We start from the raw sequence: 57671 nt of genomic DNA, 5'->3' as shown, positions 1-57671 counted from the left end.
GATTCGGTTCGCCGTCCCACGAGACCCCGGACGGGGACCGGCTCACCATGGACCTCGGGATCACGACACCGCCGAGTCCGTACGAGCCCGCCCCCGAACCGCCCCGCGAGCCCTTCCGGTTCCGCGCCTCCGTGGCCCGCCCCGGGGACACGCTCCTGCTCTGCACCGGTGGCTTCGCCGAGCCGTTGCGCGGCGAGCCCGAACTGTGCGAGTACCTGACGGGACGCTGGTCCGGCTCCGCCCCGCCGGGCCTCGCCGCGTTCCTCGCGGACGCCCAGGTACGGGTCAAGGGGTACGCGGACGACCGTACGGCCGCCGCCGTCTGGGAGGCGTGACAGGAGCAACAGGTCTGACGGAGCAGGGGAGTTGCTCAGTCGGTGCGCGGGATCCACTCGCGCGTCGAGTACCAGTAGCGGGGCAGCCCCTTGATGCCGCTGGTCCGGAACGGGCGTCCGGCGTCGTCGATGCGTACGGTGCCGGCGCGGCCCTGGGAGGACCACTCCAGCTCCAGGTACCAGTGGCAGTCGCAGGTCTCGGTACGGGCGGTGACCAGCAGCACCTCCGGGTCCTGGGCGGAGACGCGGTAGGGGAAGCGCACCGCCGGGATCGGCGTCCCCATGTCGCTCCCGGCCACCGAACGGGCGACGGGCCGGTTCCTGTCGAGGTCGACGGAGAAGGACCGGGGAGTGATCGCGCCGCCGCAGCCCTGGTCCATGGAGTACGCGGTGCCCTCGGCGGGACCGGCCCGTCCGACCACCCGGACCCGGAGCGCCTCCAGGACCACCGCCGTCGAGGTCCGGCCCTGCACCGAGATCTCGACGTTGGTGTCACCTCCGTGCACCGCGCGCTGGGTCGCCGCCCAGGGACCGGCGTCCTGCTCGGCCGGGGGCGGAGGGACCTGCTTCGGTGACTTGGCGATGACGTAGTCGTGGCCACAACCGAGCGCCCAGGTCTGGGAGTTCGCGGTCCAGGTGATCGGCGCGGGGGACGCCTCGGCGGGGGCCGGGGAGGCCTTCGCGGACGGGGAGCGGTCGGCGGACAGGGCCGACAGGCTCCCCAGCGTGCCCAGCGTGGCGAGGAGGGTGCAGGCCACGGCCGTGGCGATCGTGATCCGACGGCTGCGGTACCAGGGGCGGTGGGTGGGACTGCCGAGGGGGCCGAGGGGAGCGGGCTCGTCGGGGGCGGTGGCCACCGCAGGGGCGTCCCGCGTATCGGGCGTACGTGATTGGGCTGACGTGTCCGGTTCGCTGGACGTGTCCGGCTCGGTGGATGTCCGCGTCCGCTGTCGTGCCGTCACCGCCAGGATCCACCGGCGGTGCAGTTCCACGCGCTCCTCCGGGGACGCCCCGCACAGCGCGGCGAACCGTTCCACCGGGGCGAAGTCCAGCGGGACGGAGTCGCCGGAACAGTAGCGGTGCAGGGTGGAGGCGTTCATGTCCAGGCGGCGGGCCAGCGAGCCGTAACTGCGGTCCGTGCGCCCCTTCAGACGCGTCAGCAGCGCCGCGAACTCGGCCACGTCGTCGTACGTCGACACACCCTTCCCCCGTCTCTCGTGCCCTTCCGCGTCCCGGACGGCATCCCAGTCACTCCATATATCTGCACGTCAGAGAGGGTGGGATGGTTCCACCGTCGCAGATCGCGTGTCGCCGGTTGCGGATGCCCCGAGCGGCGGCCGATGCTTTGGGTGTCGCACCGACCGCCGCCGGACCGACCACCCGGCGCGGCGCCGACGACATCACCCACTCATGCGAATCCGTGCACATTCGTGCGCCCGAACACGGGGGACACCCATGCCCAGTCACGACGTCCACGCCACCACATCCACCCGCACCGGCAGAGCCGGCAGGCTCACCGCGCTGTCCGTACTCACCGCCCTCACCGCAGCCGCTCTCGCCTTCACGGCGCCGGCCGGTGCCACGGCGAGGGTGAGCACCCCGCCGGCCCCTGTCTTCCTGTCGGCCGCCGAACTGCCGCCGCACCCCAGCTCCGCCTGGACGGCGGACAGGGTCAGGGACGGGGTGCCGGACGAACTGCGGCTCTGCCTCGACGAGGCGCTGCCGGGCTACGACTCCCGGTACCGCGCGTTCCGCACCGACCTGGACACCAGCGCCCGCCAGCTCACGATCGTCGTCGGCAGCGATGCCAAGGCCAAGGCCCTCGCCACGCGGCTCAACAAGGAGATCCGCTCCTGCGCGGCGCGGATCGAGCAGTCCGACCCGGAGGTCGAGGTCGAGTCCAAGGACTACGGCTCGCTCCCGGTCGAGGAGGGCGCGCACGTGTACGGCCTGCACACCACGACCTCGTTCGGCGCCACCGACATCCGCCTCCTGTCGGTCGGCCGGGACGGCCGTGCCGTCACGGTCGTGGACTGGAGTCAGTTGGGCGACTTCGGGGACGCCCCGGTGCCGGCCTTCAAGAAGACGACGACCACGGCGGTCAAGAAGCTCTACTGACCGTCCGTACCGAAGTGGCCTACGGCCGGATCGGCAGTCCGCACTGGACAGTTGGGCCGGTCCGCCGCCGTCACGCGCCCGTTCCCCGGCTGGACGGGCGCGTGAACTGCCGCAGCGTCCGCTCCAAGCGCCTCTCCAGCAGCGCCCGGTGGGCGCGGTCGACGTCCTGATCCGGCCAGGAACGGTCCAACCAGCCCCGTACATCCGGTCGTTGACGATTCGACATGACTGCCGTGTTCAAGTCAGGGGCATGGATCCCGTGAACGCGTTCGATCAGGAGGGGACAGTACACCGGCGTCCGGGCGGGGGTCATGGAGAGGCAGGCACGAGGGGGCGGTCCCGCAACGATCGGGGCCTTCTCGACGAAAGCGGCGGAGGAAACCACCGACAACGGCAGCGACAACGACACAGACCACGGCATCGGCGACGGCGATGGCGTGAACCGGGGGGAGGCGTCGCAATTGAGGCGCAGGCTGGGCTGTTCGGATCTGAGAGAAGTACCGGAGGCCCGCCGGGCCATGCGCGAGCTGCTGCGGCACTGGGGAAGGCCCGGCTGCTCGGAGATAGCGGAACTGCTGACCAGCGAACTGGTCACCAACGCACTGGTCCACACCGACCGCGACGCGGTGCTGACGGCCACCGTCTCACCGCACGGATTACGCGTGGAGGTACGGGACTTCGTGGGACGCAGGCCGAGGCTGCGCGTACCGGACGCCGACGACGGTACGCACGGCCGAGGTCTGGTTCTGGTGGAGTCCCTCGCCGACGCGTGGGGAGTCAGGGCGCACGGCGTGGGCAAGGCGGTGTGGTTCGAACTGAACGGGGGCGCGGCCTGAACAGGCCGCGCCCCCGTGTCGGTCGCGCTCAGAACGTGCGGTAGTGCCTATCCGTACTGCTCAGCCGTACCGCTTATCCGTACTGCTTATCCGTACTGCTTCTCAAGGTCACGGAGCTTGCGCTCCAGGGAGTCGAGGCGGGGCAGGGCCATCGTGTCGTCCTCCGCCGTGAGGTCGACCGTGATCGAGTCACTGCTGCCACGAACGGGCTGGAGGGAGGGACGGGCGCGCAAGGGCAGCTGCTCCGCGGAGGATATGGCAGGCTCCGAGGTGACCTGGGCGGGCGCCCGCTCCACCTCGACCTGCTGGTGGCCACCGCCGCCACCGCCGCCGAACGGGCCGCGGTGGCCCCGGCTGATCGCCTTGAGGTGCGCGCGCTCGGCCCGCTCCTGCTCCCGGCGGCGCAGTCGCGCCTGCTCCTTCTGGCGCCGGTCCTCGCGCACCTCGTCGACCGCCTCGTCCAGGCTGCGTACGCCCTCGAGGAGCATCAGCGACCAGGCCTTGTACGTCTCACGGGGCGCCCGCGCCCAGCGGACCATACGGATCTGCGGCAGCGGACGCGGCACCAGACCCTGCTCGCGCAGGGCGGCCCGGCGGGTCTGCTTCAGCGCGCGGTCGAAGAGCACCGCGGCGGACAGGGACATGCCGGCGAAGAACTGCGGGGCGCCCGCGTTGTCGAGACCCCGGGGCGCGTGCACCCAGTTGAACCAGGCGGCGGCAGCCGCGAACATCCACACGAGTATCCGGGAGCCGAGCGCCGCGTCACCGTGGCTGGCCTCGCGCACCGCGAGCACGGAGCAGAACATCGCCGCTCCGTCCAGACCGAACGGGACGAGGTACTGCCAGCCGTCGGTGAGGTTCAGGTTCTGCTCGCCGAAGCCGACGAGGCCGTGGAAGGAGAGCGCCGCGGCGACCGCCGCACAGCAGAAGAGGAGTACGTAGGAAGCTGTGGCGAATATGGCTTCCTTGCGCCTGCGGCGCTCTTCGGTGCGCTCCCACGAGTCGTCCTGGCCGGCCTTCGCCCCGGAGGAGCGCTTGCCGCGCGCGAGCACCGCCACCGCCGCCAGCACGCCCAGGAGCAGTACGGCGCCCGGAAGCAGCCAGTTAAGCGATATGTCGGTCAATCTCATCTGGGGTCCCTTGCATTGGGATAGGGCGTAACGCCCGCCATAGTGGCCCAATCCCCTCAGCCCTCAGGGGGTTTCGGGGCAAGAGGCCGCCTAAGGAGGTGCAAGGGGATACTCAGGGCGACATTCTGCTCGAACTGCCGCTTGAGGGGCGGGAGTTGAGTTCGAATAAGACTACCCGTACGGATGGTTCCACGGAAAGTTCCTGCGCCAAGTGAGGAACTTGTGAAGTGGCTGTAACCCTAGGGAGATCTAAATCGAACGTGATCTTACGGCGGGGATCCTACGGCACGTCATACCGGCCCGTACGGCAGGGGGTGCTCCTGACGGTTCCCTCAGGGGTTCCCTGAGGGTTCCTCAACTCGCGGCGGCGGCCACGAGCTTGGCGACGCGTTCGCTCTCGCAGGTGCGCGGGCAGTTGTCGCACATCTCGTCCGGGCGGATCGTGTAGAAGAAGCAGCAGCTGGCCCGGTCGCGGGTCGGCAGTGTCGCGCCGTCCGGCGTGGTCACCTCGCGGAAGCCCGCCGAGCCGACGAACGGCCGGGTCGAGCCCGGCAGCAGCAGCTCCAGCTCCCGCTGCGCGCGGTCGGCCTCGCCGACGACCTGTCCTATGTAGTGCAGGCCCTCCACGACGTCGTCGGTCACCACGGCCCACAGGGCCCGGCCGCGCCGCCGCATCCGCGGCCCGAAACCGCCGAGCAGCGGCTCCAGGTGCTCGGTGAGCGCCGCCCGGACCTCCCCGCGCAGTGCCTCCTCGTCGCCGACGACCCGGGCGCCGGGCAGAGTGGCCGCCGGGTCGCCGGGCAGGCAGGCGAAGGTGCCCGGACGGACACGGAAGTGCCCGTCCACGCGGTGATAGGAGACGTCCTCCACGGGCAGCCGGGGTACCCGGCGGTGCAGGAACCACGGCACGGTGATCAGCAGGCAGGCGGTCCATGCGTACCGGTGCAGTCCGAAACCGGCGACGACGTCCGGGCGGCCCGGCTCCTCGTAGTCCCGCACGACCTGCTCGTGGTCCCAGGCGAGGAAGGAGTCGAGGTCGGCGCCGGCCGCCGCGAGCCCGGCGGCCAGGACCCAGCCGTCGCCGCGCGGATGCTCCTGTCCGGGGCCCAGTTCCACGACCGTCGCGTGCGAGTAGGCCTCGGCGAGCCGGTCGTACGAGTCCGCGACGGCGGACCGGGCCTGTACGGGAGCGGACATGTCGGGACCACCGCATCTCGAGAGATCGTTCGAAGACCGAAGATGAAGATCAAAGGTAAGCCTTACCTTACCCATCATGCCCGTGATGTGATCCGGATTTAACACCGGATCCGGCCCGGATTCGAACCTGGACGCGAATCGGGATTTGAACTGACGGAATGTGCGCCTATGGTGCTTGACGGGCGAGTAACAACCCGCCGTAATGACCCCATGTGCCGTCAAGGTGCCATCTAGCCCGGAGGAGGCCCCCGTGCAGCACGCCGGCCCACAGGGCGCGCACGGCTCGCCCGAGACAGGGGTCCCGGCTTCACGCCCGGGTGCCGTACGCGTTCCACCGCAGCCCAGGGCCGCGGACGTGGACCGGGGGTGGCGTCAGGGGGCGAGCGCCCCGACGGCCCGTCCGGACGCGGGAACCGGTGCGCCGGTCACCGCCGCCCGGGGCGAGCACACGCACAGTGAGCGGCCGATCCCGCTCCCCCGTACCGAGCAGGCACGCCCCGTCGTCCAGCGTTCCTCCGTGCGCGGCCAGATCCTCGACGCGCTGCGCACCGCGCTCGTCGGGGGCGAGCTGGCGCCCGGGGAGGTGTACTCGGCCCCCGCGCTCGGCGACCGCTTCGGCGTCTCCGCGACGCCCGTCCGCGAGGCGATGCAGCAGCTCGCCCTGGAAGGCGCCGTCGAGGTCGTCCCGAACCGGGGCTTCCGCGTCGTGGAACGCGGCGCCCGCGAGCTGGCCGAGCTGGCCGAGATCCGCGCCCTGATCGAACTCCCGGTGATGCTCCGCCTGGCCCGCACGGTGCCGGCGGAACGCTGGACGGAACTCCGCCCCCTGGCCGATGCCACCGCCCGCGCGGCCTCCACCGGCTGCCGAGCCACCTATGCCGAAACCGACCGAGCCTTCCACCGAGCGGTCCTGTCCCTGACCGGCAACACCCAACTCGTCCAGATAGCAGAGGACCTCCACCGCCGAGCCCAGTGGCCCCTGGTGGGCGCAAAACCGGCGGCACTCATGGCGGACGCGGCGGATCACATGGCTCTGCTGGATGCCTTGGCGGCAGGAGACGTGACAGTGGTCCAGTCCCTGGTGCGGACCCATGTAACAGGCGCCCACTGAAGCGCCCTCAAGGGGCGCGGGGAACTGCGCGACAAGCCACAACGGACCGGCAGTCGCCAAAACAACCGAACCACCCCACCCAGTTGGCGCACCCAAGCGACTACGCAGACGCAGCCGGCGGGGCCAACTGCCGCGCCAACCACGTAGGCACCCCACCCAACAACCGAAACAACCGCCCAGCCTCGGCCCGCAACCGAGAAGCCTCCGGCTCGGACTCCGCATCGGCGAGCGAAGCCAACGCCGGCGCGGTCCCCACCAGATACCCCAACTCCTCCCGAATCCGCAGCGATTCACTGAACCCGTGCCGCGCCTCCGCCAACTCCCCGTCCCGCAGCGCGAGTCCGGCGAGATGACGCCAAGTGAACGACAGCAGCAGCGGATCCGCATGCGCGGTGGCCCCCGCGTGGGCGCGCCGATACGCGGCCCGAGCCGCCTGCGGAGACCCCGCCAGGTTCTCCGCCAGCAACCCCCGCCGAAAGTCCAGCACCGCCCGCCCGGAAGCCCCCGGAGGGATCAGCGCCGCCGCCCGCCCCAGCGCGGCCCGCGCCTCGTCCGCCCGGTCCCGCACGCCGAGCAGCGTCGACGCGTACGCCAGCTGCCCGCGCTCACACGCCGCCGCGCCCCGCTCGTCGTCGCTCTGGGCCAGCGCCTCCGCCGTACGGAGCGCGTCCTCGGCCTCTCCCCAGCCCTGCTCGGTGTAGAGGCACCGCTCCACCAGCAGCGCGGCCCGCTGGAGCGAGGCGTCGGCCGTGGTGGGGTCGAGCAGCGCCGCCGCGTCCGCCCAGCAGGCGCGTGAGCGCAGCCGCCATACCGCGGTCTGGAGGGGATCGTCACCAGAGGTCGTTCCGTAACCAGACATGGCGGTATGCGCCACGTTGCCCTCCCCGAGCACGCCATCGAGCTTGTTGAGTGGTGGCGGCATCTCAGCATGAATCCCAGTGCCCGGCCAAGGGGGTAGGTGAAGGATTTCACAAAGTCGGGGAAGATCGAGTGCCCCGGTTGCCGCTCAACCGCTCCCACCCGGCGCACGCCAGGACCGCACGCCCCGCACACCCCGTCACCGGACGCTCCCCTGACACCGAACCCGTCACCGCAAAGCCGCCGCAGGCTCAACTCATCCGCAGCGCCAGGAAGAAGTCCAGTTTGTCCTCCAGCCGAGACAGATCACGCCCCGTCAACTGCTCGATCCGCCCCACCCGGTACCGCAGTGTGTTCACATGCAGATGCAGCCGGGTCGCGCACCGTGTCCACGAGCCGTCGCACTCCAGGAACGCCTCCAGCGTCGGGATCAGCTCGGCCCGGTGGCGTCGGTCGTAGTCCCGCAGGGGGTCGAGGAGACGGGCCGTGAAGGCGCGCCGGACGTCGTCCGGGACGAACGGGAGCAGGAGGACATGGGAGGCCAGTTCCTGGTGGCCCGCCGCGCACACCCGGCCGGGGCGCGCCGCGGCCACCCGGCGCGCGTGCCGTGCCTCCTCCAGTGCCCCGCGCAGCCCCTCCGCCGAGTGCACGGCCGCGCTGACGCCGATCGTGAGCCGCCCGTCGTCGTCCAGGCCCGCCGACAGCGGGTCCCGTACGGCGGCGAGCAGCTCCTCGGCGAGGATTCCCGTCTCCGAACCGTCGTGCTCCGACGACACCGCCGGCAGCGGTACGAGGGCGATCGCCTCGTCCCCCGTCTGGGCCACCGCGATCCGGTCGGAGGGCTCCGGGCCCGTCAGGAGCGGGTCGACGAGGATTTCCTCCAGCAACGACTGGGCCACCGGTCCGCCCTCGATCTCACCGCCGGCCCAGTCCACGTGGGCCACGACGACCTGCCAGTGCGGGGCCGCGCCGAGGCCGGGCAGCAGTACCGGCGCGGCGACCCGCAACCGGGCCGCGATCTCGGCGGGCGCCGCGCCGGTCTGCACCAGCTCCAGGACCTCCTGCGCGAGCCGCCGCCGTACCGTACGGGCCGTGTCGCGCCGGTCGCGCTCGACCGCGATCAGCTGCGTGACGCCCTGCAGCAGATCGAGCCGCTCCGCCGGCCAGTCCCCGGCGTCCGCCTCGACGGCGAGCAGCCAGTCGGACAGCAGGGTCTCGCGTACGTCCCGCGAGCCGCCCTGCGCGGCGGCGGTACGGCCGTTGCCGCGCACGGGGAAGAGGGAGTACGTCGTGCCGCCCACCGCCACCCGGTGGGGTCCGCGTCGGCCGGTGCGGGCCGCCGTCAGCTGCTCGGCCGCCAGGGTCGCGCACACGTCGGGGGCCGGGGCGGGGCCCGAGACCTTCGAGCCCGCGATGAGACGTCCGGCGGGGGAGAGGACCCAGGCACGGAGGTCGAGGTCCGAGCCGAGCAGGTCCAGGACCACGTCGGGGCCGCCGCCCGCAGGACCCGAGGTCATCATCCGGCGGTGCCGGTCCACGACCGCCGCCAGATCCCCGGCACGCTCGCCGGACACCTGCCGCACGACATGCTCGGTGATCGTCGCGAACGCCACCGACTCGTGCACCGCGAACAGCGGCAGCCGGTGCCGGGCACAGGCTGCGATCAGGTCGTCAGGGACGGCCCCCAGCTCGGCCTCACCGGCGGCCAGGGCCGCGACCCCGGCCCCCGCCACAAGGCGTACGAACGACTCGGAGTCCGCCGGGTCGCGGCGCCAGGCCAGGCCGGTGAGCACCAGCTCGCCGCCGGAGAGGTATCGGCTGGGGTCCCTGAGGTCGGTGGTCATCACCCCGCGGACGGTGCGGTCCAGCTCGTCCTCGCCGCCGAGCAGCCTGAGGCCCAGCGCGTCGGTGTCCAGCAGTGCGCGCAGCCGCATTTCTCGTCGCCGCCGTTCTGTTTGCGAGCCGCGCTTTTCCGCCTGCGCGGCGCTCACTGTTTCCGGGGAAAATCAGAGAGGTTACTGATGACCCCTGTTCATACGAATCTACAAGACGATCGCCCTGGCCAGCCAACTCCTTCATGGTTTCCGTGACTGACCCGGGCGGAGCACAGCGCTGTGTACTGACCTCATCCCCTGTGAACAGCACATGAACGAGCCAATGGCGCCACGTACGAGACGAAGAGGAAAAGAGCCGGTCATGGACTTCCTTCGCCCCGCCAGCTGGGAGGAGGCGCTCGCCGCGAAGGCCGAGCACCCCACCGCTGTGCCGATCGCGGGCGGCACCGACGTGATGGTCGAGATCAACTTCGACCACCGTCGGCCCGAGTACCTGCTCGACCTCACCCGTATCGGAGATCTCTACGAGTGGGAGACGGGCGGCGACAGCGTCCGACTCGGCGCCTCGGTCCCGTACACCGGGATCATGGAGAACCTGCGCGGCGAGCTGCCGGGCCTGGCACTCGCCTCGCACACGGTCGCCTCCCCGCAGATCCGCAACCGTGGCGGCGTCGGCGGCAACCTCGGCACCGCCTCCCCGGCCGGTGACGCCCACCCGGCGCTCCTCGCCGCGGGCGCGGAGGTGGAGGCCGAGTCCGTACGGGGTACCCGGCTGATCCCGATCGACACGTTCTACACCGGCGTGAAGCGCAACGCGCTCGCGCCCGACGAGCTGATCCGCGCCGTCCACATCAAGAAGGCGGACGGCCCCCAGCAGTACTCGAAGGTCGGCACCCGCAACGCCATGGTCATCGCGGTCTGCGCCTTCGGCCTCGCGCTGCACCCGGAGTCCCGGACCGTCCGTACGGGGATCGGCTCGGCGGCGCCCACACCCGTCCGGGCGAAGGCCGCCGAGGAGTTCCTGAACGCGGCGCTCGACGAGGGCGGTTTCTGGGACAACGGGAAGATCATCACCCCGTCGGTCGCCAAGCAGTTCGCCGACCTGTGCGCCGCCGCCTGCAACCCGATCGACGACGTCCGGGGCACCGCGAGCTACCGCCGCCACGCGGTCGGCGTGATGGCCCGCCGCACGCTGACGTGGACCTGGGAGTCGTACCGCGGCACCGCCGCCCGCACGGAGGGAGTCGCCTGATGCGCGTCAATTTCACGGTGAACGGACGTCCGCAGGAAGCGGACGACGTGTGGGAGGGCGAGTCCCTGCTGTACGTCCTGCGGGAGCGGCTCGGCCTGCCGGGGTCGAAGAACGCCTGCGAGCAGGGGGAGTGCGGCTCGTGCACCGTCCGCCTCGACGGCGTACCGGTGTGCTCGTGTCTCGTCGCGGCCGGACAGGCGGAGGGCCGCGAGATCGTCACGGTCGAGGGGCTCGCCGACTACGCCAAACAGCGTACGGAACACGGCAGTTGCGGAACGGGCGCCTGCGGTACGTCACTTGACGCGGCCAAGCGGTGGGAGCCCAAGGGCGGTACCGACTCGCAGACCGGCGAGGGCGCCGAACTCGCCCCCATCCAGCAGGCGTTCATCGACGCGGGCGCCGTCCAGTGCGGTTTCTGCACGCCCGGTCTGCTGGTCGCCGCCGACGAGATGCTGGAGCAGAACCCCAACCCGAGCGACGCGGACATCCGCGAGGCGCTGTCGGGCAACCTGTGCCGCTGCACGGGCTACGAGAAGATCATGGACGCGGTCCGACTGGCCGCGGCCCGACAGGGAGAGGCGGTCTGACATGCCCGGCAAGAGCGCTCCCCTCGGGACGCCCACCAAGGTCACCCAGGGCTCGAAGACCAAGGGCGGCATCGGCGAGTCCACGCTCCGCCCGGACGGCATCCTCAAGGTCACCGGCGAGTTCGCGTACTCCTCCGACATGTGGCACGAGGACATGCTCTGGGGCCAGATCCTGCGCTCCACGACCGCGCACGCCGAGATCGTCTCGATCGACACGGCCGAGGCCCTGGCCCTGCCCGGCGTGTACGCGGTCATGACGTACGACGATCTGCCGACCGACGTGAAGACCTACGGCCTGGAGATCAAGGACACCCCGGTCCTCGCCCACGGCAGGGTCCGCCACCACGGCGAACCGGTCGCCATCGTCGCCGCCGACCACCCGGAGACCGCGCGCCGCGCCGCCGCGAAGATCAAGGTCGAGTACCGCGAACTGCCGGTGATCACGGACGAGGCCTCGGCCACCGCCCCGGACGCGATCCTCATCCACGACAACCGCACCGACCACCACGTCGGACACGTCGACCACCCGAACATCGTCCACCGCCAGCCGATCATCCGCGGCGACGTGGAAGCCGCTCGCGCCCGGGCCGACTTCATCGTCAAGGGCGAGTACACCTTCGGCATGCAGGACCAGGCGTTCCTGGGCCCCGAGTCGGGCCTCGCGGTCCCGGCGGAGGACGGCGGAGTCGACCTCTACATCGCCACCCAGTGGCTGCACTCGGACCTGCGCCAGATCGCGCCCGTGCTCGGCCTGCCCGAGGACAAGGTCCGGATGACGCTGTCGGGTGTCGGCGGCGCGTTCGGCGGGCGCGAGGACCTGTCGATGCAGATCCACGCCTGTTTGCTGGCGTTGCGCACGGGAAAGCCCGTGAAGATCGTTTACAACCGGTTCGAGTCCTTCTTCGGGCACGTCCACCGCCACCCCGCCAAGCTCACCTACGAGCACGGGGCCACCAAGGACGGCAAGCTGACCCACCTGAAGGCGCGGATCGTCCTCGACGGCGGCGCGTACGCCTCCGCCTCCCCGGCGGTCGTCGGCAACGCGGCCTCGCTGGGCGCCGGCCCGTACGTCATCGACGACGTCGACATCGACTGCATCGCCCTCTACACCAACAACCCGCCCTGCGGCGCGATGCGCGGCTTCGGCGCGGTCCAGGCCTGCTTCGCCTACGAGGCCCAGATGGACAAGCTCGCCGACGCGGTCGGCATGGACCGGGTCGAGTTCCGCCGCCTCAACGCGATGGAACAGGGCACGCTGCTGCCGACCGGGCAGGCGGTCGACTCCCCGGCCCCGGTCGCCGAACTCCTGCGCCGAGTAAAGGCGATGCCTCTGCCTCCGGAGCAGCAGTGGCTGGCGGCGGGCGAGGCGGCAGATGTACGTCAGCTGCCGGGCGGCCTCTCCAACACCACCCACGGCGAGGGCGTCGTCCGGGGGATCGGCTACGCGGTCGGCATCAAGAACGTCGGCTTCTCCGAGGGCTTCGACGACTACTCGACTGCCCGTGTCCGCATGGAGGTTGTCGGCGGCGAGCCGGTGGCCACGGTCCACACGGCCATGGCGGAGGTCGGCCAGGGCGGCGTCACCGTCCACGCCCAGATCGCCCGCACCGAGCTGGGTGTCGCCCAGGTGACGATCCACCCGGCGGACACCCAGGTGGGCTCGGCGGGTTCGACCTCGGCCTCTCGGCAGACGTACGTCACCGGTGGCGCCGTCAAGAACTCGTGCGAGCTGGTGCGCGAGAAGGTCCTGGAGGTCGGGCGCCGCAAGTTCGGCTCCTACCACCCCGCTTGGGCCACGGCGGAGCTGCTCCTGGAGGGCGGCAAGGTGGTGACGGACGCCGGCGAGGTCCTTGCCGACCTGGTGGACGTCCTCGGCGACGAGTCCGTAGAGGTCGAGGCGGAGTGGCGGCACCGGCCGACCGAACCCTTCGACCTGCGTACCGGCCAGGGCTTCGGACACGTCCAGTACTCGTTCGCCGCGCACCGGGCGGTCGTGGAGGTGGATACGGAACTGGGTCTGGTGAAGGTGATCGAGCTGGCCTGCGCGCAGGATGTCGGCAAGGCGCTCAATCCGCTGTCCGTGCTGGGCCAGATTCAGGGTGGTACCACCCAGGGCCTGGGCATCGCGGTCATGGAGGAGATCATCGTCGACCCGAAGACCGCGAAGGTGAAGAACCCCTCCTTCACGGACTATCTGATCCCCACGATTCTCGACACGCCGACCATCCCGGTCGATGTGCTCGAACTCGCCGACGAGCACGCTCCGTACGGGTTGCGCGGTGTTGGCGAGGCGCCGACTTTGTCATCAACTCCGGCCGTGTTGGCGGCAATCCGGAACGCGACGGGCTTGGAGCTGACGAAGACGCCGGTACGGCCGGAGCATCTGACGGGTACGGCGTAGTCGGTTCGTTGTAGGGTGCGGGCCCTCCGGGGGTTGGGCGGGGGGTGTCGATCTGCTGCGGCGCCGTCGTGGCTGGTCGCGCAGTTCCCCGCGCCCCTGAAAAGCAGGGGCTGCGCCCCGTGCTTTTCAGGCCCGCAGGGCCGGGGCTTTGTCTTTCAGGGGCGCGGGAACTGCGCGACCAGCCCCCACCGGGCCCGCACCCGACAACGAACCCACAACGAACCCCACAAGCACCCCCACCCTCGTCTCGGGCCGTCCCCCGGGTCGTGCACCTTCCCAACCCCCTACGAACCTTGGGAGACCGCACCATGACCCAGCAGTCGGTACAGAGGCCCAGGCCCTCCGAGGCACCCCCGGGCACTAAATCCAGCCAATCCCCACTCGACCGCTACTTCCACATCACCCACCGAGACTCCACCCTCGCCCGAGAGATCCGCGGCGGCATCACCACCTTCATGGCGATGGCGTACATCCTGCTGCTCAACCCCCTGATCCTCTCCGGCAGGGACGCCGCCGGAAACACCCTCGGCCAGCAGGCGCTGATCACCGCAACCGCCTTCGCCGCAGCCGTCACCACGCTCCTCATGGGTTTCCTCGGCAAGGTCCCCCTCGCCCTGGCCGCAGGCCTGTCCGTGTCCGGAGTGCTCGCCTCGCAGGTGGCGCCCGCCATGACCTGGCCGCAGGCGATGGGCATGTGCGTGCTGTACGGCGTGGTCATCATGCTGCTGGTCGTCACCGGCCTGCGCGAGATGATCATGAACGCGATCCCGCTGGCCCTGAAGCACGCGATCACCATGGGCATCGGCCTGTTCGTCGCACTGATCGGCCTGGTGAAGGCCGGCTTCGTCCACCAGGGCAAGGCCACCCCGCTCTCCCTCGGCCCGAACGGCGAACTCACGGGCTGGCCCGTGCTGTTGTTCGCCGCGACCCTCCTCCTCATCTTCATGCTCCAGGCACGCGGCATCCCCGGCGCGATCCTCATCGGCATCGTCAGCGGTACCGTGCTGGCCGTCCTGCTCAACGCGGTGGGCGCGATCGACCCGAGGCAATGGGCGAGCGGGGCACCGGAGTTGCACGGCAGCGCGGTGTCGATGCCGGACTTCTCGCTCTTCGGGAACGTCGAGTTCGGCGGCTGGGGCGACGTCGGCGCGATGACGGTCGGCATGATCGTGTTCACCCTCGTCCTCGCGGGCTTCTTCGACGCGATGGCGACGATCATCGGCGTGGGCACGGAGGCCGGGCTCGCTGACAAGAAGGGCCGGATGCCGGGCCTGTCCAAGGCGCTGTTCATCGACGGCGCGGGCGGGGCGATCGGCGGCGTCGCCGGCGCGTCGGGCCAGACGGTGTTCGTGGAGTCGGCGACGGGCGTGGGGGAAGGTGCCCGTACAGGCCTGTCTTCCGTCATCACGGGCTTGTTCTTCGCGGCCTGTCTCTTCTTCACCCCGCTGACGGCGATCGTGCCCGGGGAGGTCGCGGCGGCAGCCCTGGTGGTCATCGGCGCGATGATGATGTCGAACGCCCGGCACATCGACTGGGCCGACCGCGCGACCGCCGTCCCGGTCTTCCTGACCGTCGTGATCATGCCGTTCACGTACTCGATCACGGCGGGAGTCGCGGCGGGCGTGATCTCGTACGTCGCGATCAGGGTCGCGCAGGGCAGGGCGCGGGAGATCGGTGCCTTCATGTGGGCCCTGACAGGCATCTTCTTCGTCTATTTCGCCCTCAGTCCTATCGAGAGCTGGCTCGGCGTCCACTAGCCGCCCACCACATACGCACACGACCACAGCTGATGAGGAGACCGAGACATGCTGGACATCGCCGAAGAACTGCACCGGTGGGTCGAGCAGGGCCGTGACTTCGCCGTGGCCACCGTGGTGGCCGTGGGCGGCAGCGCGCCCCGCCAGCCGGGCGCCGCCCTCGCGGTGGACACCGACGGCACGGCGATCGGCTCGGTCTCCGGCGGCTGTGTGGAGGGCGCGGTGTACGAGCTGTGCCAACAGGCCCTGGCGGACGGCGAGTCGGTCCTCGAACGCTTCGGCTACAGCGACGACGACGCCTTCGCGGTGGGTCTGACCTGCGGCGGGATCATCGACATCCTGGTGACGCCGGTACGGTCCTCGGACCTGGACCGGAAGGTGCTGGAGTCGGCCCTGTCCGCTGCGGCTCGTGGTGAGGCCGCGGCGGTCGCGCGGATCGTGTCGGGCCCGGCGGACCTGCTGGGCCGCGCCCTGCTGGTCCGCCCGACCGGCGGGTACGAGGGCGGCTTCGGCGCCCACCCCGAGCTGGACCGCACAGTGGCGGCCGAGGCGCGCGCCCACCTCGACGCGGGCCGCACCGGCACCCTGGAGATCGGCGAGCAGGGCTCTCGCTGCGGAGCGCCGATCGTGGTCCTGGTCGAGTCGTCGGTGCCGCCGCCCCGCATGATCGTGTTCGGCGCGATCGACTTCGCGTCGGCGCTGGTCCGGATGGGCAAGTTCCTCGGCTACCACGTGACGGTGTGCGACGCCCGCCCGGTCTTCGCGACGCCCGCCCGTTTCCCCGAGGCGGACGAGATCGTCGTCGAGTGGCCGCACCGGTACCTGGAACGGACGCCGGTGGACGCCCGTACGGTCCTCTGCGTCCTCACCCACGACGCCAAGTTCGACGTACCCCTGCTCAAACTCGCCCTGCGCCTGCCGGTGGCGTACGTCGGCGCGATGGGTTCCCGCCGAACCCACCTCGACCGGAACGAACGCCTCCGCGAAGTCGGCGTGACAGAGCTGGAGTTGGCGCGCCTCAGATCCCCGATCGGGCTGGACCTGGGGGCCCGCACACCCGAGGAGACGGCGCTGTCCATCGCGTCGGAGATCGTCGCCAACAGGCGCGGCGGGAGCGGGGTTTCGCTGACGGGGGCGCATACGCCGATCCATCATGACGTCACGTCGTCGGCACAGGCGTCGGTGGGACGGATCGGATCGGTGGCCTGACCTCGGTTCGCTCAGTCCAACTTCGGCTCCGCATAGCCGAGTTGGACTCCATGGGTGGACTTGCGCGTCACCAGCGTGCCGCGTCCGGGCGGCTGGTGGCTCGGTTTGACGGTGCCCAGGAGGAAGCCTTCGGTGGGGTCGCCGGAGAGCAGAAGCCCCTGCGCGCCCAGCTCCCGCAACCGCGTCACGAAGGGTTCGTACTGAGCCCTCGACGCCCCTCCCGAGTTGCGTGCCAGCACGATGTGCAGGCCCAGATCGCGGGCGAACGGCAGGTAGTCCATGAGCGGGGCGAGGGGGTTGCCGCTGCTGGAGGAGACCAGGTCGTAGTCGTCGACCAGCAGATACACGTCCTTGCCCTGGTACCAGCTGCGGGCGCGCAGCTGCTCGGCGGTCACATCGGGACCCGGCATCCGGACCTCCAGGACGGTGGCCAGATCCTTCACGACCACGGCGGTCGGTGGCCCCGAAGCGCAGTACGCCAGCAGACGCTCACGGGGCACTTCGCCGAGCAGCGACCGCCGGTAGTCGACCACGAGCAGCTGTGCCTTGTCGTACGGCATCCGGGCACAGAGCTGACGCGCCAGCAGCCGTAGAAACGAACTCTTGCCCGACTCCGGCTCGCCGTAGACGAGGAAGAAGGGGTCGTTGGAGAAGTCGAGGGACATCGGGGCGAGGCTGGTGTCGTCGATGCCGATGGGGATGCCCTGGCCGGGGGCTTCGGAGGGGCCGGGGAGTTCTTCGAGGGGGACCCGGAACGGGAGGGTGCGTACCGGGGGAGCCGAGGGCCCCGACCAACTGTTCCCCACGTTCGCGACCTGACGGGCCGTCGCGTCGCCGGCGGACTCGTCTTCGGCCTTCCAGCCCGGCAGGGCCGTGAGGAAGTGCAGCTTGTCACGGGACAGGCCACGGCCCGGGACTCCCAGCGGGACGTTCGCCGCCTGCCGTCGGTCGATCTCGGACTCCGTCGGATCGCCGAGCCGCAGTTCGACCCTGCCGAGCAGATGGTCACGCATCGACAGACGGATCTCCGCGTAGCGGACGGCACTGATCAGCAGATGCACGCCGTAGTGCAGGCCACGGGCGGCGATGTCCGCGACGACCGGTTCGAGTTCCTCGTAGACCGTTCGCACCGTCGCCCAGCCGTCGATGACGAGGAACACGTCACCCCAGGGCTGTTCGGGCCACTCGCCCGCGGCGCGGCGTCGACGGTACATGTCCATGGACTCGATGCCATGGATGCGGAAGAAGTCTTCGCGCTCCGCGAGGACCCTCGCCACATCGGCGACCGTACGCCGGACCCGGTCCGCTTCCAGCCGGGAGGCGACGCCACCGACATGGGGCAGTCCGTCCAGCGGCGCCAGTTGTCCGCCGCCGAAGTCGAGACAGTAGAACTGCACTTCGAGGGGTGTGTGGGTGAGGGCGAGCGAGGTGATGAGTGTGGCCACCGCGGTCGACTTGCCGGACTGCGGCCCGCCGACGACGAGAGTGTGCCCCTCGATCCCGGAGAGATCCAGCATGAGCACACTTCTGCTCTGGAGGAACGGCTCGTCGACCATCGCGAAGGGGACCCCCTTCAGAGGATGGAGCGAGGCCCGTGGAGCCCGTGTCCTGGACAGCAACTGTTCCGCCGAGAGCGACTTACCCAGCGGCGGCAGCCAGACCTGACGTACGTCCGGCTCCGTGCCCGACAACTGGCTGACGACGGCGTCCAGCAGCGACGCGGAGCCGTCGGTCCCGTCCGCGCCGGGCAGCGGGGCGGAAACGTACGCGGCCTTGAAACGGATCAGTACGTCCGTCGTGTCGGCCTTGAGGAACCCGGCGCCCGGGTCCGGCGGCAGATGGTAGGCGTCGGGGTAGCCGAGCACCGCACGGGAGTCGGAGGCCGAGAAGGTGCGCAGGCCCATGCGGTACGAGAGATAGGTTTCCAGCCCGCGCAGCCTGCCTTCCTCCAGGCGCTGCGAGGCCAGCAGCATGTGTACGCCCAGTGCCCGGCCGACGCGGCCGATCTGTACGAGCAGATCGATGAAATCCGGGTGTTCGGCGAGGAGTTGGGAGAACTCGTCGATCACCAGCAGCAGCGTCGGCAGGGGTTCGAGATCCTTCCGGGAGGCGCGGGCCCCCTCGTACTCATGGATGCTCAGCAGACCGCCCGCCTTGCGCAACAGCTCCTGGCGCCGGTGCAGTTCGCCGCTGATCGTCTCGCTCAGCCGTCCCACGAGGAGAGGGTCACCCTCCAGGCCCGTGATGAGCCCGGCGACATGCGGCAGGTCCGCGAGCGGTGCGAAGGTCGCGCTACCCTTGAAATCGGCCAGTACGAAGGCCACTTCCTCGGCGGAGTGGCGGACGGCCAGCCCCAGCACGATCGAGCGCAGCAGCTCGGATTTGCCGGAGCCGGTCGCGCCCACGCACAGGCCGTGCGGGCCCATCCCATGGTGTGCGCTCTCCTTGAGGTCGAGGAACACCGGCTGGCCGTCCTCGCCGAGCCCGATCGGTACCCTCAGCCGGTCCATGGAGGTCGGTCGGGCGCGCAGGGCGGGCAGATTCGGCGAGGCCGGGTCCTCCACGCCCAACAGGCCGGTGAGGACGGTCCCTTGGCGGCCGACGGGGTACTTGACGAGCGCCCCGGTGTCCTCCCGGGTCCGCAGCGCCGCCCACCCCGCTCGCACCGACTCGGCCGTCCCCGTCAACGACTCCAGTGCGGCCATCGGCCCGGCCGCGTCGTCGAAGCGCGGCACCGCCACCCGGAACCGTCGGCGCCGGGTCAGCGCCCAGCCGACCGCGACCCCCGAAGCCAGCGAGGGGTCGAAGAAGGACTCCTCCGGGTCGTCCAGGGCGAGTTCGAGCCGGGTACCGAGCAGCCCCCGCAGATCCGTGGTGAAGTCGCTCCAGCGGCGGGCCGTGACCAGCAGGTGGACGCCGTAGTTGAGGCCGGTGTTGGCCAGTTTCTGGACGGTGTCCGCGAACTCCGGGTGCTCGTAGGTGAAGTCGAGCCAGCCGTCCACAACGAGGAAGACATCGCTCGCTGCCCCCGACTCGATCCGGTCGGTCGTGCGCAGCGCGCGGAACGCCTCGATGGAGTCGATGTCGAGGTCCCGGAACAGGGTGCGCCGGGTGGAGATCACGGCCTTGACCGCCGTGAGCGCGCCCTCGACCGCGCTGTGCTCGTGCGGCGCCGCGAACGTCCGTACGTGCGGCAGCGAACGCAGCACCCCGAGCCGGTTGACCGCGCCCTCCAGCAGATAGAACTCCGCCTCCTGCGGGGTGTGGGTCAGCGCCAGCGACATGATCATGGAGCGCAGCAGGGTGGTCTTCCCGCTGCCCAGTTTGCCGACGACCGCCGCGTTCCCGTCCCGGCCGGAGAAGTCGACGCACAGGGGATCGCCCCCGGTGCTGTTCTCCACCCGCCCGACGGGCACGAGCAGCCGGGACGAGCCCTCCCACGCATCGCAGATGAAACCCCGGTCGACGGTCTCCACTGGCGGCGGCAGCAGCGAGCCGAGCGTGAGTTCCTCGGCCATCGCGGCCCGGGCGGCGGGCCCGGCGGACGCGTCGATCCAGGGCGCGTAGGCGAGGGCCACATTCCCCTCGCACTGGCCCGACTTGGTCGGCGTCTGCTCGGGCCCAGCCTGGTTGACCACCGTGTCGTGGACGTACGTGTACAACTCCTCCGGGGTGATCACCCCGTCCCGGTTCTGGTCGGCGAGGCCGGTGCTCAGCCCCTCGATCACGGCCGCCGTGAACCGTGGGGCCGACAGACTGTTGTCGAGGGTCAACTGCTCACCCTCGTACGCGTACTCCAGGGCCGTCGACGCCGTGATGACGAACGTGCCGCGCCCGGCGAGGGCCGCCTCCACGTCCACGGGTGCGGGCGACATGGGAGAGCCCCGGTGGAAAAGGCCGCTGTAACAGCAGTCCAGCAGCACGATCTTGGTGCGGGCCTCGCACTCGTCGAGGAGCTGGTGCAGGAACGCGGCCGCGATGGCGGTGGTGTGCGGACGCTTCAACTGCGTGCCGAGCGTGGCGAAGAACAGCCGGTCGGCGTCGTTGCGGATGCCGTGGCAGGCGAAGTAGAGCAGCACGAGATCGTCGGGGTCGCGGTTGCTGAGGACCTCCTCGACCGCGGTCTCGATCTCCTCCTTGGGCCGGTTCGGCAGTTCGCGTACGAAGTCGAAGCGGCCGATCGCCGGGTCGCGCAGCAGGGCCTTCAGCTCGGCGGCACCCCGGGCGGGCGCCCTGAGCCGGTTGAGCCCGGGATCCTGGTAGCCGTCAGTCGCGACGAGCAGTGCGATCCGGCGTCCCGCCATCGCCAACTCCCGGATCGCTGGTGGTGTTCGGGTCGATGGCAGGAGCGGTACCCGGATCATTCGTGGTGCCCGCCACCGCGGCCGTCCCCGCCCCGATCCGTGCGGTCACCGCCTCGACCAGCGCCTGCTGGTCCTTGGCCGACAGGGCGCCGAACGACCCCTTCTGGCCGTCGATCTCCCACTCGACCGACCGCGCCTTCGAGCGCTGCACGAAGGCGACGACGACATTGCTCACGGCCTTGAGCGCGGCAGCGGAGAAGGCACCGCTGACCACCAGCACCGCGAGGTCGTGCCCCACACCGGCCATCGACTCGGCGGGCGCGGCAACGATCTTGCGCTCGACCCGGAGGAGCCCGAGGGTCCGCAGATCGCCGTACAGACTGCGGACCTGACGGTCGGTCTGCTCCGCGGTGGCTCCCGGACCCGAGTCGATCCGAAACTCCAGCCGCACGTTCTCCTCGGGCACGTTCTCCCCTTCCCCCGACCGGCGGTGCTACCGGCACACGGGGTCGATCGTAACGTCCGTCACGCCATCCTCAGCAGTCGGTTCACCGCCCGCCCGAACACATACCGCGCCGCCGACTCCAGCGGACGGTCGAACAGGGACGGCAGCAGGCGTACGCGCAGCTCCTCGCGCCAGACCACCCGTGAGCGCCCGCCGGGGCCCGGGCGGACCTCGATCTCCGCCCAGCCCAGGACGAGCCGGCCGCGTTTCTCCAGGCGGCACAGGCCCGGGGTGTCGTCCGTCGGGGGGCGCCAGACGGTGACCTCCATACGGTCGTCGAAGGCGAGGGGGCCGATGCCCGAGCGGGCGACGAACACCGTGCCCTCGTGGGTCGGCGGGGCCGTGAGCACCGTGACGCGGGTCAGGGGGACCACGGAGGCATGGCGGGGCCACTCCGTGAGCCGGCGCCAGGCCTCGTCGAGGGGGAGCGGCACCGTGCGTTCGAGCAGGAAGTTGGCCACGGCACGATCGTAGGGAACCCGGCGGGCGGTACGGCACGATCCGGGGTCCCGCGCCCCCTGTTCACAGGTGACTCACACAGATGGCCCAGTCGCGCATTCACGAGGTGACGTAGGAGCGACACCGGCGGTCAATTCCTGTCGCGGTGGGGGTCGGTGGGCTGCGACGCACTAACATTTGCCGCAGGGTTGGACAATTCGGCCAGCAGGTCGTGCGGTCCGCCCACGTAATCCGCCGACATCCACGGGGAGTTGTTCGTCATGCCGCTGAAGACCTACGGCGTACTGATCGCGCGGGCCGTCGACGCCCGTCGCGAGGGTTCCGCCAACACCCCGCACTACCAGATCGAGTTGACGGACGATCAGGGCACGCACTACCGCGCTTCCGTCAACGTGAAGTCGCAGGAGCGGCCGAACGAACTGCTCTACCTCGTCGACGACGACCTCCGGCATCCCGTCACCGGCCGCCTCGCGGGCCTGGTGAGCGGCTGGAACACCCTTCCGGCCGGGCCCGGCGGCCCGAACCTCGACTTCGTCCGGGGCAATCTCTTCGACCCGTCGAAGATGCGCGTCCTCCCACCGGACGTGGCGGGTCCCGACAACGACCTCGCCGACCTCCTCGACCACTACGTACGACGCGCGATCGAGGACCCGGCCGCACGCCTGTACGTCTTCGGCGAGCGCTGGGGACCGGAGGCCGACGTCCGTGACAAGATCTTCGGCTTCCTGCCCGGCAACGGCGTCCACGACATCCACATGAACCAGGGCAACAGCCGCCGTTTCCAAGGTGACGACGGGGTCTGGCAGGACGGCGGGCTCCTCATCCGCTTCCCGGGGCAGAAGCCCTCCCAGGAGCGGTGGGTCGCCGTCTTCCTCGCCTTCCAGAGCCAGAAGTGGCACACCGACGACAGCACCGGCCACGCCCTCCCGGGTACGACCCCGGACACCGGTACGGGCACCGGCGGCGGCCGTCCCGCACCGGGCGCCCAGCCCGTCCGGATCGTCGGCGCCCTGGTCAACCCGCGCGGCCCCTCCCCCGAGGCCGAGACGGTCACCCTCCTCAACGCCTCACCGGCCGCCGTCGACCTCACCGGCTGGCGCCTCGTCGACCGGCTCGGCCACGGCAGCCCGGTGCCGCCGGTACCGCTCGCCGCGGGCGCCGATCTCCCCGTCCTGCTCTCCGACGGCGCCCAACTCGGCAACCACGGCGGCGAGATCACCCTGCTGGACGCGGCGGGCCTCAAGGTGCACGGCGTCTCCTACACCGCTGAGGACGCCGGACGCGAGGGCTGGACGGTGGTGTTCTGAGGGGGGACCGTCACGGCGTGGCGGGCGGCACGGTTGTGCCCTGTCGACCGCTTCCGCCCCCGCACGGTGTACGGCACCATGGGCGCGACCTCGTGACCCGTGATCCGTACCCCGGCCGGAGGACACCGCGTGGACGACAGCCAACCGCAGGACACACTCGACCACCCCCACGACAGACTCGACGAGTTGCAGCGCGACCCCTATCCGCACTACGCCCGCGCCCGCGATGCCCAAGGCCTGACCTTCGTCGCCGAACTCGACGCCTGGCTGGTCGCCCGGGACACGGACGTACGTGAAGTGCTGCGCCGCGCCGAGGACTTCTCCTCCGCCGGTTCGCTGCGCCCCGATGTCATGCCGGCGCCCGCCGCCTTGGCTGTGCTGGGCGGCGGCTTCGGCGGGCGGCCCGTGGTCGTCGGCGCGGACGGGGCCCAGCACCAGGAGCTGCGCGCCCCGATCGTCCGGGGCCTCTCGCCCGCCCGGGTCGCCGCCGCCGTGCCGTACGCCGCCGAGCGCGCCACCGCCCTGGTCGACGCGTTCATGAACGGTCAGCATGACGAACCCAAGGGCGGACACGTCGAGTTGATGTCCGCGTACGCCCGACGGCTGCCCGGAGACGTCATCGGCAGGATCGTCGGACTCGACCCCGCCGACATCCCGGCCGTCGTCCACGGTGGCTACCGTGCCGAGGAACTCCTCTTCCGGCCCCTGCCCGAGGGTGAACAGGTCTCCGTCGCCCAGGACGTGGTCGCGACCCAGCGCATCCTCGACCGGTACGCCCGCGCCCGGCACACCGAACCCCGCGAGGACCTCTGCACGGAGATCGTCGCGTCCGTCGCCCCCGAGGGAAGCGCCGAACTCACCCTCGACCAACGCCACGAGGCCGTCTCCCACCTCCAGAACCTGCTGATCGCCGGACACCTCACCACCGCCGCGCTCATCGGCACGACGGTCCTCCATCTGCTCCGGCACCCGGACCAGTGGGCGCTGCTCTGCGCGGAACCGGACCGGATCCCGGCCGCCGTGGAGGAGGCCGCCCGGTACGACGCCGCCGTCCAGGGGTTCCGCCGGGTCACCACCCGCCCCGTCACCCTCGCGGGCACCGAACTCCCGGCCGGGGCAACGCTGTTCGTCGCCTTCGGCGCCGCCAACCGGGACGGGGTCCGCCACCCGGGCCCCGACGAGTTCGACATCACCCGCACCCCGGTCCGCCACCTCGCCTTCGGCTTCGGTGCCCACGCCTGCCCCGGCTCCCAGCTCGCTCGCGAACAACTCCGCCTCACTCTGCGGGAGTTGACGAGCCGTCTGCCGGGTCTGCGGCTGGCCGAGGACCACCCGGTCACCATGCGCCCGACGATGATCCACCGCTCGCCGCAGAGCCTGCACCTGACCTGGTGACAAACCCGCTGACCGGTGCACGGGTCTTGTTCTGACATCCGGACCATACCTAGGGTCGTTCGAGGGGGTGGAAGCGCTTTCTAGCGAAAGAGGTGACCCACTCATGCCCGGAATCAGGACAAGGGCGTCCTGGTGGTCCCGAAGGCCATGGAGTTTCCGCAGGCCCCGACGGTCCCGTACGGCGGCCCTGGCCGCAGGCCTCGCCCTCGGTGCCGTACTCACCGCCTGCTCCGGCACGGACGGTTCGACGAGCGCGGGCGGCAAGGTCGTCCTGCGCTACACCTGGTGGGGCAACCCGGACCGGGCGGCCAGGACCCAGGAGGCGGTCGACCTCTTCGAGGAGAAGCATCCGGACGTCGACGTACAGACCTCGTTCGCCGGATACGACGCCTACAAGCAGAAGTTGGCGACCCAGGCGGCCGGCGGCGACGCCCCCGACGTCATGCAGCTCGACTACCGGATGATCGACCAGTACGCCTCGGGAGGTGTCCTGCTCGACCTCGGTGAGCAGCAAGCCACCCTGAAGACAGGGGAGTTCGACCCCGGACTGCTCGCCACCGGCAAGCTGAACGGCAAGCAGTACGCCGTCCCGCAGGGACGCGGCACCGAGACCGTCGTCTACGACCCGGCCCGGTGGAAGGAAGCGGGCCTCGAACCGCCCGCCGACGCCTCGGACGGCGGCTGGACCTGGGACCAATGGGCCGACGCCATGCGGGTGTTGAAGGAGAAGACCGGCACACCCGGCGCCACCGACCCCGGGCAGAGTGAGGACGCCTTCGAGGTCTGGCTGCGCGGCCAGGGCAAGTCCCTGTACACCCAGGACCATGAACTCGGCTTCACCGCCAATGACTTGACCCGTTGGTGGACCTTCACCGACGGACTGCGCCGCGAGGGCGTCGTCTCGCCCGCCGAGCAGACCACCCAGCTCGACGGCACTGTCGAGAACACCCCGCTCGGTCGTGGCAAGGCCTTCTCCGACATGAACTGGGACGCCCCGGCCAGCGGTTACCTCGCGCTGATCCCGGACGGCATCGCCCTCGCCCCCATGCCGTCGGGCGCCGACGGCACCCCCGGCCAGTACTTCAAGCCCTCCATGTTCATGGGCGTCGCCGCAGACACCGGCAGCCCCGAGCAGGCCGCGCAGCTCATCGACTTCATGCTCAACGACCGTGAGGCCGCCGCGATCCTCGGCGCGACCCGGGGCATCCCTGTGAACGAGTCCATCCGTGAGGAACTCGCCCCGGAACTCAAGGACTTCGACAAGACCATCTACGCCTACCAGGCCACCCTCGAAGGGAAGCTCAACACCCCGCCCCAGGCGCCCCCTTCGGGCGACAGCGCCCTCCAGACCACCTTCCAGCGGGACTACGACCAGGTGTCGTACGAGCGCATGTCGCCGCGCGAGGCGGCCCAGGACTACGTCACCGAGGCGAAGGCGGAGCTGCGGTCATGACCACCACCCAGATACCGACCCCCGCCCGCGCCACACAGACCCCTCCCGTGCAGCGGCCCAAACGCCGACGCGAGGGCGCCGCCTGGGTGTTCCTGTCCCCCTGGGTGCTGGGCGCCTGCGTGCTCACCCTGCTCCCCATGGCGGTCTCGCTCTACCTCTCCTTCACCGACTACGACCTGTTCAACTCGCCCAACTGGGTGGGCCTGCGCAACTACACACAGATGTTCACCGAGGACCCGCGCTACTGGCGCTCGGTCGTCGCGACCCTCAGCTACGTCGTCATCGCGGTCCCGCTCCAGCTCGGACTCGCCCTCGGCGTCGCCCTCGCCCTGAAGAACATGAAGCGCGGCCGGGCCTTCTACCGCTCCGCCTTCTACGCCCCCTCCCTCCTCGGCGCCTCGATGTCCGTGGCCCTCGTCTGGCGGGCGCTGTTCAACGAGGGCGGCACCGTCGACAACCTCTTCGGCACCGGCGGCTGGATCTTCAAGCCCGGCTGGGCACTGGTCACCGTGGCCCTGCTGACGGTGTGGCAGTTCGGCGCCCCGATGGTCATCTTCCTCGCCGGACTCCAGCAGATCCCGGGGGAGTTGTACGAGGCCGCCGAGGTCGACGGCGCCAGCCGCTGGCGTCAGTTCCTGTCCATCACCGTGCCGATGCTGTCCCCGGTGATCTTCTTCAACCTGGTCCTCCAGACGATCCAGGCCTTCCAGGTCTTCACCCCCGCCTTCGCGGTGAGCGGCGGCAAGGGCGGCCCCGCCGACTCGACCCTCTTCTACACGCTCTACCTCTACGACCGGGGCTTCGTCGCCTCCCACATGGGCTACGCGTCCGCGATGGCCTGGGTACTGCTGATCGTCATCGGCGCCGTCACCGCCGTACTGTTCCGGACCTCGCGCTCGTGGGTCTTCTACGCCTCCGACACCGAAGGGGGCGTCCGATGACGACCACCGTGTCCCCAACTCCCGGTGTACGCAAGACCGTTGCGTGGCGCCGGATCGCACTCCACATCGGCTGTCTGGCCGCGCTCCTCGTGATGCTCTACCCGCTGGCCTGGCTGCTCGCGACCTCCCTCAAGCCCGCGAACGAGGTCATCGCCAGCCTCGACCTGCTGCCGAGCCATCTGGAGTGGTCCAACTACAAGACCGCCCTCGACGGCGTCAACGACGTCTCGGTCTGGCGCCTGCTCACCAACTCCCTGCTGATCGCGGGCGGCGCGGTCCTCGGCAACGTCCTCAGCTGCTCCCTGGCGGCCTACGCCTTCGCTCGGCTCCGGTTCCGCTTCCGGGGCCCGCTGTTCGCGTTCATGATCGCGACGATCATGCTGCCGCACCACGCGGTGCTGATCCCGCAGTACATCATCTTCAACCAGCTCGGCATGGTGAACACCTACTGGCCGCTGATCCTGCCCAAGTTCCTTGCCACGGAGGCGTTCTTCGTCTTCCTGATCGTGCAGTTCATGCGCGGACTGCCGAGGGAGTTGGAGGAGGCGGCGCGCATCGACGGCTGCGGCCCGTTCCGCTCCTTCTTCCTCGTCATCCTCCCCCTCACTCGCCCGGCACTGATCACCACAGCGATCTTCACCTTCATCTGGACCTGGAACGACTTCTTCACCCAGCTGATCTATCTCTTCTCACCGGACAAGTTCACCCTCACGCTCGCCCTCAGGTCGTTCGTGGACGCGTCCAGCACCTCCGCCTTCGGCCCCATGTTCGCCATGTCGGTGATCGCCCTGCTGCCGATCGTGCTGTTCTTCCTCGCCTTCCAGCGGTTCCTGGTGGAGGGCATGGCCAACTCCGGGATCAAGGGGTGAAGCGGTGAGCGGTATGCGTACGACCCGTGAGCCGGGCGAGATCTTCGGCCCGCGTATGACCCTCTTCGCCGACGTCCTGAGCGTCGGTCTTGCCACGGCGGTGGCGAGCCTGCCCCTGCTGACCGCCCCCGCCGCGCTCTCCACGGCCTGTGAGATCCTGCGCGGCACCCGCGAGGACCGCCCCGCCACCGCCGGACGCTACTTCCGCCTGCTGCGGCAGCGACTGCGCGCCGGTGACCTGGTCGCCGGCCTGGCCGCCGTGGCGGGGGTCCTGTTGGTGCTGGCCGACCTGGCGCTCGCCCGCACCGGACTGCCGGGTGGACCGGCCTTCGCTGCCGTCGCCGCCGCGATCGGCGCCTACGCCGCCGTGACCGGCCTGCGCGCCTGCGGACGCCCCGAGTCGCTCACCGACTGGCCGACCGCCGTCCGCGCCGCCGCCGGGGACACCGCCCGCGACCCGGGCGGCGGCGCCCTCGTCCTGCTCGCCCTGGCGACGGCCGCCCTGTGCGCCTGGACGCTGCTCCCGCTCGCGTTCCTGGCCCCGGGTCCCCTGGCGATGGCGCTGACGGCGATCGACGTGCGCACCCGCACGGAGCCAGTCAGGCCAGCAGATGTGCGCCCAGGTCCTCGCCCGGGAGGGCGCCCGGAAGGACGTACGCCACCGCCGAACCCCGGTGCTCGGTGAAGCGGCTCAGCTCGTCCGTCGCCGCCATCCGGTGCTGGACGCGAGCGAACAGCGCCGGGTCCCGCATGAAGGCGAGGAACAGCAGGCCCCGGTCGTCCGGCCCGGCGTCGTAGCTGTAGCTCCGGCGCAGCATCCGGGCGCCCGCGTCCAGCCGTGGACTGGCCGCCCGTACGTGCGAGCGCGGCGGGATCGCGTACCGGTCCTGCCGGGTCTTCGCGGAGATGTCCACGTCGTCGTGCTCGTGCCGGTGTCCCAGCGGCGCCCCGCTCGCGCGATGCCGCCCGATGATCTCCTCCTGGCGCCCCGTACCGAGCCGCGTGAACTCGGCGACGTCGATGTGGACACGCCGTACGACGAGAAACGTGGCGTCCTCCGACCACACCCAGCGCTCGCACTCCTCGGGCGTCGGGTTCTCCGTGCCGTTCCTGAAACCGAGGTGGTCGCGCGGTGTCTGCCCGGCCGGCGTCGGCGGCAGGAACCCGGACTGCCGCCAGCGCGGGCGCAGGGTGTCGCCCGCCAGCCGGGTCAGCGCGCTCGCGGCGGCCCGTGTGACGCGCGGGTCGTCGGCGCAGAGCTGGAGCACCAAGTCCCCGCCGCCGTACGCGGGTTCGAGCCGGTCGTCGGGGAACGGCGGCAGCTCGCGCAGGCCACGCGGCGCAGCGACACAGAGGAGTTGGGGGAGCCGGGGGCCGATCCCCACGGTCGCGGTGAGGCGGGACTTTCCGGCCAACCCCTCAATTTTACTTGCTCGTACGGGGGTTGGCGGAGGGAGTTCGCCGTCCAGGGTCTCCGCCAGTGCTCGCGTCCAGCGGCCGAACACCTCCCGGAGGGCACGTACGCCGCCCGCTCCCCGTACCGCAGGGGCGAGGTCGTACGCCGTGACGAGTGCGGCGGACTGCTGCGGGGTCGTCACTCCGGCCTGGCGCGGACCCCGGAAGCGGAACTCGGGCGGACCGGCGGCGGCAGGGGGACGGGAGCGTGACTCGCCGGTGCAGCCGGAGGCAGTTGCGGCGAGGGCTGCGGCGAGGGTCAGGACGTCCCGGCGGGCGGGGGTCGAGGTGCCGTCGGGCGTGGGGGAAGCGGTATGTGCTGTCATAAGAGTGAAAGGGATGATACATCCCTGATCACGGCAAAGACTCCCTTTCCGGAAGTCAGGTGAACGTCACCTCCGCCGTGGCGTGTTGCTCCTCGCGGGCGGTGGCGATGCGGAACTCGGCTTTCTCATCGGTGAGTTGACCCTCGGCCAGGAGATGCTCGCCGGCGAACGCCGGTTGCCGCAGTCGGTAGGACAAGGAGCGGACCTGGCGCTCCGGGGCGTTGCGGCGGGCCAGTTCGAGCATGAGCAGGGCCAGCAGTGGGCCGTGGACGACCGGGCTCGGATAGCCCTCCGTGTGCCGGCAGTACGGCGTGTCGTAGTGGATGCGGTGGGCGTTGGCGGTGAGTGCGCTGAAGCGGAAGAGGAGGGTCGGGTCCGGCTGGAGGCGCAGGTGCCAGGGGCTTGTTGGGTCAGGTGCGGGGGCGGTGTGCGTTTCGGCGTACCGCCTGCCGGGGGCGCGGCCCGACCGGTAGACGATGTCCTGCTCCTCGACGACGCACGTACGGCCGTACTGCCGGAACTCGCGGCGTTCCGTGACGAACAGGAGTTCCCCCGTGCGGCCCCGCTTCGGCGTGACCGCGCTCAAGCTGCTGACCCGCTCGGCCGGTTCGCCGCGGCGCAGTGGTTCGGTGATCTCGCAGCGCCCGCCGGCCCACATCCGCTGCCGGTCGGGGACGGGCGGCAGGAACAGGGCGTCCCGCAGGTGTCCGTCGGGGCCGAGCGCGCGCTGGGCCGGCCAGTGCAGGAAGTAGAACCACTGCCACAGCGGCGGCAACGGGTCCCCGGCACCGGCGGCCGTCTCGGGCAGGTCGAGAAGCGCGGACACGGCTGCCACCGGGCTCGGCGGCAGCGGGTCCTCGTCCCTGACCGGCGCGGGGTGCCACGACTCGACGTACGAGGCCAGTGGGGAGGGGGAGGGCGGAGGCACGGTCGGTCAGGTCCTTCCGGATCGAGACATCAGCCGAGGAAGTCCCGGACCAGGTCCCCGGCCTCGCCCCGGCACTCCTCGAAATACGCGTGCCGGGCGCCGGGGAACAGGTGCGTCCTGGTGTCCGGGATACGGGCGGCGAGCAGTGGGACGTTGTCCGGTGGAGTGAGGCGGTCCTCGTCGCCGTGCAGGATCAGCGTGGGGGCGGTGACCAGGGGTAGGGCCTCCCAGGCGTCGTGCGTGTTGCTGGCGATCAGGTGGCCGTGGCGGGCGTGCGGGGGCATGTCCGGATCGCCGAGGGTGGCGTACGGGCCGGAGTGGCCGGCGAGCCAGCCGGGGGAGTACATCAGGTCGATCAGCGCACGTCGTACGGCGGCCGGGTCGGGCTGGGCAAGGGCGCGCCGTACGGAGACGTCGCGTTCGACGGCGTACGGCCCGCCGGGGGAGGTGCAGCCCAGGACGAGCCGCCGTACCCGGTCCGGGTGGCGGGCGGCCAGCCACTGGGCGACCCGGCCGCCCATCGAGGTGCCGTAGACGTCCACGCGCTCCACGCCCAGATGGTCGAGGACCGCGATCGCGTCCTCGGCGAACTGCCGGGTGGAGTAGCCCTGCTGGGGCTTGGCGCTGGCGCCGGTGCCCCGGTGGTCCATGGTGATCGTGCGGTGCGTGGCGTCGAAGTCCTCGCGTGGGCCGTCCCACCAGTGGTGGTTGTTGGCCTGCCCGGCCAGCAGTAGGAGGGGGCGGGCCTTGTCGTCGCCCTCGCTCTGGTGCTGGTACGCGAGGGCTGTACCGTCCCGGGCTCGGGCGACGGCGTGGAGTCGTTGGCGGGCGGTGTCTGTCATCGGTTCCAACGTCCTTCTTCCACTGCTGAGTTGATACGGCCGACCAGTTCCCGCGCGACCACCTCCACGGCCGGCGGTGTCCGGCCGGACCTCGACGTGGCGAGGACGACTGACCGCCACACCTCGGGCTCGCACAGCGGCGCCGCGCTCAGCGTGCCCTGGGCGACGTCCTCCGCGATGCCCACGCCGGGCAGGATCGTCCAGCCGTGCCCGGCCAGCACGAGCCGCTTCTGCACCCGCATCGAGTTGGTCTGGACGGCGATGTCCAGGGCCGCTCCCGCCCGCGCCGCCGCCCCGTCGATCAGGGTGCGCAGAGCGTGGCCGGCGGCGGGCATGACGAGGGGGTGCGCGGCGGCCTCGGTGAACGGGACGGGCCGGTCGGCGCGGAGTCCGGCGGCCGGGGGAGCGACGGCCCACAGGCGTTCCCGTACCAGCGGAAGGGCGTTGAGGGACGGGGTGCTGTCGAGGTTGTAGAGGAGGGCCAGGTCGAGGTCGCCCTCGTCGAGCCACTGCTGGAGGTGCCCGGAGTAGGCGGTCAGCAGGCGCAGTTCGACGCCGGGGTGGTCGCGGGTCACGGCCGACACCAGCGGCTCGGCGAGCAGGTCGCCGGTGCTCTCCAGCAGGCCGACGGTGACGATGCCGGTCACCTCGCCGGGGACGGGCTGGATCTCGGCGCGGGCGCGTTCGAGTTCGCCCAGGGCGCGTCGGGCGCGGTCCACCATGATCGTGCCGGCCTGGGTGGGGCGCATGCCCTGCCGGGTCCGTTCGAAGAGGGGGACGCCCAACTCCTGTTCCAGCGTGCGGATCTGGCGGGTGACGGCCGGCTGCACCAGGCGCAGCAGTTCGGCGGCGCGGGTCACGCTGCCCACCTCGGCCACGGTGACCAGCGCCTTGAGCTGCTTGACGTCCACGGTGGTTCCTCCGGTGCCCGTGCCGTGCGGTGCGGTGTGCCATTCGTGGCAGGCATGGGTCCATCATGCTTTGCTATTTCACATGCGGTCGCATGAGCATTGATGATGGTAAGCCCGGGGCGCGGGTGGAGAATCACGAGGGAGCGGCACCTTATGAGCGCACTCGACACACTGTCCGAGGACGAGCGGTCCGTCGTCGGTACCGTGCGCGACTTCGTCGACAAGGACGTCAGTCCCGTCGTGCGCGAACTCGAACACGCCGACACCTACCCCGAGGCACTCATCGAACGGATGAAGCGGCTCGGTGTCTTCGGGCTTGCCGTGCCGGAGGAGTACGGCGGCACCCCGGTCTCCACCCCTTGCTATGTCCTGGTCACCGAGGAACTCGCCCGTGGGTGGATGAGCCTGGCCGGGGCCATGGGCGGGCACACGGTGGTCGCCAAGCTGCTCGTCGCCTTCGGAACGGAGGAGCAGAAGCGCCGCTGGCTGCCCCGGATGGCCACCGGCGAGGTCCGCGCGACCATGGCCCTGACCGAGCCGGGCGGTGGGTCCGATCTACAGGCCCTGCGTACCGTCGCCCGCAAGGTCGCCGACGGTGAGGGTGAGGGTGACGGTTACGTGGTCAACGGTGCGAAGACCTGGATCACCAACTCCCGGCGCTCCCAGCTGATCGCCCTGCTCTGCAAGACGGACCCGGACGCCCGACCGGCCCACCACGGCATCTCCGTCCTCCTCGTCGAGCACGGCCCCGGACTCACCGTCTCCCGCGATCTGCCCAAGCTCGGTTACAAGGGCGTCGAGAGCTGCGAGCTGACCTTCGAGGATCACCGGGTGCCAACGGATGCCCTTCTGGGCGGAGTTGAGGGCAAGGGCTTCGCCCAGATGATGAAGGGCCTGGAGACCGGACGCCTCCAGGTCGCCGCCCGTGCGCTGGGCGTCGGCCGGGCGGCCTTCGAGGACGCCCTCGCCTACGCGCAGCAGCGTGAGTCGTTCGGCAAGCCGATCTGGCGGCACCAGTCCATCGGCAACTACCTCGCCGACATGGCGACTTCACTCACCGCCGCCCGCCAACTCACCCTCTACGCGGCCCGGGAGGCCGACGCGGGCCGTCGGGTCGACATGGAGGCGGGCATGGCCAAGCTGTTCGCTTCGGAGACCGCGATGCAGATCACCCTCAACGCCGTCCGCATTCACGGGGGTTACGGCTACTCCACCGAGTTCGACGTCGAACGCTACTTCCGCGACGCGCCCTTGATGATCGTCGGCGAGGGCACCAACGAGATCCAGCGGAACGTGATCGCCAGCCAGCTGGTGAAGCGCGGCGGCCTCGACAGCTGACCGGACGGAGGACCGGCCCTCGGATGACCGGACGGGACGGAGGACCGACCTGGAGGCCGCGATCACCCCCGAGCCCTCCGTGCGACAGCCACCCCCGCCCGTAGCGCAGCCACCGGGTCCGGTGCCTCGTCCAGTTCGATGAGTACCGTGCCCGCGCCGGGTGTGCGGGACATCGCGTCGGCCCAGCCGGGCCAGTCCACGATGCCCGTGCCCAGCTCCGTCATGTACGGCTGCTGCTGGGCGAAGACCGTGTCGTCGATGGTGAGTTCGACGTCGATCGGCCGGACCGCGTCCTTCCAGTGGGCCAGTGCGATCCGCTGCGCGTGCCGACGCGCGACGGCCACCGGATCCCCGCCGCCGAGCGCGATGTGGCACGAGTCCGGGCACAGCCACACATAGCGCGGGTCGGTCAGCGCCATGAACAGGTCGATGTCCCGCTCGTACCAGAGCGTGCTGTTGGACTCCGTGTGGAAGGCGAGCCGCACGCCGTACCGGGCGATCGCGTCGCCGACCGCGTGGGCGATGTCGGCCATCCGGGACATGTAGGCGGCGTCGACGAAGAAGGGCGGGCGTGTCCCGAACGTCGTCCGCATGGGCAGCCCGGCGATCAGGAGGTCCGCCCCGACGTCGGCGAGGAAGGCCGCGCGTCGCTCGGCGTCGGCGACGATCGCGGGGAGGTTGTCGCCCTGCCGCCAGTCGGGGGCGTCGCTCCCGGCGACGAAGGCGCTCACGACACTCACCCCCCGTGCCTCCAGCGCGCGCCGGAACGAGGACGCGCTGCCGAACGCCCGGAGGGCCGACTCGATGTCGCCGGGGGCGAAGGTCAGCTCGATACCGGTGACCCCGGCCTCGGCCAGCGCGTCCAGCACCCGCTCCCAGAAGCGCCCGGGGTCGGCGAGGGCCAACTCCCGTACGGCGTCCGCGGTTTCGAGGCCCCAGAACGCCGGGTGGTAGAAGGTGATGACGTCGGTGGCGAAGCGCGGTTCGGAGTCGGAGCCGCTGCCCGGCGGAGTCACTCCGCACCCCCACGGGCGTTGTAGACGACCACACCGTCGGCGTCGACCGCGTCCCGGTAGTTCCGGAACACGGCGAGCGCCTCCTCCCGCAGCACGTCCTGTACGACCTTGATGCCACGCGCCTCGAACTGCTCGGCCCAGTCGGCGCCCAGCGGGCCCTCGTCGAACGTGGTGATCTCCTCCAGCTCCGGCCCCTCGCCCGCGACCACCAGACCGCGTACCCCGGACCACATGGTGGCGCCGTAACACTGGATGCACGGGCGCCAGTTGACGACCAGCTCGTGTGTCGGGAGGCCGTCGCCGCCCAAGTCCCAGCCGCCGACGGCCGTTTGGGCCAGTCCGAGGGCGACGACCTCGGCGTGCGCGCTGGAGACTCCGGAGGCGAGCACGACGTTCACCCCGACCGAGACGATCCGGCCGGTGTCCTGCTCGGCGACGAGTGCCGCGAACGGACCGCCGTTGCCCTCACGCCAGTTGCGGTCCGCCAGACGGTGCACGAGACGCATCCGGTCCTCGCGGTCCGGGACGATGCCGGGCACATTCGCCAACTCGTCGTCGATCCAGGCCGGCAGTGCCACCCGGTATTCCTTCGCGATCTCGATCACGGTCCAGCTCCCTTGCAGCGTACGGAGGTTCAGCGGAGGTCAGGTCAGGCCAGGTCGTCAGTGCGCGGTGAGCGCGGTGCGGTGTGTGGCGACGGCGCGTGCTGCCCGTACGGCCGTCACCGCGCCCGTCAGGGTGACGTTGGCGGCCATCGCCGTGGGGATCACGCCGTTGCCCGCGAGGTACAGGTTGTCGAAGCCCCACACCCTGCCGTCCGGGTCGCACACACTGGTGCCGTCGTCGACCGCGCCGGAGCGGACCGTGCCGGTCACGTGCAGCGACGAGCCGGGCGGAAGCAGCGCCGACTCGGTCTCGGGGTCGAACGGGCCGAACTCCTCGGCGATGGCCCGGACTTCGGCCAGGGCGTGCCGGAGGAGTGCCCGGTCGGCGGCGGAGTAGTCGAACTCGACGCCTATGCGCGGCAGTCCGGCGAGGTCCGTGGCCGACTCCGAGAACACGAGCCGGTTCTCGGGGCGCGACTCGACGGGGACGTACAGCGCGAGGCCCACATTGTGTGCGAGCGGGCGGCCGTCCTCGTCCACGTACGTCCGGTTCATGATCTGACCGTGGAACGGCTGTGCCGCTCCGTTCCGTGGCAGCCAGAGCGAGTCGGTGCAGAACTCGCCGACGCGCGGGAGGGGCAGGGTGTCGAGGGCGATGCCGTACCGGTCGAGGTCGAGCAGCACGCGGCCGGTGACGAAGGCGTGCTCGTTGAGGTACCGGCCCAGTGCGTCGGGGCGGATGCCCGAGGCGAACAGCAGTTGCGGGGTGCGCAGCGCGTCGGCGCACACCACCACGGTGTCGGCGCGGAGTTCGGACTCGGCGCCGTCGGTGACGCGCCGGAGCCGGGCGCCGGTGACCCGGCCGTCCGACGCGTCCGACGACCTGATGAGCGAGGTCGCGAGGGTGCCGGTCACCAGAGTGAACGCGGGGTCCCCGCCTGCCGCGATCGGGGGGAAGATCGTCCCCGGGGCGGTGCGCGGCAGCGGGCCCGAGGGTGTCGCGGTGACGGCCATCGGCATGGGTTGCGGTTGCCGGTCGTGGGGTCCGGTGCCGTCGTAGCGCCGGCGCAGGACGTCGAGGACCAGTTCGCCGACCTCGGTCGGGCCGATCGGGGCGGGTGTGACCGCGAGCATCCGGTGGGCGGTGGCCAGATCCGCAGCCCAGCCGGCCGGGTCGCCGAAGTCGAACACCTCGTCCCCGGCGGGCCACGGCGTCGCGGCCGTCCAGTGCACGCCCATGCCGCCCGCGTTCCACGCCAGCGCCGTCGCGGGCATCGCCTCGGCGTCCTCGCCGAAGGCCAGCGCGTGGAACATGCCCGGCGTCAGTCCGTCGAGGCCGTCCGCGACCTCGCGCACCACCTCGGCGCCTGTGTACATGCCCTGGATGCCGGAAGTGACCTGGTCGTTGTAGCGCTCCCACAGGACCGGGTCGTCGACGTCGTGCAGATGCACACCGGGGGCCGTACCGATCGCCTCGCCGCCGTCGACCATCGTGATGCGCAGCGCCGGATCGGTGTCCCGCAGCAGCCGGGCCACGACGGCGCCCATGATGCCGCTGCCGACGACGAGGACATCGGTGTGGGGGGTGTCGGTCACAGTGAAGCTCCATGTCTTGTACTGCGGTTGGTGCTGATGGGGGCGCGCTACGCGCTGTGGACGAGGGGGCCGAACAGCTCGGTGTCCATACGGTCGAGGGCCAGCTTGACGGCTCCGACGAGCGGGGCGTCGCGGCCCAGGAGCGTGGCACGCAGTTCGACGGCGGGGTTGCGGGCGTCGCGCAGCGCCGCGCGCACCCGGGGCAGCAGCATGTCGGCCGCGTCCTCCAGACCGCCGCCGAGCACGATGAGCGAGGGCGCGACGGTCCACGACAGGGTCGTGAGGATCGACGTGATGTGCTCCACGAGTTCCTCGACCTCGCCGAGCGCGACGGCGTCACCCTCGCGGGCCGCCTCGAACCGGCCGAGCGCGACCGCGCGTTGGGCCGGTTCCGGCGAGGTGAGCCAGGCCACCGGGTGGTTCTCGACGGAGTTCGCCGGGATCGAGGCCGCCTCGACGATCTCGCCCGCGGCGCCGTCGAGACCCCGGTGCACGGCCCCTCGGATGAGGATGCCGAGTCCGGTCCGGTTCCCGAGCATCGCCCATACGACGTTGTCGTGGTCGCCGGCCACGCCCCGCCAACGCTCCGCGAGGGCACCGAGGTTGGTGTCGTTGTCCGCGAACCACGGCACCCGGATGCGTCGCGTGAGTTCTTCGGGCAGGTGCACGCCTTCCCACCGCGTCGTGTGGACCAGTCGGCGTACGACTCCGTCGTCGTCGATGGCACCGAGGCCCGCGACCGCGCCGGCGCGCAGCCGGTCCGACGACCCGCCCGCGTCGTCGAGCGCCTCCCGCACCAGCTCAGCCACGTCGTCCAGGGTGGCCTGGGGGTCCTGGTAGGCGCGCAGTGGCCGGTGGGCCCGGCCGAGGATGCGGCCCCGGACGTCGGCGACGACCGCCGACGCGCCCGAGGTGGTGATCTGCGCGGCGGCCAACAGGGCGTGCTCGGCCCGCAGTTCGTACCGCCGGGCCGGGCGCCCCGCACAGCCGCTGGTCGGTACGCGCTCCAACTCCGTGACCCAGCCCGCCTCGACGAGCGAGTCCAGGATGAGTTCGATGGTGCGGCGCGAGAGACCGGCCCGCTCGGCGAGCGCGGTCAACGTCATCGGCTCGGCGGACACCGCCAACGCCCGCAGGATCACTGAGGTGTTGACGCGTCGGACCGCAGTCTGGTTCATGCCGTTCATCCCGGACCTCAGCATGCCCCCACCACCCCGGACGCCGCCTGTACGACCTGTACGACGGGGTCGAACACGCCTGTGGTGTCGGCCACGATCGCCGCGCCGGGCCGACCGTACTCGCGCGCCGGATCGCCTGGCCCGCCGGTTGCCCGCGCCCAGCCCGGCTCCCGGCCGTGGACGAAGCCGACGAGATCGGCGTGCGTCGCCGAGGCCAACTCCACGGGCGGGTACGGCCCGAGCGCCTCCGCGCAGCCCGGTGCGTCGAGCAGGTCGAAGAAGAACGGGATGTCGACGCAGTGCGCGGCGCCGCCGAGCACGGGGGACGGCCACTCGAAGGAGTACAGCCAGGTACCGGCGTCCGCGCCACGACGCGCCGCCGCCACGCGTGGACAGGCGGCGCGGAACAGGGTGTCCGTCACTCGCGTGCCCGCAGCGCGGGCGGCGGTGAGTTCGGCGAGGGTGTACGGGCTCGGGTGCGGGTTCTCCGGCGCGGCACCGCAGTCGAACTCGTCGCCCGTCGCGCCGAGCAGCACAGGTACGTCGTGTCCGTGCCGTGCGAGTCCGTCGGCGACGGGCACCGGCAGGATGTCGTCGCCGGTGATCGGGCCCAACGGGAGTATGTCGGCGCCGAGTTCGTCCCGCAGGGCGACCACGGCCGCCTGCAACTGCTCGACGGTACGGCTGCCGAAGCCGGCCCGTGTCGGCGGCACGCCCACCCGCTCCCCGAGCCGCTCGACGAAGTCGCGGGCCGCGTCTCCGTCCCCGTCGAAGAGGCCGCCGGACAGGCTGACCGCCCGCTGGAAGAGGCCGCTCGCTGCGGGCGACGAGAGCAGCGCGAGCACCGCCGCGCCCCCGGCCGACTGACCGGCGACGGTGACCCGGCCCGGATCACCGCCGAACGCGCCGATGTTCTCCCGGACCCAGTCGAGCGCGAGCAGCAGGTCGCGCAGGCCGAGGTTGGTGGGTACGTCGTCCAGCGGGGCGAACCCGTCGACGCCGAGCCGGTAGCCGACGGTGACGCAGACGACGCCGTCCCGGGCGAAGGAGCGGCCGTCGTACCAGGGACTCGCCGGGCTGCCCGCGAGGAAGCCACCGCCGTGGATCCACACCAGGACGGGGAAGGGCGCGTGATCGTAGGGCGGGACGGGCGCCGGTGCGAGGACGGAGAGGTTCAGGATGTCGTCGCCGGGCACCGACGGCTCCGGCACCGTGGTCGTGGGGAACAGCGGAACGCGCTGCGAGGTGGGCCCGTGCCGGGTTGCGTCGAACGGCTCCGGGAACCGGCCGCGTCGGACCGGCGCCGCGAACCGCCGTACACCGGTGGGTGGTTGGGCGTACGGGATGCCGAGGAAGCGTTGTACGGGGCCGGTGCGGCGGCCGACGACGGGACCGGCGGGGGCCTCCACGGTGACGGCGATGTCGGTGACGTCATTCACGGGGATCACCGCATTCCCGATCCGGAGATGCCCTGCACGAAGTAGCGCTGGAGGAAGAGGAAGAGCACCAGCACCGGCAGCATCACGACGATCGCGCCCGCGAGCAGCAGGCCGTAGTCGGTGACGTGGGCGGCTGCCTGGCTGGTCGCGGCGAGGCCCACCGGGAGCGTGTAGGTGTCCATGCTCTGGGCGACGATGAGCGGCCAGATGAAGTTGTTCCACGAGGTGAGGAACGACATGATCGTGATCGTCGCGACCGCCGGGCCGGCCAGCGGCAGGAAGATGCGGAAGAAGATCCGGAACTCGCCCGCGCCGTCGATCCGCGCCGCCTCCAGCAGTTCGTCGGGGACGGACATCGCGTACTGCCGCATGATGAACACCGACAGCGGCAACGCGACGCCGGGCAGGGCGATACCGGTCAGGGTGTCCGCGAGCCCCATGTCCACGGTGAGCACGAACTGAGGGACGAACACCGTGGTGAGCGGCACCATCATCGCCGCCATCACCGCGCCGAACGCGAGCCGCCTGCCCGCGAATTCGAGCTTGGCGAGCGCGTAACCGGCGGCCGACGCGGCCACGATGTTGCCGGCCACCACGAGGCCCGCGACCACGACACTGTTGGCGAGGAACCGTCCGAAACCCTCGGTCCGGAACAGCCGGGTGAAGTTGTCGAGGGTGACGTGGTGCGGGAGCCAGGCGCCGGGGTCGGAGCGGATCTCGTCGAGACTGCGCAGCGAGCCGCTGGCCACCCAGACGAACGGGAGCAGGGTGAGCAGCGCGCACAGCACCAGTGCGCCGTACAGCAGCGGCCGGGAGAGGGACCGGCGGGGCGCGGTGGCCCGGTCGGTGGTCGCGTGGGCGTTCGCCGGTGCGGCGAGGGCGGTCATGAGCGGGACCTCAGCAGTCGGAACTGGACGATGCTCACCAGGGCCACCAGCAGCAGCATCACGAAGGACGCGGCCGAGGAGACCCCGAACTCGCCCGAGCCGAACTGGCGGTAGGTGTACAGCGCCATCGACTCGGTGGAGCCCAACGGGCCGCCGTTGGTCAACAGATAGGGCTCGTCGAACACTTGGAGGTAGAAGACGGTCAGCAGCACCGAGACCATGAGCGTGGTCGGCAGCAGCAGGGGCAGGGTGATGTGCCTCAACTGCCGCCAGCGGCCCGCCCCGTCGAGGGCGGCGGCCTCGTACACGTCCTGCGGGATCGCCTGCAGACCGGCGAGGAACAGCACCATCGCGGTGCCGAAGTTGCGCCAGATGCCCAGCAGGATGACGACGGGCATCGCCAGGTTCGGGTCGTCCAGCCAGTTCGGTCCGGCGAGGCCGACCGCGCCGAGCACCTTGTTGACGGTGCCGTCGGCGTTGAAGGCGTACTGCCAGATCAGGGCGACCGCCACGACGTTGGTGACGACCGGCGCGAAGAAGACCGTACGGAACACCCCGCGCAGCCGCCGGATGCCGGAGTTCAGCGCGACGGCCAGCGCGAATCCGAGCCCCATGGTCAGCGGGACGCCGACGGCCACGAAGACGCCCGTGTTCAGGATGTCCCGCAGGAAGCTCTCGTCCTGGAACAGCCGGAGATAGTTCTCCAGGCCCGTGAAGTTGACCGCGAACGGCTGCCGCAGGTCCGCGCCCCGGAGGTCGGTGAGGCTGAAACCGAGCGCTGCGACGGTGGGGATCGCGGTGTAGAGGAGGAACACGACGCCGAACGGCGCGAGGAACAGCCAGGCGACGGCGGTTCGCCGACCGCCCCGGCCGCCCCGGGTGCTCCGGGAGCGGCGCGCTCGGCGCGGCGCCCCCGGGCTGATGGTGGTCATCGTCGGCGGCTCACTTCGTGCCCGTGCCGAGGCTGTCGGCGTACGACTGGACGTTCGCGGCGGCCTTCGCGGCGGTCTCCGCTCCCTTGGCCACGGCCTCCATCTCCTTGCCAAGGCGGGTCGCGACCTGCTGCCACGTGCTCACCTGGGGGAACGCCTGGGTGTTCTTCAGCTGCGTGAGGAAGGCGTCGAGGAGTGGCTGGTCCGCGATCGCCGGGTCCTCCCAGGCGGAGATGACGGCCGGCAGCGAGCTGTACGCCTTGTACTGCGCGACCTGCGTGCTCGGCTCCGTCAGATACCGGACCAGCTTCCACGACGCGTCCGCGTTGCCATCACCCGCGAGGACGCCCCAACTGCCCCCGGCGGAGAAGGACTTGCTGCCCGAGGACCCGGCGGGCAGCGGTGCGGTGGCCACATTGGCGGCCGTCCAGCCGTCCTTCTTCGCGGCGGCGTCGAGCTGGCCGACGACCCACGGTCCGGTGATCATCATGGCGGTCTTCCCGGACACGAAGTACGGCTGCGCGTCCAGGAACGTGGGCCCGCTGGGGTCGGCCACGCCGGAGGTGAAGAACGACGCGTTGTACTGGAGCGCGTCGACCATCGCCGGGGTGTCGAGGGTCCATTTCCCGCCGGAGGAGAGCAGCGAGCCGCCGGCCTGCCAGGCGTACATCGCGACGTCCTGGCCGTTGAAGATGTCCCAGCCGATGTCGGCCCCGAGACCGCGCTTGGCGCCCGCGCCCTGGAGCGCCTTGAGGAACGGCACCGTCTCGTCCCACGTGGTCGGCGCCTTGACGCCCGCCTTCTTGGCGAGGTCGGCGCGGTAGACGAGCGCGTAGGTGTAGGCGTACCAGGGCACCGTGTAGGCGACCTCCCCGGCCACCCCCGCGGCCCAGAGGCTCTCGAAGAAGGCCGACTTGTCGATGAGGCCGTCCGGGACGGGCCGAAGGATCGCCGGGTCGAGGAACTGCGCCTGCGACTCGGGGAAGAACTGGGCGACATCGGGACCCTTGCCCGCCGCGATCGCCGACTGGAGCTTGGTGTAGTACTCGCCGTTCGGTATCAGGGTCAGCTTCACGGTGACGTCGGGGTTCGCGGTCTTGAAGGGCTTGATGACCTTGTCGAGCACGTCGGCGTCGCCCTGGGCGGCCCAGACGGTGACGGTGCCGGTGGCCGGGGAGTCGTCGACGGGCTCGGCGGTGGCTGTCGCGGCGGCGGTGTCGTCGCTGCGGCCACAGCCGGTGAGGGCGAAGGCGCCCGCGAGAGCGAGGCCCGCGGTGAGCTTGAGGGCGCCGCGTCGGGAGGGAATGGACACTCGGGGCTCCTGTGCAGGGATTTCGGGGGAAAGCAGCTTTTTTGGTCCGATGAACCTCGATGGACCTCGTAGGGGGAGTTGTGCCAGTGGCTGATGGTGAAGCTATGGGCGGGGTATTTCGGCCGAGTGGCGGACCCGTCACGAATAATTTCGGAACTTGTAGCGAAATCGATTTGCGGTGATTTGTAGTGTTTGAGTGGGGATGGTGGAGCGGAAAAGAGGTGGCGGACCGCGGCCGGGGGTCGGTACGGTCCCGCACGATGACTACTGACTCCGTTGACAGAACGGGGGTCCCGTCCGCGCAAGGTGAGTGCTGATGCTCACTCGCCACGCGTCCGGGGACACCTACCTCTCCTACTGGCCACGCGTACGACAGTTCGCCGTGCCGCCGTCCATGATCGAGACCGCGACCGCTCGCCGACTGGCCGGGGACTGGGCGGGCGCGTGTGCCGCCGCAGGCGTCGACGTCGATCTGAACCCACGGTCCGTGGCCCGCACCCACGGCCGGGAACTCGCCGCCCAACTGCGCGCCGATCTCCGCCACTTGGCACCCGACCTGCTGCGCTGGCACCTGCCGAGGATCGCCCCCGACGGACTGCTGCGCCCGGGACTGACGATCAGCCTGGCCCGGTACGAGGCCACCGGGCCGCCCGGCGCCCACCCGGTGCACCTCGTGGCCCGGACCCCGCCCGCCTGGGCGGACGCCGGCCAGCGGATCAGCCTCACGCTGTGGGACGGCTCCCAGGCAGCACAGGTCTCCTACGCCTCCCACGCCTCCCGCGCCGCTGCGGGCGCCCGCAGCCATCCGCACCCCCACCCCAGCCGACGGTTCCGCCTCGACCTGCATCGCCATCTCTGGGACGCGCGCAGAACCGATGAGCTGCGGATCCGGTCCGGGGCCGATCGGCCACCCGGCGGCGACTGTCCCGCATCGGCCCTGGATCTGCTGGAGCGGGTGCCGCAGGGGCGCCGCTGTGCCGTGGACCGGTGGGCGGCCGAGGCGGAGCTGCTGCTCGACGCCGACGAGCGGTCCTCCGGCACCGGAACCAGCGGGGATACGGTCACCGTGCGGTTCGCCGCCCGGCGCCGGCTGCTCCTGGAGCTGGTCGCGGCCCCGGACGACAGCGGCCCGCCCGAGCTGCGGATCACGGAGGCGACCAAGGCCAGCCGTGCCTCCTCGCTGCCGGTCCTGCCCGACGCGTCGACCTGGGTACTGCCCGACCTGGAGCTGCTGCGGGCCGGCGCGATCGAGGTGGACCGGCTGCACCCGCTGGTCGCCTCGGCACTCGTACCGGACCGTCCGCCGACCGGCCCGCCCCGGAATCCGGACCGGGCGGGCGAGCCGCGTCTCGTGGAGTGCCGGGGCGCCCGTCACCGGATCGGCCTGGTCGACGGGGTGCTCGCCCCGCTGGACCACGACCCGGCCGAGATCCGCCGGGAAGAACTCCTGGCCGAGCTGACCGGCACGCCGATGCCCTGTCTGCGGGCCATCGACGAGGCCCACCGCCACCCGGACTGCCTCACCGGCGTGCGAGAGCGCCTGGACCACGGTGACATCGCCGGTGCGCTGGCCGTCGTAGAGGGCCTGCTCGGACCGGACGCCGTGCTGCGCGGCGGTGCTCTGCGCGACGAACTGGAGCGGGCCGCCGAGCGGCGGATCGCCTACGGACTGTTCCGGGCGGGCCTGATCGGAGCCGGGCCGGGACTCCGATCCTGGCCGGGACCTCGATCCGCGTCGGGACCCCGGCCCGGGGGCCGCCGCCCGGACGGCCGCCGAACTCGCTGAGATTCGCTCCAAAACACCCTGTATTGCTGCTAGTTACTACGAAAGTTACTACGAACCCAAAGGTGATCAGACATGCCCACAGCCATCCCCTTCGCCGCCCCCAATTCCGCCTCAGCCCCGCCCCACACCCCCCAACTCGACATCGCCGCCGACCTGTTGACCCTGCTGCGCGACACCACCACCGAACTCCGCCCCGACACCCAGCTGGAGGCCCTGACCCTGGCCGTGGCCGCCGATCTGCCCGTGCTGCTGTGGGGTGAACCGGGGATCGGCAAGACCGCGGCCCTCACGCAGCTGGCCGCCGCCCTGGACCTGCCCCTCACCACGGTGATCGCGAGTGTCCACGAGCCGTCCGACTTCTCCGGGCTGCCCGTCGTCGGGGACGACCCCGCGACACACGGTGTGCCGATGGCCCCGCCGGACTGGGCGGTACGACTCGTACGGGCCGGCCGGGGACTGCTGTTCCTCGACGAACTGTCCACCGCGCCGCCCGCCGTTCAGGCCGCGCTGCTCCGGCTGGTCCTGGAGCGGCGGATCGGTGCCCTCCAACTGCCGCCCGGCGTAAGGATCGTGGCCGCAGCCAACCCCCGGTCCTCGGCCGCCGACGGCTGGGAGCTGAGCCCGCCGCTCGCCAACCGCTTCGTCCATCTCCAGTGGACCCACGACCACGAGGTCGTCGTACGCGGCCTCGGCGGGACCTGGCCCCGGGCCACGCTGCCCCGGCTGGACCCCGAGAAGCTGCCGGATGCCGTGGACTTCGCCCGCCGCGCGGTGTGCGCGCTGCTCGCCGCCCGGCCCAAGCTCGTCCATCAGCTGCCCGGCAACGAGACGCGTCGGGGCGGTGCCTGGCCGTCGCCCCGGAGTTGGGACATGACCCTGAGTCTGATCGCCTTCGCGACCGCCGCCGGGTCCTCCCGGGAGGTGCTCTCGCTGCTGGTCAGGGGTGCCGTCGGGGACGGCCCGGGGCTCGAACTGCTGGCGAGCCTCGACCGGTTGGACCTCCCGGACCCCGAGTCGCTGCTCGCCGACCCGGCCGGTGCCGAACTGCCCGAGCGCGGGGATCTGCGCCAGGCCGTGCTGGACGGTGTGGTGGCGGCGGTCCGGGGGCGCCCGGACAAGTCCCGCTGGGACGCGGCGTGGGCGCTGCTCGTCCGGGCGCTGGAGACCGGGGCCCCGGACCTGGTGGTCGTCCCGGCGACCACGCTCGCCTCGCTGCGGCGGGAGGACTGGGATGTCCCGGCGGCGATCGAGCAGCTCGCCGGTGTCGTTACCCTGTCCCGGCGAGCGGACCGGGCGGCGGACCGCGTCGCGGGACGCATCGGGGCCGGAACGAAGGGCAGCCGATGAACACCGACGCATCAGGACCGGGCACCCTGGACCTCGGCAAACTCTTCGCCGCCCGACTGCACGCCGTGCGGGCCCGCCCGTACCTGGCCACCGCCCTGTTCGCCCTGCACCCCGTCGAGTCGCGGCAGGTCCCGACGATGGCCGTCGACCGGCACTGGCGGTGCTACGTCTCGCCGGCGTTCGTGGACCGGATGCCGGTCGAGGAACTGGCCGGGGTGTGGGTGCACGAGGTCTCGCACCTGCTGCGCGACCACCACGGCCGCAGCGACCGCTTCGCCCGCGAGCACGGGCTGACCGGCCCCGGGGAACGGCTGCGGATGAACATCGCCGCGGACTGCGAGATCAACGACGACGTGTTCGGCGACGGCCTCGTCCGCCCCGAAGGCGCGGTCGGGCCGGGCTCGTTGGGGCTTCCGGACGGGGAGCTCATGGAGGAGTACCTGCGCCGGTTCCAGCTCGCACCGAACATGATGAGCCTGTACTGGCTGGACTGCGGCAGTGGCGCCGACGGACTCGGCCGGGAATGGGATCTGGGCCCCGACGGCGCGCACGGCCTGAGCGAGCAGGAACGGGACGCGGTCCGCTTCCGGGTGGCGCGGGGCATCAACGGCCGCCCCGGGGACGCCCCCGAGGGATGGCGGCGCTGGGCCGAGGAGGCGTTCCATCCGCCGCAGCCCTGGCGGGAGTTGCTGGGCGCGGCGGTCCGCTCGGCGGCCTCCGGCGGTGGCGTCGGCGAGGACTACACGTACGGCCGTCCGGCGCGCCGCTCGGCCGGGCTGCCCGGCGTCGTCCTGCCGAGCCTGCGGCGCAGACCGCCCCGGGTCTCCGTGGTCATCGACACCTCCGGGTCGGTCAGCGACGCCGAGCTGGGCAGCGCGCTCCTGGAGGTCGCGGCGATCTCCCGCGCGGTGGGCGGCCGACGGGACCTGGTCACCGTGGTGCCGTGCGACGCGTCGGCCCCGATCGCGCACACGCTGTGCCAGGCCGAGGGGATTCCCCTGCTGGGCGGCGGCGGTACGGACCTCCGCACCGGCTTCGCCAAGGCGCTGGGGGCGAATCCGCGCCCCGATGCCGTGGTGGTCCTGACCGACGGCCAGACACCCTGGCCGGAGAACCGGCCACCGTGCCGGACGGTGGTGGGCCTGTTTTCCAGGCAGCCCACGGGTCAGCGGTGGGGCGAGAGCGAGGGCGACGACGACTACGTACCGGACCTGCCGCCCGACTGGGCGCGAGTGGTCCACATCGGATAGATGTCCACGGACAGACGTCCGCGGCTCGGCACCCAGTGATCTCCGGATCAACAGGACTGAAAGGATGCCCCGATGAGCACCCCTTCCTCACTTCTGTCGGCGTTTCGGCCCAAAGTCCAAGAGCGTCTCTACGACTTCTACGAAGAACTCCGCAACGCCGACGACCTGTTCTGGGACCGCCGCACGGGCGCCTGGATCGCGACCGGGCACGCCGTGGTCAGCAGCGCCGCGAACGCGCCCGGCCTGTCATCGGTGCGCTACCCCGACATCGAGGCCGTCCCCGAGGAACTACGGCCGCTGGCCCGGATCCTGAGCAGACAGATGCTCTACAACGACGCCCCCGACCACGCCCGGCTCCGGGCCCTGATCGGCAAGGCGTTCACCGCGCGTGCGGTGGCGGCACTCCGCGCCCGGATCGTCGAGGCCGTCGACCGGATCATCAGCGCCGCGGCGCCGACCGGCCGCATGGACATCGTCGCGGACCTGGCCAAGCCCCTTCCCCTGACCATCATCTGCGACCTCCTCGACGTACCGGAGGAGGACCGCCCCGCCGTCGCCGCCTGGTCCGAGCCGGTCGCCGAGGCCATCGGCAACTCCCGGCTCGACGCGGACCGCAACCGCGAGGCCTCGCAGAGCATGGAGCACATGCTCACGTACCTGCGGGAGCTCCTCACCCGCCAGGACGCCACGCCGACCCCCCACTCCCTGCGCGCGATGGTGAACGCGCAGGCCGGCAACACCGACCAGGACCTCGACGAACTCCTCGCCAACTGCGCCCTGTTGCTGATCGCCGGCCACGAGACCACCACCCACTTCATCGGCAACGCCACCCTCGCCCTGCTCCGCGACCCGGACGCCGCCGACCAACTGCGCGGCAAGCCCGAGCTGATGCCCGCCGCGGTCGAGGAACTCCTGCGCTACGACGCCCCGGTACAGCTGATGCTGCGCCGGGCCCGGCACGACCTGGACCTCGCGGGCCGCGCCATCGAGGAGGGGCAGACGGTCCTGTTGGTGTGCGGCGCCGCCAACCGGGACCCGGCCGTCTTCCCCGACCCCCACGCGCTGGACTTCGGGCGGTCCTCCAGTTCCGGCGGCCGGCACATGTCCTTCGGACACGGCCCGCACTTCTGCCTCGGGGCGGCGCTGGCCCGCATGGAAGGCGAGATCGTCCTGGACGCCCTCCTCAACCGCCTCCCGGACCTCCGGTTCGACGGCACCGAGCCCCCGAAGTGGCAGCGCAGCCTCAACTTCCGCGGACTCACCCGCCTGGACGTCGCCTTCACCCCGGTGGCGGCGGGGACGGGGCCGGTTGTGGCGGGGCCCTGACGCCGGAGCGCATGAACAACCCATCGGTATCGATGGGTTGCCCGGCCCGACGGCGGCGCTACGGCCTTGGCCGAGGCCGCGACCTGGCCCCGACGGCAGCGCTGCGGCCCCGACCGCGCGACCCCCCGGCCCCGACTGCGGCGCCCCGGTCTTGACCGCGGCCCTGGCCGTGACTGCGGCCCTGGCCCCGACCGAGGCCCCGCCGCTCACCGCCGGGCGGGCTCGGCGCCCTCGCGGTAGAGCACCAGGTGCTCATGGAAGAGAACACCGTCACGGACATCGCCCGTGGCGGTGAAGCCGGTGTCGTCGACGTAGTCGATGTGGTCGCCGGTGACGGTGTAGCTGCCGGTGTAGGCGCTGCGGCGGTTGCCGCGGGCCTCGTCGTAGCGGCCGTCCGGCAGCAGTTCCTGATGGATGAACCCGTCGGCGGTCACCCACATCCCGACGTACGGGTGCGGGGCGCGGGGCGTGTCGTTGCTGGTCATCGCTCTACGATCGCCCCGGCGCCCGGCGGCAACCAGGCCGCCGTCTCCCCAGGCGGGCGCTTCCTGGGTGCCGCGCACCCACCATCGCCAGCGACCTCCCCGGGCACCCTCCGTCGTACGCGGCCGGCCGCATCCTGGGTGCGCGACACCTGGGGAAACCGCGACCTGGTTCCGATCCCGCCGCGCGACGAATCTGGTGGTCGAGCAGCCGCACCAGCTGCCGAATCACTCGCCTCGGACCTGTACCGGCGCTCACTTCGCGCAGCGGGGACACCGACGAGGCGACTCCACCGAGGAGCACGCAATGACCGTCACCGACGCCATCTCCGGCACCATCACCGACTCGGGCACAGGTGCCGACATTGACTCGGGCACCGGCGCCGTGCGCTGGAACCCCGAGGCCCTCGCCGAGATCCTCTCGAACGACGAGGGGCGGCCCGTCCTGTTCACCAACGCCCGCATCCTGACCACGGACCCGCTGATCGGGACCATGATCGGCGCCGACCTGCTGTTCGTCGGCTCCCTGGTCGTGGGCGTCGGCCCCGGCATCATCACCGCGGCCGGGGACGACAACGCCATCGTCGTCGACTGCACCGGCCTGACCATCGCCCCCGCCGTCGTGGACACCGTGGCGCTGACCGGCGGCCGTGGCCACCGCTCGGAGTACGTCGCGACGCTGACCCCGGGCAACATCCCCGACTTCCTGGTGCTGCCCGACGAACTCGCCGCCGACGTGCCCAGCGCCGTGGCCGCCCTCTTCACCCGGCCGGAGCAGATCCGCGCCCTCGTCGCGGCCGGCCGGCCGGTCCTGTGGGCCGGTACCGACGTCCCCGGCCGCGCCACCGCCCCCGAGACCGGCATCCCGGCCGCCGCCGACCTGACCGGCAGCCCGCGTGTCGGCGTCTGGATCGACCGGAACGACTTCCTGCACCAGGAACTCACCGCCGACGGCCGCTACGACGAGACCCGGGGCGGGCGCCCGCACGCCTACCAGGGCCGCTACTGGATCGACGGCGACCGTATCGACTACCTGGACGACCTCGGCTTCTGGGCCTACGGAGCGTTCCAGGACGACGAACTGCACCACGCGGGCTACGTCATGAAGCTCGGCTGACCCTCCCCATCACCCCTCCCCATCACCCCTCCCCATCACCCCTCCGCATCTCCCCTCCACTTCCGGCGGCCCTCTCCGCCTCCGCCGTACCGAAAACCGAAAGAAGACCTCTCATGAATGCCAACGCCAACGTCAACGACACCACCAGCGCCGCCGTCCTCGAAGAGCTTCGGCGCCGCCCCGCCGACCGGCGGCGCATCCTGTTCACCGGCGCGACCGTCGTCACCATGGACCCCGATCTCGGCGTCATCGACGACGGTGACGTCCTCGTCGAGGGCGACACCATCACCGCCGTCGGCCGCGACCTCGACGCGGGCGACGCCGTGGTCGTCGACGCCACCGGTACGGTCCTCACCCCCGGCTTCGTCGACACCCACCGGCACGCCTGGGAGGCCCAGTTGCGCCGGATCATGCCGGACGTCGACGACCTCGGCGGCTACGTCATGGCCACCCTCGCCGGCTACGCCACCGTCTACCGGCCCCAGGACATGTACACCGGCACCAGACTGGCCGCCCTGACCGCGATCGACAGCGGCATCACGACGATGCTCGACTTCTCCCACAACTCCCGCACGAGCGAGCACTCCGACGCCGCCATCGAGGCTCTGCGCGACACCGGCATCCGGGGCGTGCACGCCTCCATGGGCCCGCACTTCGGCGCGTGGGACCGGCAGTGGCCCGGCGACCTGGCCCGCCTCAAGGACCGGTACTTCAGCAGCGACGACCAGTTGCTCACGCTGCGCCTGGCGACCCTGGCCACCGACGAGATCGCCGGACCGGCACTCGCGTACGGCCCCGAACTCGCCCGCGCCGCCAAGGAGTTGGGCATCGGAGTGAGCGTGGACGCCGTCTTCGGCGCGTCCGGCTCCGAGGCGGTGCTGCGCTGGGCCAAGGACGGCGTCCTCGGCCCCGACGTCACCCTCATCCACTCCACCGGACTGACCCCCGAGGCATGGAAGGCGATGGGGGAGACCGGCACCACGGTCGCCCTCGCCCCGACCTCCGACGCGCAGATCGGCCTGGAGACCGCGATCCCCGCCGTCGACGAGGCCCTCGCCGTCGGCATCCGCCCCGGACTGAGCATCGACGTCGAAGTCGCCCTGGCCAGCGACATGTTCACCCAGATGCGGGCCCTGCACGCCATCCAGCGGATGCGCGCGGTCAACGCCGCCTACGGCACCGACCGGCAGCCCTCGCGCATCACCACGTACGACGTCCTCGACTTCGCCACCCTCCAGGGCGCCCGAACGAACGGCCTGGCAGCCATCACCGGCTCACTCACCCCGGGCAAGAAGGCCGACCTGCTGGTCGTCCGGGCCGAGGACCTCAACAACATGCCCCTCAACGACCCGATCGGCACGATCGTGCTGGGCTCCGACGCCCGCAACATCAGCGCCGTCCTCATCGACGGCGAGCCCCGCAAGTGGAACGGCCAGGTACTCGACGTAGACCTCGCCGCCCTGCGCGACGAGGTACACGCCTCGCGCGAGTACGTGCTGAACACCCCGGCTGCCTGAGCGCAGCCTGGCCGGGCCGCCTGAACAGCCCCCGCCCACCGGTCAGTTCCCGCCCTCATCCCCTGCCGTCCCTCCACCCCTCGTCCCCTGGCCGTCCCTCCACGGCCGGGGGCACCTACCGCATCCCGGCGGCACTTCCAGGAGGACGACGGAAGGTCCGATGCGGTGCGGGGCCCTCGACCGGCACCTGGTTCGGGTCAGTAGGCTCGGCTGTTCCCGGCGGTGCTGTCGCCGTCCGCGCTCGGAGCGTCGGCGGTCATCTCCCGCTGACTGAAAGGTGGTTGTCACCGTCATGCGAACAATGAGCCGTCCGAGCGGGCGTGCACAGCTGTTCAGGCGGGCGGCCGGTCTGGCGACGGCCGCGGTCCTGGTCGGCGCCTGCGGCGAGGCCGTCGAAGGGGCACCTTCCCATCCCACGGGCAGCCCCTCGGTCCCCTCGTGCGTGACGCCGTCGGGAGATCTGCTGGCGGACATCGACGCCGACGGCCGCACCGACCGCGTCTCCGACCCCTCCCGCACCGGTGCCCGACTGACCGTCGCGTTCGGCGAGGAGGCGGGCTACGGCACCCCGGTCGGCGTGCGGGAGCTGGTCGGCCGCTCCGGCAGCGACGAGAAGGACGTGCTGGCCGCGGTGGCCGACTTCGACGGCGACGGGTGGAGCGACCTGGTCGTCGTGGCCACCGGGCGAATACAGGGAGACGACGCGATCGAGCCGACCGTGGACGACCTGGTCACGGGCCCCTTCTCGGCCTCCGGACAGGGACAGCGCACCCGGGATCTCGACCTCGGCGAGACACGTGGCATCGCCGTGGGCGACTACGATCACGACCCCCGCCCCGACCTCGCGGTGTTCAGCTACGCCGGGGACGGGGTCTACCAGACGGAGGCACGCCTCGGCGACGCGGACACGGGACTCGCCGACGCGACCGCCGACACGAGCAGATACCGGGTCTACGCGGAGCAGACCGATGACAACACCCCGAGCAACATGCCCGACTCGGGCCTGAACACGTTCTACCCGGAGTGCGGAGAGACCGGCAACAAGGGCTGAACTCCGCCGGACCGGTCCTCAGCCCGCGGCAGCGGTGAGCGCTCCGAGCGCGCTCGCCTGTGTACGCCAGTCGGTCTGGTTGGGGGTCGTGCCGGCCCAGCGCTGCCCGAGGGCGTTGAGGGAGCTGCGGTCCCGCGCCCACAGCGTGTCCGCCTGTTTCTGGACGTAGGCCTGGTAGGTGCCGGCCCCGGTGACCTTCGCGAGGTCGGCGAAGTGCCGCATGAAGATGCCCTTGAACTGCTTCTGGTTGTCGTCGCAGGACGCCGAGCCGAGATCGCAGGACTCGGTGAGGACTCCGTCCCGGGTCAGTGCCGGGTTGCTGATCGCGGCGTCGGCCAGGGTCCGTGCGAGGGTCAGCAGTGAACTGTCCCCGGTCGCCCGCCACAGTTCGGTGAAGCCGCCGATGGCCAGTCCCTGGTTGTAACTCCACACAGTGGAGCCGTTGTTGGCGCAGGCCGAGGTCAGCCCGTCGTTCACCAGACCCGAGGAGTTGATCATCCCGCTGGCCTTGTACCAGGCGGCGGCCGACTTCGCCCGCTGGAGCCACACGGTGTCGCCCGGGATGCGCTGGTGCAGCGCCGCGGTCAGCCACAGATACTGCCCGTTCGTCACCGCGTTCTTGTACGTCCGCTCCCGGTCCCACCACACACCACCGCCGCAGGAGCTTGAATCCCAGTACTGCTGGACGTAGTTGGCGATGGTCACGGCCTCGTCGAGGTAGCGGGCGTCGCCCGTGTAGTCGTACGCGTCGAGCCAGGCGATGGCCCACCAGCCCGAGTCGTCGATGGAACGGCTGATGAAGTGACCCTCGATCGCGTCCGAACTGCGCACACCGGCGGGGAAGACGCCCTTGTTCTGCTCGAAGGTGCGCGCCACGATCCAGTCGTAGTCGTGCCTGCCGGTGGTCCTCGCGAAGTCGATGAGGGAGGTGAGGGTGGCGGCGGAGTTCCACCAACTGCCGGGCCACCAGCCGTTGTAGGGGTCGTACGAGGTCATCAGCGCGTCCGCCGCGGCGCGCGCCCTGGTCGGCGCGGGCCTGACCCACGCCGTGCAGCTGCCCTCGTTGTGACTCGCCTCCCGGCCACAGGCGCGGACCGCGCCCCCGTACAGGAGGCCGCGCGGGTCGCGGGTCGCGTACATGGCGGTACGGGTGCCGGTGGCGCCGGACGCGGTGCTGGTGCGGCCGAGCGAGGAGCCGTCCGGCCAGGTCGCGCCGCCGTCCCAGGAGCGGTCCAGCCAGATCTCGTCACCCGCGCCACCGGTGTCGATGCTCGCCCAGGCCATGGAGTTCCGCTGGTCGACATGCAGCCGGATCGTGCGGCCGTAGAGGGTCGTTGACGGCACCGGCTGGTCGTCACCGGCAGCTTGGGCGGCGCTCGTGCCGTCGCAGAGCGTGTCGCAGACAGTGGGGTAGGCCCACGCCGTGCAGCCGACCCCGCTCGCGTCGCCGCAGGCCCGGACCAGTCCGCGTCGGTGGTCGCGGGGATCGGTGATGTTGTACATCAGCGTCCTGGTACCGGTCCAGGTACCGGGGACGCTCGCCCTGCCCAGCAGCCCTTCCCAGGTCGCGCCGCCGTCCCAGGAGCGGTCCAGCCACACCGAGTCGCCGGGCACGCCGTTGTCGATGCTCGCCCACGCCATGTCGTCCGCGTCGGAGACATGCAGTTCGAGCCGACGGCCGTTGAGGTTCCTGGCCGGCACCGGAAAGCTCTCCTGCCGGGCCTGTGAGGGGTCCAGTGTGTCGCAGGCCAGTACGCACACCGGGGTGGCGGCGGAGGCGGGTGCCGCGGCCGGGACGACCAGCGCCGCACCCGCGAGAGCGGCCGTCAGCAGCAGGCCGAGGAGTCGCGATCGCGTTCTGACAACGATGTCGGAATCGCGTGAAGACATCGGCGCTCGCCTCGATTCCATGGTGGGGGATGCCGGTGGACCGGGCGGGGATCACGCACTGGTCCATACCTGTCTCCGAGGCAGTGAACCGGCTTGTTGGGACCCTGTCAATGGCTCCAACGGGCGTCATTTCAAGGGTCGTTCACGGTGGCCGTGACGGGTTGACACCCCGTTTTCGGGCGCCCATCATCGGTGGCACTTCGGCGAGGCTCCTCGTGTATCCAGCCACTCGATCGGTTCCTGGGCCTCGTGCATCACAGATTTGAATCGTTTCATACCCAGCGTCTCCGTGTTCCCGCACCCGTTCCGGGAGGTTCCCATGCGCCGTCGTTCCCCACTGAGCAGATCGCCAGGCCGGTACCACTTGCTCAGCCTCGCCATGGTCGCGGCGGCCGTGCTGGCCGCAGGTCCCACCCCGTCCGCCTCCGCGGAGGCCCCGGCGGCTCCGGTGACCCCAACGGGCGTCAGCGAGGCGGCACTTGACGCCCTGAACTACTCGCCGACCTCCCGCACCCTCAAGCCGACCGCCATCCACCGGACGTCCGGCAGCGTCGCGAACCCGCAGAACGTCCTCAGCGGACAGCCGACGCGGCTCTCCGGCTCGCAGTCGGCCGTCACGCTCGACTTCGGCAAGGAAGTCGGCGGAGTGGCAACGTTGTCCTTCGGCGCCACCAGCGGCGGCCAACGCGTAGGCCTGGCCTTCAGCGAGTCGTCCCTGTACGTGGGCAACAACAGCGACCGCAGCAGCGGTCGCGACGGCGAGGACGGGGCCCTCTACGCCACGGCCGCTGCCAACGGCACCTACACGATGCCCACCGCGAGACAGCGCGGCGGCTTCCGCTACCTCACCGTCTTCCTCGACACCTCGGGCTGGGTGGATCTCACCGGCGTCAGCCTCGCGTTCACCGCTGATCCGGGCAAGGCCAACCCGGCCGACTACGCCAACTACTTCCACTCCAGCGACGACCTGCTCAACCGCATCTGGTACGCCGGGGCGTACACCGTGCAGCTCAACACGATCGCCTCCGACGAGGGCCGCGCCTGGCCCCCGCCGGCCACGGAGTGGGACAACGGGGCGACCGTCGGCGTGGGCGACTCCGTCCTGGTCGACGGGGCCAAGCGCGACCGTACGGTGTGGCCCGGCGACCTGGGCATCGCCGTACCCACCCAGTACGCGTACTCGAACGACCTCACCTCGACCCGCAACGCGCTGAGCACGATGTACGACGTGCAGTCGGCGGAGGGCGAAATCCCCTGGTCGGGCCCGCCGTTCAACCTCACGGGCTCGGACACCTACCACACCTGGACCCTGCTGGGCACGGCCACGTACTACAACTACACCGGCGACCGGGCGTGGTTGGACTCCGAATGGGCCAACTACACGCGTGGGATGACCTTCATCATCAACAAGATCGACGGCAACGGCCTGCTCAATGTGACCCGCACCCAGGACTGGGCCCGGGTCGGTCAGGGTGGTGAGAACATCTCCGCCAACGCGCTGCTGTACGCCGCGCTGAGGAACGGCGTCACCCTGGCCCAGGTCAAGGGCGACAGTGCGCTCGCCGCGAACTGGGCCGCCAAGGCCGCCGCCGTCAAGGCAGCGGCCAACTCCCGTCTGTGGGACGCCTCGAAGGGCCTGTACAAGGACAACCCGACCAGCGGTCTGTACCCGCAGGACGGCAACTCGCTCGCGGTCTGGTACGGGCTCACCGACTCCGCCGCGAAGTCGCGCGGCATCGTCGGCCAACTCGCCACCCGGTGGGGCATCTACGGTCCCATCACCCCCGAATGGGGCGGCAACGTCTCGCCGTTCGCCGGCGGAATGGAGCTGAACGCCCACTTCGCCGCCAACGACGACCACACCGCCCTGGCGCAGATCCGCCGTACCTGGGGCCACATGCTGAACAGCGACATCGGCACCAGGAGCACCTTCTGGGAGGGCATCAGGGCCGACGGCGGCCTCGCCTACGGCGGTTCGTTCATGAGCCTGGCCCACGGCTGGTCCTCCGCGCCCACCTCCACGCTCACCTTCGACGTGCTCGGCACCACGCCCGAGTCGGCGACCGGCGCGTACCGCTTCGTCCCGCACCCCGGCGACCTGACCAGCGCCGAGGGCCGCATCACCATGCCGCAGGGCGCGATCAACGCATCCTGGTCCCGCGTCCCCGCCGCCGGAACCTACTCGGCGCACCTCACCAGCCCGGCCGGCACCAACGGCCGTATCGGCGTCCCGAAGTTCGGCGGCTCCGACGTCTCGGTGTCCGTGAACGGCAACGTCGTCTGGAGCAACGGGACTTTCACGCCGACCTCGGGCATCACCGGCGCGAGCCAGGACGACACCTACGTCTACCTGACGGGCGTCGCCCCGGGCAGCTACACCGTGAACGCCACCGGGCTGGGCAATCCTCCGCCGCCCGCCGAGCCGGGTACCGGTGCGCTGCGGGCGGGCTTCACCCGGTGCGCGGGCGAGGCCGGCACGTGCACCTTCAGCGGCACCCGCGCGGTGGCCTACGGGGCGGGCACGTACACGTACAAGACGGCGAGCGGCAGCACCCCCTGCACCAACGCCTCCTTCGGCGGCGACCCGGCGGCGAACCTCCTCAAGTCCTGCTACGTCGCCGACGCGGGCGGCCCGCCCGGATACACCGTCTGCGGCGCCGAGGGCGGCACCTGCGCCGTGCCCGGCTACAACCGTGACGTCGCCTACGGCGCCAACGGCAACTTCGCCCACCAGGTCACCAACGGCTCCGTCGCCTGCACCAACGCCCACTTCGGCGATCCCATCGACGGCGTCGCCAAGTCCTGCTACCTGCCGCCCGACGGCCCCCCGGCCGGCGGCTGGACCAAGTGCGCGTCCCAGAACGGCACTTGCCCGGCCGCGGCGGGACAGCCGGTGATGTACGGCGCCTTCGGAGCGTTCACGACGAGGACGGCCACCGGCGACACCCTGTGCACCGACGGCACGTTCGGCGATCCGATCCCCGGTGAGTCGAAGGCCTGCTACACGGCCGGTGGCGGCCCGGTCGGCTATGCCACGAACTGCTCGGACGAGACCGGGACGTGCGCCTTCACCGGTCAGCAGACCGTCGCCTACGGTGCACGGGGCGCCTTCGTCTACAAGACGTTCACCGGCGGCACCGGCTGTACGACGGCGGCGTTCGGCAGCGATCCGCTGCCCGGCGTGAGCAAGACCTGCTACCTCACCTCCTGAGGAACGCCAGGCGGGGGACAGTGAGGTCCCCCGCCTGATCGCGCGAGGCGCCGAGTCTGTCTCCGGTGAG

At 71.2% G+C, this 57671-nt stretch carries 46 protein-coding genes (1 of these 46 cut by a window edge); 24 read left to right on the top strand and 22 right to left on the bottom strand.

From position 1 onward, the window contains the following. Positions 1-335: the 3' end of a protein phosphatase 2C domain-containing protein gene (locus ACWDR4_RS09300; protein ID WP_450405985.1), read on the top strand. The gene continues 1636 nt to the left of window position 1, outside the view; 335 of the gene's 1971 nt are visible here — the last part of the coding sequence; its start codon lies beyond the left edge, outside the window; it ends in the stop codon at positions 333-335. A gap of 35 nt (positions 336-370) precedes the next feature. Here ACWDR4_RS09300 and ACWDR4_RS09295 read toward each other — a convergent pair whose 3' ends face one another. Continuing rightward, a complete protein-coding gene (locus ACWDR4_RS09295) occupies positions 371-1534 on the bottom strand; it encodes a helix-turn-helix domain-containing protein (protein WP_450405983.1) in 1164 nt (387 codons plus the stop codon). 256 nt (positions 1535-1790) lie between these two features. Between ACWDR4_RS09295 and ACWDR4_RS09290 the strand changes: the two genes are divergently transcribed. Beyond that, the gene (locus ACWDR4_RS09290; protein WP_450405980.1) at positions 1791-2453 is read left to right on the top strand and encodes a hypothetical protein; all 663 of its coding nucleotides are present in this window, start codon (positions 1791-1793) and stop codon (positions 2451-2453) included. 311 nt (positions 2454-2764) lie between these two features. Then, positions 2765-3289, top strand: a complete 525-nt coding sequence (locus tag ACWDR4_RS09285; protein WP_450405978.1) for an ATP-binding protein — start codon at positions 2765-2767, stop codon at positions 3287-3289. An 86-nt stretch (positions 3290-3375) separates the two neighbouring features. Here ACWDR4_RS09285 and ACWDR4_RS09280 read toward each other — a convergent pair whose 3' ends face one another. Both ACWDR4_RS09280 and ACWDR4_RS09275 read right to left on the bottom strand, forming a co-directional pair. Next, positions 3376-4419 carry a DUF2637 domain-containing protein gene (locus tag ACWDR4_RS09280; RefSeq protein WP_450405976.1) on the bottom strand — a complete coding sequence of 348 codons (1044 nt, stop codon included), beginning with the start codon at positions 4417-4419 and terminating at the stop codon, positions 3376-3378. Between the two features lie 354 nt (positions 4420-4773). Beyond that, a complete protein-coding gene (locus ACWDR4_RS09275; protein ID WP_450405973.1) occupies positions 4774-5616 on the bottom strand; it encodes a (2Fe-2S)-binding protein in 843 nt (280 codons plus the stop codon). A gap of 250 nt (positions 5617-5866) precedes the next feature. On the opposite strand from ACWDR4_RS09275, the gene ACWDR4_RS09270 reads away from it, so the two are divergent. Further along, the gene (locus ACWDR4_RS09270) at positions 5867-6727 is read left to right on the top strand and encodes a GntR family transcriptional regulator (protein ID WP_450405970.1); all 861 of its coding nucleotides are present in this window, start codon (positions 5867-5869) and stop codon (positions 6725-6727) included. A 100-nt stretch (positions 6728-6827) separates the two neighbouring features. Here the strand turns inward: ACWDR4_RS09270 and ACWDR4_RS09265 are convergent, their stop codons facing one another. Further along, on the bottom strand, positions 6828-7601 hold the full coding sequence (locus tag ACWDR4_RS09265) for a hypothetical protein (protein WP_450405968.1): 774 nt from the start codon (positions 7599-7601) through the stop codon (positions 6828-6830). Between the two features lie 235 nt (positions 7602-7836). Next, positions 7837-9519, bottom strand: coding sequence for a PucR family transcriptional regulator (locus tag ACWDR4_RS09260; protein WP_450405965.1), 1683 nt, complete (start codon positions 9517-9519; stop codon positions 7837-7839). A 262-nt stretch (positions 9520-9781) separates the two neighbouring features. Here ACWDR4_RS09260 and ACWDR4_RS09255 point away from each other — a divergent pair, with 262 nt between their 5' ends. From ACWDR4_RS09255 to ACWDR4_RS09235, 5 genes are all read left to right on the top strand, one after another. Beyond that, positions 9782-10672 carry an FAD binding domain-containing protein gene (locus ACWDR4_RS09255; protein WP_450405962.1) on the top strand — a complete coding sequence of 297 codons (891 nt, stop codon included), beginning with the start codon at positions 9782-9784 and terminating at the stop codon, positions 10670-10672. After that, entirely contained in the window at positions 10672-11259 is a 588-nt protein-coding gene (locus ACWDR4_RS09250) for a (2Fe-2S)-binding protein (protein WP_450405959.1), read from the top strand. The genes ACWDR4_RS09255 and ACWDR4_RS09250 overlap by 1 nt, the downstream gene beginning before the upstream one ends. A 1-nt stretch (position 11260) precedes the next feature. Next, positions 11261-13660 (top strand): xanthine dehydrogenase family protein molybdopterin-binding subunit, encoded by a 2400-nt coding sequence (locus ACWDR4_RS09245; RefSeq protein ID WP_450405956.1) that lies wholly within the window; start codon positions 11261-11263, stop codon positions 13658-13660. Between the two features lie 308 nt (positions 13661-13968). Beyond that, positions 13969-15417, top strand: coding sequence for an NCS2 family permease (locus tag ACWDR4_RS09240; RefSeq protein ID WP_450405954.1), 1449 nt, complete (start codon positions 13969-13971; stop codon positions 15415-15417). Between the two features lie 48 nt (positions 15418-15465). Beyond that, positions 15466-16626 (top strand): XdhC family protein, encoded by a 1161-nt coding sequence (locus ACWDR4_RS09235; protein WP_450405952.1) that lies wholly within the window; start codon positions 15466-15468, stop codon positions 16624-16626. A gap of 11 nt (positions 16627-16637) precedes the next feature. On the opposite strand, the gene eccCb is transcribed toward ACWDR4_RS09235, so the two are convergent. From eccCb to ACWDR4_RS09220, 3 genes are read right to left on the bottom strand one after another with little or no spacing between them, the layout of a single operon-like run. Further along, the gene (eccCb, locus tag ACWDR4_RS09230) at positions 16638-20930 is read right to left on the bottom strand and encodes a type VII secretion protein EccCb (RefSeq protein WP_450405950.1); all 4293 of its coding nucleotides are present in this window, start codon (positions 20928-20930) and stop codon (positions 16638-16640) included. Further along, positions 20893-21396, bottom strand: coding sequence for a hypothetical protein (locus tag ACWDR4_RS09225; protein ID WP_450405947.1), 504 nt, complete (start codon positions 21394-21396; stop codon positions 20893-20895). The genes eccCb and ACWDR4_RS09225 overlap by 38 nt, the downstream gene beginning before the upstream one ends. A gap of 59 nt (positions 21397-21455) precedes the next feature. Further along, complete coding sequence (locus ACWDR4_RS09220; protein WP_450405944.1) at positions 21456-21896, bottom strand: SRPBCC family protein; 441 nt, start codon at positions 21894-21896, stop codon at positions 21456-21458. Between the two features lie 258 nt (positions 21897-22154). Here ACWDR4_RS09220 and ACWDR4_RS09215 point away from each other — a divergent pair, with 258 nt between their 5' ends. The 6 genes from ACWDR4_RS09215 to ACWDR4_RS09190 all read left to right on the top strand — a co-directional run bounded on the left by ACWDR4_RS09215 (position 22155) and on the right by ACWDR4_RS09190 (position 28544). Beyond that, positions 22155-23201 (top strand): DUF2278 family protein, encoded by a 1047-nt coding sequence (locus tag ACWDR4_RS09215; protein ID WP_450405942.1) that lies wholly within the window; start codon positions 22155-22157, stop codon positions 23199-23201. A gap of 129 nt (positions 23202-23330) precedes the next feature. Then, a complete protein-coding gene (locus ACWDR4_RS09210) occupies positions 23331-24596 on the top strand; it encodes a cytochrome P450 (RefSeq protein WP_450405939.1) in 1266 nt (421 codons plus the stop codon). 103 nt (positions 24597-24699) lie between these two features. Continuing rightward, on the top strand, positions 24700-26049 hold the full coding sequence (locus tag ACWDR4_RS09205) for an ABC transporter substrate-binding protein (RefSeq protein WP_450405936.1): 1350 nt from the start codon (positions 24700-24702) through the stop codon (positions 26047-26049). Then, complete coding sequence (locus ACWDR4_RS09200) at positions 26046-26990, top strand: carbohydrate ABC transporter permease (RefSeq protein WP_450405933.1); 945 nt, start codon at positions 26046-26048, stop codon at positions 26988-26990. The genes ACWDR4_RS09205 and ACWDR4_RS09200 overlap by 4 nt, the downstream gene beginning before the upstream one ends. Beyond that, entirely contained in the window at positions 26987-27859 is an 873-nt protein-coding gene (locus ACWDR4_RS09195) for a carbohydrate ABC transporter permease (RefSeq protein ID WP_450405930.1), read from the top strand. The genes ACWDR4_RS09200 and ACWDR4_RS09195 overlap by 4 nt, the downstream gene beginning before the upstream one ends. Positions 27860-27872: 13 nt before the next feature. After that, the gene (locus ACWDR4_RS09190) at positions 27873-28544 is read left to right on the top strand and encodes a hypothetical protein (protein ID WP_450406208.1); all 672 of its coding nucleotides are present in this window, start codon (positions 27873-27875) and stop codon (positions 28542-28544) included. Here the strand turns inward: ACWDR4_RS09190 and ACWDR4_RS09185 are convergent. Genes ACWDR4_RS09185 through ACWDR4_RS09170 form a run of 4 tightly spaced genes read right to left on the bottom strand, consistent with a single transcriptional unit; the run spans position 28459 to position 32321 of the window. Then, a complete protein-coding gene (locus tag ACWDR4_RS09185) occupies positions 28459-29640 on the bottom strand; it encodes a Dyp-type peroxidase (protein WP_450405928.1) in 1182 nt (393 codons plus the stop codon). The two genes, ACWDR4_RS09190 and ACWDR4_RS09185, sit on opposite strands and share 86 nt — an antisense overlap. Positions 29641-29695: 55 nt before the next feature. Then, the gene (locus ACWDR4_RS09180; RefSeq protein WP_450405925.1) at positions 29696-30568 is read right to left on the bottom strand and encodes a hypothetical protein; all 873 of its coding nucleotides are present in this window, start codon (positions 30566-30568) and stop codon (positions 29696-29698) included. Between the two features lie 29 nt (positions 30569-30597). Then, complete coding sequence (locus tag ACWDR4_RS09175) at positions 30598-31410, bottom strand: alpha/beta fold hydrolase (RefSeq protein WP_450405922.1); 813 nt, start codon at positions 31408-31410, stop codon at positions 30598-30600. Then, positions 31407-32321 carry a LysR family transcriptional regulator gene (locus tag ACWDR4_RS09170; protein ID WP_450405920.1) on the bottom strand — a complete coding sequence of 305 codons (915 nt, stop codon included), beginning with the start codon at positions 32319-32321 and terminating at the stop codon, positions 31407-31409. Before ACWDR4_RS09170 ends, ACWDR4_RS09175 begins: the two co-directional genes overlap by 4 nt. Before the next feature lie 153 nt (positions 32322-32474). Between ACWDR4_RS09170 and ACWDR4_RS09165 the strand changes: the two genes are divergently transcribed. Further along, positions 32475-33659 carry an acyl-CoA dehydrogenase family protein gene (locus tag ACWDR4_RS09165; RefSeq protein WP_450405918.1) on the top strand — a complete coding sequence of 395 codons (1185 nt, stop codon included), beginning with the start codon at positions 32475-32477 and terminating at the stop codon, positions 33657-33659. 62 nt (positions 33660-33721) lie between these two features. Here ACWDR4_RS09165 and ACWDR4_RS09160 read toward each other — a convergent pair whose 3' ends face one another. From ACWDR4_RS09160 to ACWDR4_RS09125, 8 genes are read right to left on the bottom strand one after another with little or no spacing between them, the layout of a single operon-like run. Then, positions 33722-34675, bottom strand: coding sequence for a sugar phosphate isomerase/epimerase family protein (locus ACWDR4_RS09160; RefSeq protein ID WP_450405916.1), 954 nt, complete (start codon positions 34673-34675; stop codon positions 33722-33724). Next, positions 34672-35280, bottom strand: a complete 609-nt coding sequence (locus ACWDR4_RS09155) for a nucleoside deaminase (RefSeq protein ID WP_450405913.1) — start codon at positions 35278-35280, stop codon at positions 34672-34674. Before ACWDR4_RS09155 ends, ACWDR4_RS09160 begins: the two co-directional genes overlap by 4 nt. A gap of 57 nt (positions 35281-35337) precedes the next feature. Further along, positions 35338-36876, bottom strand: a complete 1539-nt coding sequence (locus ACWDR4_RS09150; RefSeq protein ID WP_450405911.1) for a GMC oxidoreductase — start codon at positions 36874-36876, stop codon at positions 35338-35340. A gap of 47 nt (positions 36877-36923) precedes the next feature. Continuing rightward, a complete protein-coding gene (locus ACWDR4_RS09145; protein WP_450405909.1) occupies positions 36924-38054 on the bottom strand; it encodes an ROK family protein in 1131 nt (376 codons plus the stop codon). 17 nt (positions 38055-38071) lie between these two features. Continuing rightward, positions 38072-39493, bottom strand: a complete 1422-nt coding sequence (locus ACWDR4_RS09140) for a carboxylesterase family protein (protein ID WP_450405906.1) — start codon at positions 39491-39493, stop codon at positions 38072-38074. A 5-nt stretch (positions 39494-39498) separates the two neighbouring features. After that, positions 39499-40380, bottom strand: a complete 882-nt coding sequence (locus ACWDR4_RS09135) for a carbohydrate ABC transporter permease (protein ID WP_450405903.1) — start codon at positions 40378-40380, stop codon at positions 39499-39501. Then, positions 40377-41312, bottom strand: coding sequence for a carbohydrate ABC transporter permease (locus ACWDR4_RS09130; RefSeq protein ID WP_450405901.1), 936 nt, complete (start codon positions 41310-41312; stop codon positions 40377-40379). Before ACWDR4_RS09130 ends, ACWDR4_RS09135 begins: the two co-directional genes overlap by 4 nt. Positions 41313-41322: 10 nt before the next feature. Further along, entirely contained in the window at positions 41323-42624 is a 1302-nt protein-coding gene (locus tag ACWDR4_RS09125) for an extracellular solute-binding protein (protein ID WP_450405898.1), read from the bottom strand. Between the two features lie 316 nt (positions 42625-42940). Here ACWDR4_RS09125 and ACWDR4_RS09120 point away from each other — a divergent pair, with 316 nt between their 5' ends. The 4 genes from ACWDR4_RS09120 (at position 42941) to ACWDR4_RS09105 (ending at position 48333) form a co-directional block, all read left to right on the top strand. Beyond that, the gene (locus ACWDR4_RS09120) at positions 42941-44410 is read left to right on the top strand and encodes a hypothetical protein (protein WP_450405895.1); all 1470 of its coding nucleotides are present in this window, start codon (positions 42941-42943) and stop codon (positions 44408-44410) included. A 72-nt stretch (positions 44411-44482) separates the two neighbouring features. Beyond that, positions 44483-45757 (top strand): AAA family ATPase, encoded by a 1275-nt coding sequence (locus tag ACWDR4_RS09115; protein ID WP_450405892.1) that lies wholly within the window; start codon positions 44483-44485, stop codon positions 45755-45757. After that, positions 45754-47007: a vWA domain-containing protein gene (locus ACWDR4_RS09110; RefSeq protein ID WP_450405889.1), complete on the top strand. Its 1254-nt coding sequence runs from the start codon at positions 45754-45756 to the stop codon at positions 47005-47007. Before ACWDR4_RS09115 ends, ACWDR4_RS09110 begins: the two co-directional genes overlap by 4 nt. A gap of 72 nt (positions 47008-47079) precedes the next feature. Further along, positions 47080-48333 carry a cytochrome P450 gene (locus tag ACWDR4_RS09105; RefSeq protein ID WP_450405887.1) on the top strand — a complete coding sequence of 418 codons (1254 nt, stop codon included), beginning with the start codon at positions 47080-47082 and terminating at the stop codon, positions 48331-48333. Positions 48334-48539: 206 nt separating this feature from the next. Here the strand turns inward: ACWDR4_RS09105 and ACWDR4_RS09100 are convergent, their stop codons facing one another. Beyond that, the gene (locus ACWDR4_RS09100) at positions 48540-48818 is read right to left on the bottom strand and encodes an Atu4866 domain-containing protein (protein ID WP_450405884.1); all 279 of its coding nucleotides are present in this window, start codon (positions 48816-48818) and stop codon (positions 48540-48542) included. 304 nt (positions 48819-49122) lie between these two features. Here ACWDR4_RS09100 and ACWDR4_RS09095 point away from each other — a divergent pair, with 304 nt between their 5' ends. From ACWDR4_RS09095 to ACWDR4_RS09085, 3 genes are all read left to right on the top strand, one after another. Continuing rightward, entirely contained in the window at positions 49123-49932 is an 810-nt protein-coding gene (locus ACWDR4_RS09095) for an Atu4866 domain-containing protein (protein WP_450405881.1), read from the top strand. 113 nt (positions 49933-50045) lie between these two features. Continuing rightward, entirely contained in the window at positions 50046-51449 is a 1404-nt protein-coding gene (locus ACWDR4_RS09090) for an amidohydrolase family protein (protein WP_450405879.1), read from the top strand. Between the two features lie 292 nt (positions 51450-51741). Continuing rightward, a complete protein-coding gene (locus ACWDR4_RS09085; protein WP_450405876.1) occupies positions 51742-52500 on the top strand; it encodes an FG-GAP repeat domain-containing protein in 759 nt (252 codons plus the stop codon). A gap of 18 nt (positions 52501-52518) precedes the next feature. Here the strand turns inward: ACWDR4_RS09085 and ACWDR4_RS09080 are convergent, their stop codons facing one another. Next, positions 52519-54390 carry a glycoside hydrolase family 76 protein gene (locus ACWDR4_RS09080; RefSeq protein WP_450405873.1) on the bottom strand — a complete coding sequence of 624 codons (1872 nt, stop codon included), beginning with the start codon at positions 54388-54390 and terminating at the stop codon, positions 52519-52521. Between the two features lie 319 nt (positions 54391-54709). Here ACWDR4_RS09080 and ACWDR4_RS09075 point away from each other — a divergent pair, with 319 nt between their 5' ends. Continuing rightward, complete coding sequence (locus tag ACWDR4_RS09075) at positions 54710-57601, top strand: alpha-L-rhamnosidase-related protein (protein WP_450405871.1); 2892 nt, start codon at positions 54710-54712, stop codon at positions 57599-57601. The last annotated feature ends 70 nt before the right edge of the window (positions 57602-57671 follow it).

The sequence above is a fragment of the Streptomyces sp. NPDC000878 genome, from assembly GCF_053599695.1.
The sequence above is the reverse complement of the archived record's forward strand: the minus strand, read 5'-3'. Positions and strand labels throughout refer to the sequence as shown.

Bases quoted from the DNA above. Each gene is read 5' to 3' on its own strand.
- ACWDR4_RS09120 (WP_450405895.1), top strand. From the start codon at position 42,941: ATGCTCACTCGCCACGCGTCCGGGGACACCTACCTCTCCTACTGGCCA.
- ACWDR4_RS09215 (WP_450405942.1), top strand. From the start codon at position 22,155: ATGCCGCTGAAGACCTACGGCGTACTGATCGCGCGGGCCGTCGACGCC.
- ACWDR4_RS09075 (WP_450405871.1), top strand. From the start codon at position 54,710: ATGCGCCGTCGTTCCCCACTGAGCAGATCGCCAGGCCGGTACCACTTG.
- ACWDR4_RS09280 (WP_450405976.1), bottom strand. From the start codon at position 4,419: ATGAGATTGACCGACATATCGCTTAACTGGCTGCTTCCGGGCGCCGTA.
- ACWDR4_RS09175 (WP_450405922.1), bottom strand. From the start codon at position 31,410: ATGACAGACACCGCCCGCCAACGACTCCACGCCGTCGCCCGAGCCCGG.
- ACWDR4_RS09240 (WP_450405954.1), top strand. From the start codon at position 13,969: ATGACCCAGCAGTCGGTACAGAGGCCCAGGCCCTCCGAGGCACCCCCG.
- ACWDR4_RS09190 (WP_450406208.1), top strand. From the start codon at position 27,873: ATGCGTACGACCCGTGAGCCGGGCGAGATCTTCGGCCCGCGTATGACC.
- ACWDR4_RS09105 (WP_450405887.1), top strand. From the start codon at position 47,080: ATGAGCACCCCTTCCTCACTTCTGTCGGCGTTTCGGCCCAAAGTCCAA.
- ACWDR4_RS09285 (WP_450405978.1), top strand. From the start codon at position 2,765: ATGGAGAGGCAGGCACGAGGGGGCGGTCCCGCAACGATCGGGGCCTTC.
- ACWDR4_RS09185 (WP_450405928.1), bottom strand. From the start codon at position 29,640: ATGACAGCACATACCGCTTCCCCCACGCCCGACGGCACCTCGACCCCC.
- ACWDR4_RS09245 (WP_450405956.1), top strand. From the start codon at position 11,261: ATGCCCGGCAAGAGCGCTCCCCTCGGGACGCCCACCAAGGTCACCCAG.
- ACWDR4_RS09260 (WP_450405965.1), bottom strand. From the start codon at position 9,519: ATGCGGCTGCGCGCACTGCTGGACACCGACGCGCTGGGCCTCAGGCTG.
- ACWDR4_RS09195 (WP_450405930.1), top strand. From the start codon at position 26,987: ATGACGACCACCGTGTCCCCAACTCCCGGTGTACGCAAGACCGTTGCG.
- ACWDR4_RS09090 (WP_450405879.1), top strand. From the start codon at position 50,046: ATGAATGCCAACGCCAACGTCAACGACACCACCAGCGCCGCCGTCCTC.
- ACWDR4_RS09290 (WP_450405980.1), top strand. From the start codon at position 1,791: ATGCCCAGTCACGACGTCCACGCCACCACATCCACCCGCACCGGCAGA.
- ACWDR4_RS09135 (WP_450405903.1), bottom strand. From the start codon at position 40,380: ATGACCGCCCTCGCCGCACCGGCGAACGCCCACGCGACCACCGACCGG.
- ACWDR4_RS09145 (WP_450405909.1), bottom strand. From the start codon at position 38,054: ATGAACCAGACTGCGGTCCGACGCGTCAACACCTCAGTGATCCTGCGG.
- ACWDR4_RS09085 (WP_450405876.1), top strand. From the start codon at position 51,742: ATGCGAACAATGAGCCGTCCGAGCGGGCGTGCACAGCTGTTCAGGCGG.
- ACWDR4_RS09100 (WP_450405884.1), bottom strand. From the start codon at position 48,818: ATGACCAGCAACGACACGCCCCGCGCCCCGCACCCGTACGTCGGGATG.
- ACWDR4_RS09250 (WP_450405959.1), top strand. From the start codon at position 10,672: ATGCGCGTCAATTTCACGGTGAACGGACGTCCGCAGGAAGCGGACGAC.
- ACWDR4_RS09165 (WP_450405918.1), top strand. From the start codon at position 32,475: ATGAGCGCACTCGACACACTGTCCGAGGACGAGCGGTCCGTCGTCGGT.
- ACWDR4_RS09255 (WP_450405962.1), top strand. From the start codon at position 9,782: ATGGACTTCCTTCGCCCCGCCAGCTGGGAGGAGGCGCTCGCCGCGAAG.
- ACWDR4_RS09115 (WP_450405892.1), top strand. From the start codon at position 44,483: ATGCCCACAGCCATCCCCTTCGCCGCCCCCAATTCCGCCTCAGCCCCG.
- eccCb (WP_450405950.1), bottom strand. From the start codon at position 20,930: ATGGCGGGACGCCGGATCGCACTGCTCGTCGCGACTGACGGCTACCAG.
- ACWDR4_RS09110 (WP_450405889.1), top strand. From the start codon at position 45,754: ATGAACACCGACGCATCAGGACCGGGCACCCTGGACCTCGGCAAACTC.
- ACWDR4_RS09095 (WP_450405881.1), top strand. From the start codon at position 49,123: ATGACCGTCACCGACGCCATCTCCGGCACCATCACCGACTCGGGCACA.
- ACWDR4_RS09235 (WP_450405952.1), top strand. From the start codon at position 15,466: ATGCTGGACATCGCCGAAGAACTGCACCGGTGGGTCGAGCAGGGCCGT.
- ACWDR4_RS09130 (WP_450405901.1), bottom strand. From the start codon at position 41,312: ATGACCACCATCAGCCCGGGGGCGCCGCGCCGAGCGCGCCGCTCCCGG.
- ACWDR4_RS09200 (WP_450405933.1), top strand. From the start codon at position 26,046: ATGACCACCACCCAGATACCGACCCCCGCCCGCGCCACACAGACCCCT.
- ACWDR4_RS09275 (WP_450405973.1), bottom strand. From the start codon at position 5,616: ATGTCCGCTCCCGTACAGGCCCGGTCCGCCGTCGCGGACTCGTACGAC.
- ACWDR4_RS09205 (WP_450405936.1), top strand. From the start codon at position 24,700: ATGCCCGGAATCAGGACAAGGGCGTCCTGGTGGTCCCGAAGGCCATGG.
- ACWDR4_RS09080 (WP_450405873.1), bottom strand. From the start codon at position 54,390: ATGTCTTCACGCGATTCCGACATCGTTGTCAGAACGCGATCGCGACTC.